This is a genomic window from Burkholderia humptydooensis (genome assembly GCF_001513745.1).
Taxonomy (GTDB): domain Bacteria; phylum Pseudomonadota; class Gammaproteobacteria; order Burkholderiales; family Burkholderiaceae; genus Burkholderia; species Burkholderia humptydooensis.
In genome coordinates this window covers 2,055,095-2,112,765 of sequence record NZ_CP013380.1, presented here as the reverse complement: position 1 = coordinate 2,112,765, position 57,671 = coordinate 2,055,095, and the positions used below count along the sequence as shown (strand labels likewise).

General features: G+C 62.9%; 46 protein-coding genes and 2 pseudogenes (2 of these 48 running past the window's edge). 17 read left to right on the top strand and 31 right to left on the bottom strand.

What is annotated here, in order from left to right:
* Positions 1–728 carry the 3' portion of a type III secretion system gatekeeper subunit SctW gene (sctW, locus tag AQ610_RS09555; RefSeq protein ID WP_006026773.1) on the top strand. It extends 376 nt beyond the left edge of the window, so the window shows 728 of its 1,104 coding nt (coding positions 377–1,104); its start codon lies off the left edge, out of view; it ends in the stop codon at positions 726–728.
* Between the two features lie 137 nt (positions 729–865).
* Here sctW and AQ610_RS09550 read toward each other — a convergent pair whose 3' ends face one another.
* The 6 genes from AQ610_RS09550 to AQ610_RS09525 form a co-directional block, all read right to left on the bottom strand.
* Entirely contained in the window at positions 866–2,074 is a 1,209-nt protein-coding gene (locus AQ610_RS09550; RefSeq protein ID WP_231748903.1) for an anthrax toxin-like adenylyl cyclase domain-containing protein, read from the bottom strand.
* A gap of 120 nt (positions 2,075–2,194) precedes the next feature.
* Positions 2,195–3,925, bottom strand: a complete 1,731-nt coding sequence (locus AQ610_RS09545; protein ID WP_006026775.1) for a hypothetical protein — start codon at positions 3,923–3,925, stop codon at positions 2,195–2,197.
* A 426-nt stretch (positions 3,926–4,351) separates the two neighbouring features.
* Positions 4,352–4,582, bottom strand: coding sequence for a hypothetical protein (locus AQ610_RS09540; protein ID WP_006026776.1), 231 nt, complete (start codon positions 4,580–4,582; stop codon positions 4,352–4,354).
* Complete coding sequence (sctD, locus tag AQ610_RS09535; RefSeq protein ID WP_006026777.1) at positions 4,575–5,783, bottom strand: type III secretion system inner membrane ring subunit SctD; 1,209 nt, start codon at positions 5,781–5,783, stop codon at positions 4,575–4,577. Before sctD ends, AQ610_RS09540 begins: the two co-directional genes overlap by 8 nt.
* Positions 5,780–7,294 (bottom strand): EscC/YscC/HrcC family type III secretion system outer membrane ring protein, encoded by a 1,515-nt coding sequence (locus tag AQ610_RS09530; protein ID WP_045554899.1) that lies wholly within the window; start codon positions 7,292–7,294, stop codon positions 5,780–5,782. The genes sctD and AQ610_RS09530 overlap by 4 nt, the downstream gene beginning before the upstream one ends.
* Positions 7,291–7,689: a hypothetical protein gene (locus AQ610_RS09525; RefSeq protein ID WP_230479218.1), complete on the bottom strand. Its 399-nt coding sequence runs from the start codon at positions 7,687–7,689 to the stop codon at positions 7,291–7,293. Before AQ610_RS09525 ends, AQ610_RS09530 begins: the two co-directional genes overlap by 4 nt.
* A 123-nt stretch (positions 7,690–7,812) precedes the next feature.
* Between AQ610_RS09525 and AQ610_RS09520 the strand changes: the two genes are divergently transcribed.
* On the top strand, positions 7,813–8,466 hold the full coding sequence (locus tag AQ610_RS09520; RefSeq protein WP_006026780.1) for a two component system response regulator: 654 nt from the start codon (positions 7,813–7,815) through the stop codon (positions 8,464–8,466).
* Between the two features lie 16 nt (positions 8,467–8,482).
* Here AQ610_RS09520 and AQ610_RS09515 read toward each other — a convergent pair whose 3' ends face one another.
* Entirely contained in the window at positions 8,483–11,257 is a 2,775-nt protein-coding gene (locus AQ610_RS09515) for a two component system sensor kinase (protein ID WP_231748902.1), read from the bottom strand.
* 152 nt (positions 11,258–11,409) lie between these two features.
* Here AQ610_RS09515 and AQ610_RS09510 point away from each other — a divergent pair, with 152 nt between their 5' ends.
* The 11 genes from AQ610_RS09510 (at position 11,410) to AQ610_RS33120 (ending at position 20,601) form a co-directional block, all read left to right on the top strand.
* Positions 11,410–11,778 (top strand): secretion protein, encoded by a 369-nt coding sequence (locus AQ610_RS09510; protein ID WP_006026782.1) that lies wholly within the window; start codon positions 11,410–11,412, stop codon positions 11,776–11,778.
* Positions 11,775–13,853 carry an EscV/YscV/HrcV family type III secretion system export apparatus protein gene (locus AQ610_RS09505; protein ID WP_006026783.1) on the top strand — a complete coding sequence of 693 codons (2,079 nt, stop codon included), beginning with the start codon at positions 11,775–11,777 and terminating at the stop codon, positions 13,851–13,853. Before AQ610_RS09510 ends, AQ610_RS09505 begins: the two co-directional genes overlap by 4 nt.
* A complete protein-coding gene (locus tag AQ610_RS09500; protein WP_006026784.1) occupies positions 13,840–15,177 on the top strand; it encodes an EscN/YscN/HrcN family type III secretion system ATPase in 1,338 nt (445 codons plus the stop codon). The genes AQ610_RS09505 and AQ610_RS09500 overlap by 14 nt, the downstream gene beginning before the upstream one ends.
* Positions 15,150–15,533: a hypothetical protein gene (locus AQ610_RS09495; RefSeq protein ID WP_015600983.1), complete on the top strand. Its 384-nt coding sequence runs from the start codon at positions 15,150–15,152 to the stop codon at positions 15,531–15,533. Before AQ610_RS09500 ends, AQ610_RS09495 begins: the two co-directional genes overlap by 28 nt.
* A 76-nt stretch (positions 15,534–15,609) precedes the next feature.
* On the top strand, positions 15,610–15,987 hold the full coding sequence (locus AQ610_RS09490; RefSeq protein ID WP_230479214.1) for a hypothetical protein: 378 nt from the start codon (positions 15,610–15,612) through the stop codon (positions 15,985–15,987).
* A complete protein-coding gene (locus tag AQ610_RS09485) occupies positions 15,968–16,951 on the top strand; it encodes a type III secretion system protein SepQ (protein ID WP_006026787.1) in 984 nt (327 codons plus the stop codon). Before AQ610_RS09490 ends, AQ610_RS09485 begins: the two co-directional genes overlap by 20 nt.
* Positions 16,952–17,049: 98 nt before the next feature.
* Positions 17,050–17,700 carry a type III secretion system export apparatus subunit SctR gene (sctR, locus tag AQ610_RS09480; RefSeq protein ID WP_006026788.1) on the top strand — a complete coding sequence of 217 codons (651 nt, stop codon included), beginning with the start codon at positions 17,050–17,052 and terminating at the stop codon, positions 17,698–17,700.
* Positions 17,701–17,722: 22 nt separating this feature from the next.
* Positions 17,723–17,992, top strand: a complete 270-nt coding sequence (locus tag AQ610_RS09475; RefSeq protein WP_009916363.1) for an EscS/YscS/HrcS family type III secretion system export apparatus protein — start codon at positions 17,723–17,725, stop codon at positions 17,990–17,992.
* Positions 17,989–18,774 (top strand): type III secretion system export apparatus subunit SctT, encoded by a 786-nt coding sequence (gene sctT, locus AQ610_RS09470; RefSeq protein ID WP_006026790.1) that lies wholly within the window; start codon positions 17,989–17,991, stop codon positions 18,772–18,774. Before AQ610_RS09475 ends, sctT begins: the two co-directional genes overlap by 4 nt.
* On the top strand, positions 18,771–19,850 hold the full coding sequence (locus AQ610_RS09465; protein WP_006026791.1) for an EscU/YscU/HrcU family type III secretion system export apparatus switch protein: 1,080 nt from the start codon (positions 18,771–18,773) through the stop codon (positions 19,848–19,850). Before sctT ends, AQ610_RS09465 begins: the two co-directional genes overlap by 4 nt.
* A 40-nt stretch (positions 19,851–19,890) precedes the next feature.
* The gene (locus AQ610_RS33120; protein WP_231748901.1) at positions 19,891–20,601 is read left to right on the top strand and encodes a lytic transglycosylase domain-containing protein; all 711 of its coding nucleotides are present in this window, start codon (positions 19,891–19,893) and stop codon (positions 20,599–20,601) included.
* Positions 20,602–20,614: 13 nt separating this feature from the next.
* On the opposite strand, the pseudogene AQ610_RS09460 reads toward AQ610_RS33120, so the two are convergent.
* The 10 genes and pseudogenes from AQ610_RS09460 to AQ610_RS38355 form a co-directional block, all read right to left on the bottom strand.
* A pseudogene (locus AQ610_RS09460) lies at positions 20,615–24,533 on the bottom strand (HAD-IC family P-type ATPase).
* A 20-nt stretch (positions 24,534–24,553) separates the two neighbouring features.
* Positions 24,554–27,667, bottom strand: a complete 3,114-nt coding sequence (locus AQ610_RS09455; RefSeq protein WP_006026793.1) for an efflux RND transporter permease subunit — start codon at positions 27,665–27,667, stop codon at positions 24,554–24,556.
* 46 nt (positions 27,668–27,713) lie between these two features.
* Positions 27,714–28,778, bottom strand: a complete 1,065-nt coding sequence (locus AQ610_RS09450; RefSeq protein ID WP_009916358.1) for an efflux RND transporter periplasmic adaptor subunit — start codon at positions 28,776–28,778, stop codon at positions 27,714–27,716.
* Positions 28,775–30,175: a TolC family protein gene (locus AQ610_RS09445; RefSeq protein ID WP_009916357.1), complete on the bottom strand. Its 1,401-nt coding sequence runs from the start codon at positions 30,173–30,175 to the stop codon at positions 28,775–28,777. Before AQ610_RS09445 ends, AQ610_RS09450 begins: the two co-directional genes overlap by 4 nt.
* 80 nt (positions 30,176–30,255) lie before the next feature.
* Positions 30,256–31,569, bottom strand: a complete 1,314-nt coding sequence (locus tag AQ610_RS09440) for a sensor histidine kinase (protein ID WP_006026796.1) — start codon at positions 31,567–31,569, stop codon at positions 30,256–30,258.
* Complete coding sequence (locus tag AQ610_RS09435; protein WP_006026797.1) at positions 31,559–32,248, bottom strand: response regulator transcription factor; 690 nt, start codon at positions 32,246–32,248, stop codon at positions 31,559–31,561. Before AQ610_RS09435 ends, AQ610_RS09440 begins: the two co-directional genes overlap by 11 nt.
* Before the next feature lie 463 nt (positions 32,249–32,711).
* Positions 32,712–33,701, bottom strand: coding sequence for an NAD-dependent epimerase/dehydratase family protein (locus AQ610_RS09425; protein WP_006026798.1), 990 nt, complete (start codon positions 33,699–33,701; stop codon positions 32,712–32,714).
* Between the two features lie 61 nt (positions 33,702–33,762).
* Positions 33,763–34,707 carry a GDP-L-fucose synthase family protein gene (locus tag AQ610_RS09420; RefSeq protein ID WP_075644996.1) on the bottom strand — a complete coding sequence of 315 codons (945 nt, stop codon included), beginning with the start codon at positions 34,705–34,707 and terminating at the stop codon, positions 33,763–33,765.
* Between the two features lie 27 nt (positions 34,708–34,734).
* The gene (locus AQ610_RS37265) at positions 34,735–34,935 is read right to left on the bottom strand and encodes a GDP-mannose 4,6-dehydratase (RefSeq protein ID WP_309546679.1); all 201 of its coding nucleotides are present in this window, start codon (positions 34,933–34,935) and stop codon (positions 34,735–34,737) included.
* A 72-nt stretch (positions 34,936–35,007) separates the two neighbouring features.
* Positions 35,008–35,232 carry a GDP-mannose 4,6-dehydratase gene (locus AQ610_RS38355; protein WP_332277789.1) on the bottom strand — a complete coding sequence of 75 codons (225 nt, stop codon included), beginning with the start codon at positions 35,230–35,232 and terminating at the stop codon, positions 35,008–35,010.
* Between the two features lie 245 nt (positions 35,233–35,477).
* Between AQ610_RS38355 and AQ610_RS35910 the strand changes: the two are divergent.
* The 4 genes and pseudogenes from AQ610_RS35910 to AQ610_RS09400 form a co-directional block, all read left to right on the top strand.
* Positions 35,478–35,588: pseudogene (locus AQ610_RS35910) on the top strand (IS5/IS1182 family transposase); the annotation flags it as partial.
* A 589-nt stretch (positions 35,589–36,177) separates the two neighbouring features.
* The gene (locus AQ610_RS09410; protein ID WP_043282609.1) at positions 36,178–37,866 is read left to right on the top strand and encodes a hypothetical protein; all 1,689 of its coding nucleotides are present in this window, start codon (positions 36,178–36,180) and stop codon (positions 37,864–37,866) included.
* Positions 37,867–37,996: 130 nt separating this feature from the next.
* Complete coding sequence (locus AQ610_RS09405; protein WP_009916353.1) at positions 37,997–39,118, top strand: hypothetical protein; 1,122 nt, start codon at positions 37,997–37,999, stop codon at positions 39,116–39,118.
* Between the two features lie 218 nt (positions 39,119–39,336).
* A complete protein-coding gene (locus AQ610_RS09400; protein WP_009916352.1) occupies positions 39,337–40,728 on the top strand; it encodes an undecaprenyl-phosphate glucose phosphotransferase in 1,392 nt (463 codons plus the stop codon).
* Between the two features lie 22 nt (positions 40,729–40,750).
* On the opposite strand, the gene AQ610_RS09395 is transcribed toward AQ610_RS09400, so the two are convergent.
* The 14 genes from AQ610_RS09395 to AQ610_RS09345 all read right to left on the bottom strand — a co-directional run.
* A complete protein-coding gene (locus AQ610_RS09395) occupies positions 40,751–42,028 on the bottom strand; it encodes a glycosyltransferase WbuB (RefSeq protein WP_006026803.1) in 1,278 nt (425 codons plus the stop codon).
* 976 nt (positions 42,029–43,004) lie between these two features.
* Positions 43,005–43,979 carry a glycosyltransferase family 2 protein gene (locus AQ610_RS33110; RefSeq protein ID WP_009916348.1) on the bottom strand — a complete coding sequence of 325 codons (975 nt, stop codon included), beginning with the start codon at positions 43,977–43,979 and terminating at the stop codon, positions 43,005–43,007.
* A 75-nt stretch (positions 43,980–44,054) separates the two neighbouring features.
* Positions 44,055–45,197, bottom strand: a complete 1,143-nt coding sequence (locus AQ610_RS09390) for a glycosyltransferase (protein WP_043282682.1) — start codon at positions 45,195–45,197, stop codon at positions 44,055–44,057.
* 11 nt (positions 45,198–45,208) lie between these two features.
* On the bottom strand, positions 45,209–46,369 hold the full coding sequence (locus AQ610_RS33105; RefSeq protein WP_009916345.1) for an acyltransferase family protein: 1,161 nt from the start codon (positions 46,367–46,369) through the stop codon (positions 45,209–45,211).
* On the bottom strand, positions 46,350–47,816 hold the full coding sequence (locus AQ610_RS09385) for a hypothetical protein (RefSeq protein WP_043282610.1): 1,467 nt from the start codon (positions 47,814–47,816) through the stop codon (positions 46,350–46,352). The genes AQ610_RS33105 and AQ610_RS09385 overlap by 20 nt, the downstream gene beginning before the upstream one ends.
* Complete coding sequence (locus AQ610_RS09380) at positions 47,809–49,212, bottom strand: lipopolysaccharide biosynthesis protein (RefSeq protein WP_009916343.1); 1,404 nt, start codon at positions 49,210–49,212, stop codon at positions 47,809–47,811. The genes AQ610_RS09385 and AQ610_RS09380 overlap by 8 nt, the downstream gene beginning before the upstream one ends.
* A gap of 45 nt (positions 49,213–49,257) precedes the next feature.
* Positions 49,258–50,025, bottom strand: a complete 768-nt coding sequence (locus AQ610_RS33100; RefSeq protein WP_157225883.1) for a glycosyltransferase family 4 protein — start codon at positions 50,023–50,025, stop codon at positions 49,258–49,260.
* A 413-nt stretch (positions 50,026–50,438) separates the two neighbouring features.
* Entirely contained in the window at positions 50,439–51,200 is a 762-nt protein-coding gene (locus AQ610_RS33095; RefSeq protein WP_080595055.1) for a class I SAM-dependent methyltransferase, read from the bottom strand.
* Between the two features lie 20 nt (positions 51,201–51,220).
* The gene (locus AQ610_RS38350; RefSeq protein ID WP_157225884.1) at positions 51,221–51,427 is read right to left on the bottom strand and encodes a GDP-mannose 4,6-dehydratase; all 207 of its coding nucleotides are present in this window, start codon (positions 51,425–51,427) and stop codon (positions 51,221–51,223) included.
* Complete coding sequence (locus AQ610_RS09365) at positions 51,424–52,506, bottom strand: glycosyltransferase family 4 protein (protein ID WP_009916339.1); 1,083 nt, start codon at positions 52,504–52,506, stop codon at positions 51,424–51,426. Before AQ610_RS09365 ends, AQ610_RS38350 begins: the two co-directional genes overlap by 4 nt.
* A gap of 57 nt (positions 52,507–52,563) precedes the next feature.
* Entirely contained in the window at positions 52,564–53,751 is a 1,188-nt protein-coding gene (locus tag AQ610_RS09360) for a glycosyltransferase family 4 protein (protein ID WP_009916338.1), read from the bottom strand.
* 3 nt (positions 53,752–53,754) lie between these two features.
* Positions 53,755–54,717 carry a UDP-glucuronic acid decarboxylase family protein gene (locus AQ610_RS09355; RefSeq protein ID WP_043282612.1) on the bottom strand — a complete coding sequence of 321 codons (963 nt, stop codon included), beginning with the start codon at positions 54,715–54,717 and terminating at the stop codon, positions 53,755–53,757.
* Positions 54,718–54,780: 63 nt separating this feature from the next.
* Positions 54,781–56,580 carry an asparagine synthase (glutamine-hydrolyzing) gene (gene asnB / locus AQ610_RS09350; RefSeq protein WP_006026806.1) on the bottom strand — a complete coding sequence of 600 codons (1,800 nt, stop codon included), beginning with the start codon at positions 56,578–56,580 and terminating at the stop codon, positions 54,781–54,783.
* Positions 56,581–56,746: 166 nt separating this feature from the next.
* On the bottom strand, positions 56,747–57,671 hold the final stretch of the coding sequence (locus tag AQ610_RS09345) for a polysaccharide biosynthesis tyrosine autokinase (RefSeq protein WP_009916336.1). The gene runs 1,316 nt beyond the window's last position; only the last 925 of its 2,241 coding nucleotides appear in the window; its start codon lies off the right edge, out of view; it ends in the stop codon at positions 56,747–56,749.

Sequence of the window (57,671 nt, the reverse complement as noted above, 5' to 3'; positions counted from 1 at the left end):
TCGATGAACTCGAGGACGTCGGCGACGCCATGCGCGCGGCCGGCATGAACGACGGTGAAATGGCGCTGCTGCTCGGCGCGATGCTGGAGGAAGGCAAGCTGTCGGGCGCGCGCCGCCGACGCGCCGAGGCGCAGCTTGCCGCCGTGCTGAGCGGCGACGAATGGACGTTGCAGTTGTTTGCGCATCTGGAGTTCGGCCGCGCAGGCCAGGCGGGGCTCGCGCAATTGCGTCAGATCTACCAGCGGGCCACCGCGCGCGAGCGCCGCCTGACGCAATGGTTCGACGAGTTTCGCCGGCTGCCCGACCGGCGCCGCAAGCTCAAGACGCTGATCCGCGCGCTCGCGTTCGAGCTGTCGTCCGAAGGTCCCGCGATGGACGTGCGGCTGGCTGCCGTGATCACCGACCTGAAGCGGATCCTGCAATTCCTCGGCATCGAGGACCATTGCGGGCGCTGCGCGGACAGCCTGCGGGCAGCGGACGTCGACGGCGATGCGCTGATCGCCGCGCTACTCGAGATCGTCGAGCAAAGCTGGCTCAGCGCCGCGTGGCTCGATGCGCAGACACGGCGGATGATGCCCGACGCCACGCTGCGGTATCGCCACGCGAAAGGCATGATGGAACTGGTGAAGCTGCTGCCGGACGACTGCTTCGACGACGCCGATCAGCGCACAACGATCCTCGATGCGTTCGGTGAACATCTGGAGGCGTTGAGCGATGCGCAGGGGTGAGATGGACACGGCGGGGCTCACGCAGGACTGACCGAACTTCGAATACCTGTTGCGCGATGGGGCCCCGCGTGGGTTTGGCCTGCAAGGCGCCCGGCGCCCCATGCACGCAGATGCCGGGCGCCCCGCTCGACAATGGCTCAGTTGCCGAGGAGGTTCGACATCACCCTCTCGCGCGCCTGGGTAAAGGCTTCTCTGCGCACGCTGGTCACTTCCGGTTCCCACAGCGGATTGAGGGGAACGTGGAAGCCCTGCGTCTTGGCGGCGGCAATCAGTTCCGCCAGTTCGGCCGCATCGTGCACGATGCAGATTTCATCGAAGCGGCCGATCGGCTCCGGCAGTGCGAACGTCGCGGGATAGTTGGCCGTCGGGTCCGCCGCGGGGCTGGCCGCGTCGGCATTGTGATGGATCACCGGCTCGCCGTCGCCGACCAGCGCCTGATTGAGGATCGGAATCATCGCGCGAATTCTCGGTGACGCATTGCCGATCTCCTTGTCCTCCTTTGCGTAGAAAGCCGCCGGATCATCATAGGCGGCTCGAAGCGGTTCAGGAACCGGGTTGGCGTATCGATCCACGCGCGCCTTGAAAACCGCATGCGCGACATCCGGCACGGGAACGTTGTCCTGCGGCCCGAGATCCTCCACCCGCGGCGCGATCACGAGCAAGTCGTAGTCGGCCGTCAGCGGCTTGGCGTCGGGCTTCGGCGGCGCCAGCACCTCGATCGGTCGTCCCTCATGCGTGATTGCGTAGCGCATCCCATCGCCGGTGGCGTGCGGCTTCGCCTCGAACGCATAGATCTTCCCGCTCGGCGCCCGGGCTTCGAACGCGATCGGATTGCGCTGCGCGTCGTACTTGATCCGGTCGATCATCCCCATGCCTAGCAGTTCATCGAGGCGCGCGCCCGATACGGCGAGCGGAACCTTCTTCGCATATTGGTCGCGCAGGCAGCTTTCGACTTGCCCGTTGAATTTCTTGACCCGCTCGGCGTTGTTTTCGAGTTTGCTCCACCGCTGGTCGACACAAATGAACGCGGCCTGCGGCCCCCAGTTCGCGCTCTTGCCCTTGATGTGAAAACCCTTGGTCGGATGACCGCTTTCAATGAGGCTCGTTGCGATCGGTTCGACGGGACGGATGCCGATCAGGCATCGGTGTTCCTGGGCGGATTGCTGCAGTTTGATCAGATGCGACGGAACGATACCCGTCTCGCTCTTCACCCGCTCGACCATGGCTTGCAGCCGCGACGCCTGATCAACCTGCACACCCTGCGGCGCGGTACGCGCGTCGACAGTCGGGGTTCCGTCCACGGCGGGGCGATGCAACCCGCCGACCTGCATGGACACTTCTCTCATGTGTGCGCTCCTTCCGATGCGTGATGGGGATGAAACTCGTGTGTCGAGGCCGGACGGCGCAACGTGAACGGCAAGCCGATTCGAACGCGGCGCCGCCCGGCGCGCCGGCAAACGCGCACGTCACGCCAGACGATTGGGATCGACCCGCGACGTCTGGATGCCGACCGTGCCGATCTGCCGCAGCTCCGGATGCGCATTGCACAGCGCGCCGTGATTCTGCTCGTACGCATCGTGGATCGCCAGGACGTCCCCGGTCGCGTTTGTATAGTTCGCCGCCATGCCGGCGACGCGCTGATACAGGTTCTCGTGCTGGAGATCGGTGCCGACCGGGCCGAAGAAATCGGCGCGCAGCGTGTCCAGCGTCAGTGGATTGCCGGGCGTCTCGATCGCCTGCTGCAACGCGGGCTGCCGGGCCACGTTTTCCACGAGCCGTTCGGTCGACCGGAAAGCGGTGCCGGACGAGGGATTGAATTCGTCGGCGCCGTTCGCCATCGCCATGCCGACCGGAACTGTTTCCGCGAACGTGTGATAGCCGCCGAAGTTCATGAACGCAGCGATGCCGAGCGTCGCGGGCTCGACGATGTCGAAGCGGTCATAGAGCGGCCCGTCGCTCAGCGTATTGAGCGCCAGTAGCGCGTCGCAGGTGCCGCCCGACTGCGCGCCGGCGGACGGCAAGCCGCGCAAGTTGGATTCGACCGCGAAGGTGCCGGTGGGCTGCCAGCGGTTGACGCCGGTGCCGTGGGGGAACGCATGGCTGCCCAACGCTTCGTGGAAGGTCTGGTCGGCGCCGCCCTGGGTGCTGAACAGCAGGTTCTGGTACGAATTCATCAGCGGGCTGTCGAGCGCAAGCTGAAGCTCGTCGGACGCCATCATGAAAGGCCGCTCCGGCAAGCCGCTCGCACCGGGTTCGATCGGCGCGCCGTCACGGGCCGCACCATTGATGTTGGCGTAGACCTTGGTACCCGCCGCGTTGGGCTTCGCGCCCAGCAGTTGATCCAGCTCCTTCTGCCGATCGCCGTCCGCGGCGGTGACCGCCACATTGCCGAAACCTAGCCCGTGCAGATGCGCGGATTCATATCCGACGGGAATCGGCTTGCCCTGCGCATCCAGCGGCTGGCGTTCGCTGCGCATCCGGCTGATCGGGTCATCGAACAGCGGCGTGCGCATCACCTCCTTGAACTCGTCGAAGCGCGCGCCGAACTGGCTCGCGACGCCCTCGCCCAGCGGCTTCATCACGTCGCGCAGCACGGCCTCGTTCTGCGCGCGTTTCGTCGCGTCCTGCTGGTTCATCAGTTGCCATACGGTCGTGCCGAAACCGCACACCGCCTTGACCTTGGTCAACAGGTTCTTGAAATCCTGTCCGGCTGCGTACTCGCCCGAAGGCGACATCAGCGGCGTCCCCAACTGCGCGACGATCCACGCTGCCCCGTCGCCACCCTCGGTCGTCTTGCGGCCGATCTGGTCGGACTTCGGATCCGTCATCGGCGTGAGCATCGTGTCCTTGAACACGTCGACGAGCGGCTTCTCGCTGCCGTTGAAATGGACCGTGCTTGCGGCTGCGCCGCCGCCTGTCAGCACGGGCGTCAGCACGTCGGCCAGGCGCGCCGCATAGGTGTCGAACACCTTGCCGACCGTGCCGGGACGATCGAGCACCGCCATGCTGACGCCCGCCTCGAACAGCCGGCCGTTGGTCAGCGCGAGCTGCTGCGCCGCATTCAACGTAATGCCCTTGGCCGTCGAAACCGCAGTGGTTTCACCCGTCTGGTTCGTCTGGGTGATCTCCTTCAACCCACCGCTCTCGATCTGCGCCTGCAATTGAATCGGCGGCTGGTTGGACTGGATCGTACGCATCGTTCACCTCGCAATCGTAATAAGCCATGAAGTACCGGCTCGATTGTCGCTGCGTCAAATCAACTCCGCTTCTGTATCTTTTCAGTCTCTATCAGTTACGTGAGCGCGTACCGCTTCCGACAGAAACGACGGTTTTTCCGAAGCCGCCGCGCATCGATTCGCCAGAATGCGTCGCATCGACATGAACCGGACCGGAAACGCACGATGCAACCCATCGCCTTGAGATTCGTCAGCCTGCCGATACGCGATGGGCGTTGCAGCGGCCCGCGCCGCCCTTCGCGCACGACCTCACGTGGGCGCGTCCCGACCGGCAGCCTCCGTGCCGCCAGCGGTCGGGCGATCGACGCGGAGGAGCTTTGTCTCGCCGGATGCGCGGCGCATGCGCGCCGTCGCATCGCGGGGCCGACCGTCACGTCGCGCGCACTATCACGGCCGATTGTGATAGCGCGCCCACAGTCGCTCGATCACCTCGATCGCCGCGCGGCGCGCCTCGTCCAGTTCCGGCGTCGCCGCCCGGTCGTGCGCTCCGGCCACGGGCTCGCGCAGGGATGCAAGGCACGCATCTCGCCGTTCGCCGCACGTGTCGGCCGCCAGTTCGTCTTCCAGACGCGTCAATCGCACCATCGCCTTGTCCTCAAAGTTCGTCGTCTCACACATCGAACGGGATCGACACCAGATGTTCTCCGTTGCGCAGGCTGATCGCGCGCCGGCTCAGGCGGACGATCGCATAGCCGTTCGGCAGCACGCCGCCCACCTGCAGGCGCATGCCGTTCGCGAGCACGACATAGATCGAATGCGCCTGGCCGCCGACCGTCACCACCGGCGCGGGCAACAGCGACTGCGCGGCGTCGACGGCGGGAATCGCGTCGTAGATCGCCGTGAAGCCATCCGCGCCGCCCTGATTGAACGCCTCGACGGCCGCATTCAGCGCGGCCGTCTTGCCCGCGTCAAGCTTACCGCTCACCATCAGCGTCCGACCGGCCAGCGAGACGCCGATGCCGTCGAGCACATCAGCCTCCGACAGTGCGTCCAGCAGGCGCTCGAACTGTTGCGCGCGATCGTTGATCACGTGCCAGCTCCGCAGCCCGGGCACCGCCTGCAGCTGTGCGACGGTGCGCCGCCAGTGGCCGTCGGCCGCGATCGCGCCATGAATCTCGACCGCCCCCGGTGCATCCGTGCTGCGCACGTCGATGTCGCGGTAGCCGTTCAACATCAGCACGTCCTTGACGCTGCCGCGCAGCGTATCCGCGCACTGGCTGGTATCGCGCACATGTACGCCGCGTGCGCGCAGCTCGCCGCGCAGTTGCCCGACTGCCTCGCTGCGCGCGCACGATCCGCTCAATCCCACCGTACCGTCCGGCTCCCGCTTCGCCTGCAGGCCGTGCAGCGCAGGCTCACGCAGTCGCGCGGCGAGCCAGGCGTCGAGATCGGGCGCACGCACCGGGGCCGGCTGCCACAGCGCCAACGCGAGCGCGCCCAGCAGGCCGGCGCACGCGAGCGCGCCGGCCGCATGCACGCCATTCGGTCCCCGCGCGCGTGATGCTTGGCGCGGCGGGACCTGCACCGCCGGCAGCGGATCGTCGGCGCCGCCCACGATGAATGCCAGCCCCGCGAGATCCACGACCACGTGCTCCGGCAACGGCATCGCGACATCCCAGCGCGCCCCGGCGACCCACACCGGTACGCCCGGCGACACCGTCACGCCGTCCGCGCCCACGTTCAGCACGGCGCTCGCCTCGTCGTCGAGCACCATCGCGAGATCCGCGTCGGCGCCGCCGATTCGCAGCGGCCCGTCGGGCAGCACGAACGGGTGCCCGGCGAGCGGGCCGTTCAGCCATCTGAGCTTGCGTGTCGTCATGCCTGCAGCCAGGGTTCAGCCTTGATCAGGAACAGCCGCACCGTGTGGCGCTGGTTCTTGTGGCGCATCTTGAACAGATTTCCGAGCAACGGAATGTCGCCCAGGAGCGGGATCTTCCGTTCACCCTCGCTCAGCTCGTCCTGCACGAAGCCGCCGAGCAACAACGCCTGCCCTTCCTTGAGCAGCGCATGCGTGGCGATTTCCGAGTTCAGCGTCTGCGGCAGCGGCTCCTGCTTGCTGAGCGCACCGGTCTGTCGGCCGTCCTGAACCATCAGCGTCAACATGATTTCCTGCTTGCCGGGATCGCCGATCACGCGCGGCGTGACCCGCAGCAGCGAACCGGTCGAGATCGATTCGAGCTTCGCGACACGCTCGGCGCTGACCTTCGTATAGAACGTGATGTTGCGATCCAGCACCGCCTGCATGTTGTCGAGCGTGACGACGGAAGGTCGCGACAGGATCTGCGCCTTCGCGTTCTGCTCCAGCGCGCTCAGCCGGACCATGAACTGCCCGGTGTTCGACACCACAGTCGAGAAGCTGCCGGAATCCGGTTCGCCGCCGCTATTGAAGCTCACCGAGCCGCCGCCGATGCGCGCCGACGCCGACCAGTCGACCCCGAGCATGCTCAGATCCTGCGCGTTGACGTCGATGATCGCGACCGAGATCTCGACGAGCTTCGGCTTGCGATCGAGTTGCGCGATCAGGTCGCCGTAGAGCTTCATGTTCGTCTCTTTGTCGCGCACGATCACGGCATTTTGGCGCGCATCGGCAGCGAACATCGGCAGCAGGCGGTCGCTCGCCGGCTGCTGCCCCTGGTTGTCCTTCAAGGGCAGCGCACGCCCCTGCGCCATGTCCTTCAGGACCGACACCACGCCCGGCACGACCACCTGCTGCGACCGATAGGCGTAGCGGGAATCGGTGGCGGTCGCGTACTGCAGCGGAAACAGCTTCACCGACTCCTGATTCTGCGCGTGGTGGATGGTCTGCTCGTCGAGCCGCTTCGCGAACTGGGTGACGCGCTCGATGCAGATTGGCACGCCCCGCGCCTCGATGGCGTTCGATGCGGGAATCGCCTGCAAGAAGCATTGCCTGCTATCGAGCAGCCCCGCCGCGCGCAGTTGCTCGATCAGGGTCGACGGCGCCAGATAGTCCGGCGTGATCAGCGCGCTCGACACCTCCTGCGCGCGATACACGTACAGGGTGAGACCGTCGTAGTACCAGGCGAGCTGATAGAGGCGCGCAAGTCGGTCAAGCGCCGCTTCCGGCGTGCGGGCGTCCACGGATCCGATGAACGATCCGTCTATCTTCGGGCTGACGACCACCGGCGTGCGATAGTTCGCGCCGAGGTCGCGCAGCACGTCGGACAACTTCATGCCGCGCGTGCTCAGGAAAAACGGGGCGATTCCCGCAGTCGGAATCGCTTTCGCCGGCGCCGGCGCGGCGTGCGCGAGCAGGCAGCCGACGAGAAGCGCGCGCGACGCGGCGCGAAAACGGCTGGCGCGCCGCTTCATGCCGGTCTCCATGCCGCACGCGGCGCTTCCTTGAGCGCCGCATGATGCGCGCCCAGCCAGCGCGCGATCGCGATCTGCTGTTCGAGGCTTGCGCGCAGCGCGGCGGAGCCCGCCGCGATATCGTGGCGGCGCACGAACACCAGCGCGTTCGCGGCGTCGAGCCACAGCGCATCGTCTGTCTCGCCGCGCAGCGACATCAGCCAGAGACACGCCTGCTCGAGCCAGCGGCCGTCGATGGGCGCGACGTCGACCTGGCAGCCGACGCATACGCCAGGCGGCACCGCCGTGGCCACACACCAGCCGGCGATGCCGTCGATCGTCATCGACCAGCGACCCTGCCGCCAGACCCCGGCTGAAACCGTTTCCAGACGCAACAATGCAGGCGGAAATTCCATCAAAATCGTTTCATTCATGCATCAAGATTTTTACGATAAATCTTGATAAGATCGATCCGGTGATCACCTGAATTCCAAAATAAGTCGAGGCGGGCCGCCCCTCGATCCCATGCTGACTCCACCATGCCCGTCGTCACTCATACCGCTATTCCCGCCGAAGTCCGCATCCTGATCGTCGAAGATCATCCGGTCGTGCGGTTGGGGCTGAAGAACCTGCTCGACGCCGCGCCGCCGCTGAAGGTCGTCGCGGAAGTCGAGGACGGCCTCGAGGTCTATGCGGCGTGCCAGCGCCATGCGCCGCATATCGTGCTGCTCGATCTCGGCCTGCCCGGGATGAGCGGCATCGACGTGATTCATCAGTTGCGCCGCCGCTGGTCGGACCTCGGTATCGTCGTGATGACGGCCGACACCGCCGAGCATCGCGCGAGCGCCGCGCTGCTCGCGGGCGCGAACGGCTACGTGCTGAAGAACAGTTCGCAGCAGGTGTTGCTGGAAACGCTGTGGAAGGTCTGGCGCGGCCATACCGCGCTCGATCCGGCGCTGAACGCCGCGCAGCTCGGCACGCCGTCCGCCGCCCCCGCGGAGGTCGCGCTCACGCCGCGCGAGCGTCAGGTGCTCAAGCTGATCGCCGAGGGATGCCGCAATCGCGACGTGGCCGAGCGCCTGACCATCACGATCAAGACGGTCGAGACGCATCGCCTGAACCTGATGCGCAAGCTCGACGCGCACAACGCGGCGGACCTCACGAACTGGGCGCACCGTCTCGGCTTGAATTGAGACGGGGCGCGCCGCTTCAGGTGAACTGAAGCGCGATCAGCTCGGCCAGGTCGCTCAGGTCGCGGCGGCTGACCCAGCGGCCCGAGCGGATCTGCCGCTCCTGCTGCTCGATGCCCTCGCGCACGAGATCGAGCCCGCCTTGCCCCGCGCAGCCCTTGAGCGAATGCAGAATGTTCAGGATGCCTTCGGTATCCTTCGCGTGCCACGCCACTTCCGCCTGCTGGTGCAGCTCCTTGAGCGTCTTGTGCAGTTGATCGCGCATCATCTGGTCGTTCCAGTCCAGGAGCGGCATGTTCGCTATCGCATTGGGCGCGAGCTCCATGCCGCGCGCGAGCTGCGTGGCGGCCACCTGGTTCAGCGTGGCCGCCATCTGTTCGAGCGACACGGGCTTGGTCAGATAGGCGTTCATTCCCGCCTGCCGCGCTCGCTCGTGTTCCGTGGGCATCGCATTGGCCGTCAGCGCCACGATCGGCGTGTCGGGATCGAGGACCCGCTCGTCCGCATGACGCCAGCGGCGCGTGGTCGCCATCCCGTCCAGGTCCGGCATCCGCACGTCCATCAGCACGAGATCGAACACCTGGGTGCGGCCCAGCGCGAGCGCCCGCTCGCCCGAGGCCGCCGCCTGGCACTGGTGGCCGAGTTCGCGCAGCATCTTGCCGACGATGTCGCGATTGACGGCGACGTCGTCGACGACGAGCACCTTGAGCGTCCACGGGCACATCGCCGTCGGCCGCGCATCGTCCTGCACCGCCTCGCCGCGCAGCACCTGCGCGATGCTGCGGTAGAGCTTGCCGGGCAGGTAGCACAGCTCCGGCATCGCCAGGAGCGGATTGTCGCCGTCGACGGGCTCCAGCCCCCAACTGCGCAATTGCGCGTGCAGCGTCGCGGGCGCCGTCACACTGCCCGCGAGCGGCGTCGGCGCAACCTCGCCGCGCTGCAGGGGCAGCAGCACGGTGAACTGGGTGCCGCGCCCGAGCTGGCTGCTCATCAGGATCTCGCCGTTCATCAGGTTCGCGAGCCGCGATGCGATCGGCAGGCCGAGCCCGTTGCCGCTGTCGTGCGCGCGCACCTGCACGAACGGCTTGAAGATGTCGAGCTGGTACGACGGCGGGATGCCTTTGCCCGTATCCTCCACGATCATCGCGAGCCGATTGCCGCGCCGCTCGACGACGAGGCGGATGCTGCCGAAATCGGTGAACTTGACCGCATTGCCGAGCAGGTTGATGAGGATCTGCCGCACCCGCAGCGCATCGAGCCAGATCTGCTGCGGCACGTCGGGCGCGACGAAGGTCGATAGCGTGAGATGCTTCTCGTTCGCGCGCAGGTGGATCGTCAGCATTGCCTGGTCGAGCAGCGGCAGCAGTTGCGTCTGTTCGTAGGCCAGCTCCAGGTGGCCAGCCTCGATGCGCGAATAGTCGAGCACGTTGTTGACGATCCCGAGCAGGTAGCCGGATGACTGCTGCGCGACGCCGACCAGCTCCTGCTGGCGCGGCTGCAACTGGCTGCGCGCGAGCAGCGCAAGCGCGCCCATGATGCCGTTCAGCGGCGTGCGGATCTCATGGCTGATGCTCGCGATGTGCTCGCTCTTGCTGTGATTCGCCGACTCCGCCATGCGCTTCGCCTCGTTCAGCTCGCGGGTGCGCTCGTCGACCTTGTTCTCCAAGGTCTTGTGGTACGCGTTCAGCGTGCTGAGCAAGGTGTTGTACGCGCGCGCGATCCGCCCGAGCTCGTCGTCGTGGCGCGCGGGCAGCCGGCGGCCCCAGTCGCCGTCGCGCTGCGCGTCGATGGTCTCGACGATCAGCCTGAGCGGCCGTCCCAGTTGCCACTGCAGGATCTGGAACACCACGACGATGAGCCATAGCTGCATCACGAGCGTCCACGGCACGGTCTGGCGCAGCAAGATCATCACCTTGTCGGTGACGGCCGCCGCCGGGAAAATCACCGCGAGCTGCCAGTGCGGACCATCGAGCGGCATGCACACTACGTATTGGTTGTTGACGCGCCGCGAATAGCTCTGCGCGCACATCGGCAGTTGGTCCAGCGCCCGGTTCAGGTCGGTGGGCACCTCGCCGTCGGACCACAGCAGTTCGCCCTGCGCGGAGCGCAGCACGAAACGCGGCTCGCGATCGAGATGCAGTTCCTTGCTGAACTGCGACAGATCGCCGATGCGCACATTCTGGCCGGCCATCACGCCCGATTCGCGATCGATCGCAGTTGCGGCAACCTGCACGAAGCCGTGCGAATCCCGGTGCGCGTCGCTCCAGCGCATGTCGCCGCCCGCCTGAGCGGCGCCGCGCAGCGACATCAGCATGGTGAGCTTGCGCTGCATGTCGGCGGCGCTGGCTTCCGCCGCGCGATACAGCACGATGCCTTCCGTCGGCAGCAGCAGGAACGCGTCGCGACGGCTCTCCGGATCCGCGTCGCCGAAGATCCCGAGGATCTCCCGCGCACGACGGACCAGCGCCGCGTCGCCGCGCGCGTCGGGAAACGAGACGAACATCGTGTGCGGCGACGGTTCGGCCGCCGGATCGAGCGTGGTCAGGCGCTGGTTCAGGGTCTTCCAGACCCACAGCAGCGCACGCGTATGGTGCTGCGCATCGTCGAAGCGACGATTCTCGCGACCGACGACCTCCTTGAGCTCCCAGCTCAGCACATCGCGCAGTTCGCTTTGCGTCCCCTGGTAGCGGTAGTAAAAGCTGATTGCTTCGGACAACATCCAGAACAAAACCATCGCGCAGCAAAGGATCGCGACGATGCGTGCCGTCAGCGATTTTTCCCAGAATGGGCGCATGTTTTTTTCCATCAAGAGTCCAGCGCGTGCAGTCCTTAAGTCATGGCTGCACAGGCCCTTTTCAGGTCTTCGCCGGATGGTTCGTGCGACCGCAATTATAGAAGATGCGTCGTGCCTTTCCGCCGCGGAAGGGCTTTTCCTTCAGGAGTCGAATGGATTTGCAAACGGAGCGCAAGCTGGAACAGTTCCTGCGACTGCTCGAATTGCCCTGCTCGCGCATCGCGCCGCGCCTCGAATTCGCCCAACCGCCGCTGCGCGTCTTCATCGAGGCCGTCGGCGCGCGACTGGTGCTGTCCGTCGCGCGGCCGGTCGAGGCTGCGCGACGCGACGACGCCCTGCGACGACTCGTCGGACGCTGCGATCCGGCCCGCCACGGCGGCCTGGTCCTGCGGGCCTGCGTGCTGCGCCGCGACCTGATGCTCAGTTGCACGCTCGACGCCGCGCACGACGTCGGCGCGTGGCTCGACGCGCATCGCACGCTGCGCCGCCTGCTCGACACGCACGCGGGGGACGCACGGTGAACCGGATCAGCCGCTGGCTGGCGCTCGTCGCGTCGCGCCAGGACATCGCGCTCGCGGTGCTGCTGCTCGTCGCGGTGTTCATGATGATCGTGCCGCTGCCGACGGGGCTCGTCGATCTGATGATCGCGTTCAACCTGATGATCGCGATCATCCTGCTGATGATGTCGCTCTACATCCGCGACCCGCTCGAATTCGCTGCGTTCCCGTCGGTCCTGCTGATCACAACGCTGTACCGGCTCGCGCTGACGATCAGCACCACCCGCCTGATCCTGCTGCAGGCCGACGCGGGCGAGATCGTCTACACCTTCGGCAGCTTCGCCGTGGGCGGCAATCTCGGCGTCGGGCTGATCGTGTTCGTGATCATCACGATCGTCCAGTTCATCGTCATCACGAAGGGCTCGGAGCGCGTCGCGGAGGTCGGCGCGCGCTTCTCGCTCGACGGTATGCCCGGCAAGCAGATGAGCATCGACGGCGACATGCGCGCCGGCATCATCGACGCCAACGAGGCGCGCCGCCAGCGCGGCCTCGTCCAGAAGGAAAGCCAACTGTACGGCGCGATGGACGGCGCAATGAAGTTCGTCAAGGGCGATGCCATCGCGGGCATCATCATCATCCTCGTCAACATCCTGGGTGGCACGGCCGTCGGCGTGTTCATGCACGGCATGAGCGCGAGCGAGGCGATGTCGACCTACGCGATCCTGTCGATCGGCGACGGCCTGATCGGCCAGATTCCCGCGCTGCTGATTTCGATCACGGCCGGCATCATCGTCACGCGCGTGCCCGGCGAGGTCCGCCAGTCACTCGCGGCGGACCTCACCGAGCAGATCGGCCGGCAACCCCAGGCCCTGTGGCTCGCAGGCGCCGTGCTGCTGGTGTTCGCGGTGCTGCCGGGCTTTCCGGTGGCGTACTTCCTCGCGCTGGCCGCACTGATGCTCGGCGGGGCCTGGCTGCTCAAGCGGCGCGGCCGCCGCGCGGGCACGGCTGGCGCGGCGCATGCCGCGAACGGCGCGGCGCCGGGCGCGGCGAACGGCGCCGGCCCGGCCGACACCGCGATGACGCCGGGAGCCGTGCCGCTGATGATCCGCTTCGCGGAATCCGCCGCGCGCGCCGACAAGCTGGCCGACGCGCTCGAAGCGCTGCGCTGGCGCACCTTTGAGCAGTTGGGCCTGCCCTTGCCCGACATCCACCTGCAGGCCGCCGCCGATCTCGACGCCGACACGGTCGAGGTGCTGCTGTACCAGGAACCCGTGCTGGCGCTCAGTGTGCCGCGCGATCTGCTGCTCGCCGACGCGCGCGGTGCGGGCGTCGCGCACAGCGAGCGCGTCGACACGCTGCCGTTCGGCAAGCTACGTCTGCACTGGATCGCGCCGGGGCAAGCCGATACGCTCGCTGCGCTCGGCATCGTGCTGCACCGGGACGAGGCGCGCATCGCCCACTGTCTGTCGCTCGTCGTCGAGCGCTTCGCGAACCAGTTCGTCGGCGTGCAGGAGACCCGCTTTCTGATGGACGCGATGGAAGCGCGCTACGCGGAACTCGTGAAGGAGGTGCAGCGCCAGATGCCGATCGGGCGAATCGCGGACGTGTTGCAGCGGCTCGTCGAGGAAGGCATTTCGGTGCGCGACCTGCGCAGCATCTTCGAGGCGCTGATCGAATGGGCGCCGCGCGAGAAGGATCCGGTGATGCTCGTCGAGTATGTGCGCATCGCGCTGCGCCGCCACATCGGCGCGCGCTATCGCGCGGGCCAGGCATGGATCAGCGGCTGGATGATCGGCGACCGTATCGAGGCGATGGTGCGCGAGTCGATCCGCCAGACCGCCGCCGGCTCGTATTCGTCGCTGAGCGCCGAATCCAGCCGCGCCATCCTCGGCCAGATCCGCGCCGCGCTCGCCGATGCCGACCTGCGCCGCGTCGTGCTGCTGACGGCGGTCGACGTGCGCCGTTTCATCCGCAAGATGGTCGAGCGGGAATTCGGCGGCCTTGCCGTGCTGTCGTTCCAGGAGATCGGCGACGAAGCCGAGCTCCGCGTGATCGGCACCATCGACCTGATCGGGGAGCCTGCCGATGCGCTTGCCTGACCCCGACCAGTTGCGCGCGCGCGTCGCCGCACGCCTCGTGCCGCGCGGCGACGCGCCCGTTGCGCACACCCGCTTCGGCCGCGTGACCGAGGTCGGCCCGACGCTCTTGCGCGCGACGCTGCCGCACGTGGGGCTCGCGGAGCTCTGCCGCCTCGAACCCGCTGGCATCGACGCCGAAGTCGTGTCGATCGAAGGCGACACCGCGCTGCTGTCGCCGTTTGCGGAACCGCGCGGCATCGCCGCCGGCTGCGCGGTGCGGCCGCTCGGCCGTGCGCACCGGATCCCGGTTGGCACGTTCCTGCTCGGCCGCGTGGTCGATGGCCTCGGTCGTCTGTTCGACCACGGCCCGGACGTGCCGGACAGCGCCACCTGGGTCGATCTGGCGCGCTCCGCGCCCGATCCGCTGCGCCGCGCGATCATCGATACGCCCTTGCCGCTCGGCGTGCGGGCGATCGACGGCCTCCTGACCTGCGGGCGCGGCCAGCGCGTCGGCATCTTCGCGGCCGCCGGCGGCGGCAAGAGCACGCTACTCGGCATGATCTGCGACGGCAGCCTCGCCGACGTGACCGTGCTCGCACTAATCGGCGAGCGCGGTCGCGAGGTGCGTGAGTTTCTCGAACACACGCTCACGCCCGAGGCGCGCGCACGTGCGATCGTCGTGGTGGCCACCTCCGACCGCCCCGCGCTCGAGCGGCTGAAGGCGGCCTATACCGCCACCGCGATCGCCGAGCACTTCCGCGACCAGGGCCGCGACGTGCTGCTGATGATGGATTCGCTGACCCGCTTCGCGCGCGCGGCGCGCGAAATCGGCCTCGCCGCCGGCGAAAAGCCCGCGGCCGGCAGCTATCCGCCCAGCTTCTTCGCGCGCCTGCCGGGCCTGCTCGAACGCGCAGGCCCGGCCGCCACGGGCAGCATCACCGGCCTCTACACAGTGCTCGTCGAGGGCGACAACCTGAACGAGCCCGTCGCGGACGAGGTGCGCTCGATCCTCGACGGCCACATCGTGCTGTCGCGCAAGCTCGCCGAGGCGAATCACTATCCGGCGATCGACGTCGGCGCGAGCGTGAGCCGCGTGATGAGCCAGATCGTCGCCACGCGCCATCGCGACGGCGCGGCGCGGCTGCGTCGGCTAGACGCCGTGTATCGCGACATCGAGCTGCTGGTGCGGGTCGGCGAATACCGGCACGGCGCCGATCCCGAAGCCGACGACGCCCTCGCCCGCCGCGAGGCGATCCGGCAATTCCTCTGTCAGTCCGTCACGGATAAAACCTCCTTCGATCAAACGCTAGAACAGTTATGGACCACAGTGGACGCTCGACCCTGACCACGCTCATGGAGCTCAAAGTGCGGCGCGAACGCAACATCCGCGCCGCGCTCGCGCTGCTCGACCAGCGCGAAACCGCCCTGCTCGCCGACAAGGCCGCCTTGCTCGACGAACGGCGCGCACTATGGAATGCCTGGCGTACCTGCAGCGCCGTCGACAGGGTGCACGACCACGCCTCGCTGCAATTGCTCAAGCACGAGCTGGCCGGCTATCACCATCGCGACCAGACGCTCGTCGATCGCGTCGAGCTGGTCGATGCGCAATGCACGGAGCTGCGGCTCGAGCGCGATCAGCAGCGTGCGCTGCTGCGCCGCGCGCAGATCGATCACGAAAAACTCAAGACCTTGCTGGAGTGACACGATGTCCGTTCAGTTCAAGCCCGGCCCGTCGGCCGGTTCGCGCGTGGCAGACGCGGCCAGAGCGCCGCGTGTCGTGCAGGTCGCCGACGTGCGGCGCTTCGCCAATTGCCTGACGAGACCCCACGACGAGCGCGATGCGCATGACGGCGACGACGCGGCCCGCCGTCGCCTGTCCGTCGCGCCTGCGGCAGCGGCCCGCTTCGAACGGCTCCACGGCCGCCCCGGCGTGGCCGCGGATGCGCTGAGCTGGCGCCTGACCCGCGGCCGCTTCGCTGGGCTCGTCGTGCAGGCGCGCCTGCAACAGGGCACGCTGACCATCACGCTCGTCCCGGCCAACGCCGGCCAGCGCGCGCTCGTCGCGCGTCATCGCGCGCGAATCGAGGCGGCCTGCGCCGCCCGCTTCGCGGGCCCCACCGTCGTGACCTGGCGCGATGCGAACGATCCCGCTTGACGCCGGCACGGCCCCCGTCCTGCGCACGCTCGGGCACGGCCGCGCGTATCGGCGCGACACGGACGCCTTGACCCTGCTATTTCGCCGCGGCGGCGGCACGGGCCTCATCCTGACCAGCCGCGCCGGCGACGCCGTGGTACGCGTCTGGTGCGACAGCGCGCAATGGTGCCGCTGGATTGCTCCCGTGCTGCCTGTCGCCGACTGGCACGCCGTTCCCGATGAACTGCGCTCGGCGCTGGCCGCCTGGACCTTCGCCTGCGTCGCGCCGTGCGCCGCGGCGGCCGGCCTCGCGTGGCCGCAAGCCGAAGCCGTCGAGCCCGAGGCCTGCTCGATCACGAACCGCTGGCTGCTGCGCCTCGAACGCGAGGGCGCGACGCTCGACCTGCAGATCCTCGATGCGCCGAGCACCTGGATTGCGCAACTGGCCGCCGGCCTCGATCCGCTCGACGCCCCGCCCGGCGATGCGCCCGACCGCCCCGCGCCCGCGCCCGCGTTGCGCGTCGCGTTGATCGCGGGCTGGAGCTGCATCGACACCACGCAGCTTGCGCGCCTGCACCGCGGCGACGCACTGCTGCTACACCACGCCTACGCCGTCGCCGACGGCGAACTGGGCCTTTTTACCGACCGGCCGCTCGCCAGCGTCATCCGCCGCGACGCGCTCGGCTACACGATAGGAGTCACGATGGAAACCTTTGACGACTGGCTGGACGTCGAGCCCGCGGACCCCGCGGCGACGCTGCCCCTCGTGTTGCCGCTGGACGCCAGCGTGCGGATCGTCGCGCAGGCCGCGGCGATCGACGTGCCGCTCGACCGGCTCGCCGCGCTCAGGTCCGGCGACATCCTGGAAGGCCCCGCGATCGGCGACGGCCTGTGCACGCTGAAGATCGGCGGCAGGCCGTTCGCGCGCGGGATGCTGCTCGACATCGACGGACGCCTCGCGATCCGCATCGAGCACTTCGTGTAGTCGCGCGGGCGCGCCGCCGGTTCAGGTCTACGCCGGATGGGCGTCGCGGTGCGTGCGCCCCACAATGGCCCCGATGAAGATTTCCTGCGGAGTGATGCATGAGCGTGCTCGACCAGCCCGTTCAATTGATCGTGGTGTTGTTCGCGTTGTCGATCCTGCCGCTGCTGATGGTGCTCGGATCCTCGTTCCTCAAGCTCGCAGTCGTGTTCGCGCTGCTACGCAACGCGCTCGGCACGCAGCAGATCCCGCCGAACATCGCGCTGTACGGGCTCGCGCTCGTGCTGACGCTGTTCATCATGGCGCCCGTCGGGCTCGCGATCCAGGACAACCTCGCCGAGCATCCCGTACAGCTCGACGACAAGCAGTTCACGCAGCAGGTCGAGACAACGATCCTCGCGCCGTACCGCGACTTTCTGGCGCGCAACACCGCCCGAGCCCAGGTGCGCTTCTTTGCAGACATCGGCCATCGCACCTGGCCCGAGCCGTACCGCAACCGCATTCCGGACGATTCGCTGATCGTGCTGATACCGGCGTTCGCGATCAGCCAACTGATCGAGGCGTTCAAGATCGGCCTGCTCCTGTTCCTGCCGTTCGTCGCGATCGACCTGATCGTGTCCAACGTGCTGCTTGCGATGGGCATGATGATGGTCTCGCCAATGACGATCGCGCTGCCGCTCAAGCTGCTCGTGTTCGTGCTGATCAACGGCTGGGAAAAGCTGCTCGGCCAGCTCGTCCTGTCGTTCCACTGAGCGCGTCGCGCCCGCCTGCCCCATGAGCGAAGCCGTCATTACCCAGTTGGCCGCGCAGATGATGTGGCTCGTGCTGCTGCTGTCGCTGCCGGTAGTGGTGGTCGCGTCGGTGGTAGGCATCCTCGTGAGCCTCGTGCAAGCGCTGACCCAGGTACAGGATCAGACGATCCAGTTCCTGATCAAGCTGCTGGCCGTCGCAGTCACGCTCGCCGCCACCTATCACTGGATGGGCGACGTGCTGATCAACTACGCGACCCAGAGCTTCAACCAGATCGGCGGGATGAGGCCATGACGGCCGCGATGGCCGGCGAATGGCTGCCGATGGTCGCGCTGTCGATGCTGCGCCCGCTCGGCGCGATGCTGCTGGTGCCGGTGTTCAGTACCGGCACGCTCGGCGGCACGCTCGCGCGCAACGCGCTGGTGTTGGCGATCTCGCTGCCGGTGCTCGCCCTGCACGATCTGTGGCCCGCCGTCGACGGCGCGCGGTCGTGGGCCGCCTATCTGTGGCTTGCGTGCGGCGAACTGAGCATCGGCCTCGTGATCGGCTTCTGCGCGGCGGTGCCGTTCTGGGCGCTCGACATGGCGGGATTCCTGATCGACACGATGCGCGGCGCCTCGATGGCGAGCGTGCTGAATCCCTTGCTCGGCCAGCAATCGTCGATGATGGGCATCGTATTCTCGCAGGTGTTCTCGCTGCTGTTCATGATGTTCGGCGGCTTTCATGCGCTGCTCGAAGCCCTCTACGCGTCCTACCTGACGCTGCCGCCCGGCGCGGCGTTCCGCTTTCGACCGGCCGCGCTCGACTTTCTCGGCCAGCAATGGCAATTGATGTACACGCTGTGCCTGCGCTTCGCGATGCCCGCGATCGTCGCGATCCTGCTGGTCGACATGGCGCTCGGGCTCGTCAATCGCTCGGCGCAGCAGCTCAATGTGTTCTTCGTCGCGATGCCGATCAAGAGCGCATTTGCGCTGCTGATGATGATCATCTGCGCGAACTTCGCGTTCCAACTGCCGCTCTCTGAAAGCCTTCGGCTCGTCGAGCACGCTGCCGCGCTGACGAACCGACTGCGATGAGCGAGAAGACCGAGCAGCCCACCGCCAAGAAGCGCGCCGATGCGCGCCGCAAGGGCCAGGTCGCGAAGAGCGTCGAGATCACGAGCGGCGCGCAGTTGGCGGTCCTGCTCGGCTACTTCCTGTTCGAAGGCCCGCATCTGATGCAAGCGTTCGAGACGCTTACCCGCGCGTCCATCGACGTCATCAACGACGATCTCGTCACCGCGCTCGGCCATTGGCTCGGCGTTCTCGGCGCGGTGGTCACGCGCTTCGTGATCGGCCTCGCGCTCGTCGTGATCGGCGTGACCGTGATCGCGGTCGTCGCGCAGATCGGCCCCTTGCTCGCGTCCGAGGCGCTGAAGCCGTCCGTCGACAAGATCAACCCAATCAATAATGCGAAACAGATGTTCTCGATGAAGAGCCTGTTCGAGTTCGCGAAGTCGCTGTTCAAAGTCGGCGTGCTGTCGCTCATCTTCTATTACCTGATCCGCGAATACGCGCCGTCGCTGCAATTCCTGCCGCTATGCAGCGTCGAGTGCGGCTTCGCGGTCAGCGTGCGGCTCCTCTACTGGATGTGGGCCGCGCTGATCGGCTTCTATGTGCTGTTCGGTCTCGCCGACTTCGCGTTCCAGCGCTACAACACGACCAAGCAACTGATGATGTCGATCGAGGATATCAAGCAGGAATTCAAGAATTCGGAAGGCAATCCCGAGATGAAGCACAAGCGCAAGGAAATCCACCGCGAGGTGCAAAGCGGCAGTCTCGCCTCGAACGTGGCGAAGTCGACCGTGGTCGTTCGCAATCCGACCCACGTCGCCGTCTGCCTCTACTACGACCCCATCGCGGCCCCGCTGCCGGAAGTCGTCGAGACAGGGCACGGCAAGCGCGCGCTGCATATCGTCGCGCTCGCCGAGCGCGCTGGCGTGCCGGTCGTCGAGAACGTGCCGGTCGCGCGCGCGCTCGCCGCACGCCTCGCGGTCGGCCAGGTCATTCCGCCCGACCTGTTCGAGCCCGTCGCGCATATCCTGCGGCTCGTCATGCATCTCGACTACGATCCCGATCACTATGACGACGACGTGTCCCGTCCGTCCGCCTGATCCGCCGCGACTGGACCGCCAGCGCCGCGTGGGGCGGCTCGTGCTCGCCGCGCTCATGCTCACGCGCGCGCTGTCGGCCACCGCGCAGGATGCGCCCGCGCCGCTCGTCTGGACCCGCGTCGAACCGGTTCAGGCCGACGGCGACCCGGCGCACGCGCAAGCCGCGCCTGCGCCACCCGTTGCGCCTCCCGGCCCGGCCGGGCCCCAACCCGCCGCGCACGGCGCGCGCTACGATGCGTTGATCGACGCGGTCGCGCGGCAGTTCGAGCTCGACGCCCGACTGCTGCACGCGATGATCGAAACCGAATCGCGCTACGACGCCGACGCGCGCTCCCCCAAGGGCGCCGTGGGCCTGATGCAGGTGATGCCCGAGACCGGCCGCCGCTTCGGCTTTACCGATCTCGCCGATCCCGACACCAACCTGCGGGCGGGCGCGACTTACCTGAAATGGCTGCTGAAGACCTTCGACGACAATCTCGAACTCGCCGTCGCCGGCTACAACGCAGGCGAAGGCGCGGTGATGAAGGCCGGCCGGAAAATCCCGCCGTATCGGGAGACGCAGCTTTATGTGCGCGCGGTACTCAAGCGCTATCGCTCGCCCGACGAGGCCGCCGCGCCCATCGCGGCCGCGGCGACGCGCGCCGCCATCAGCCGCGCGGATCGACATCGGCCTACGCCGGTCACGATGCTGGGCAAGCTCACCAGCCTGCTGCTGTCCTCACCCCGCGCGTCGACTTCGGCGAGCCCTTGAGTCCGGGCGCCGTTCAGCATGCGCTGCAACGCCGCGGGGCTTTCGTGGACTGCTCGCGCCCGCTGTCGGAGCCGACGAACAGATAGTTTTTCCGACCGAGCGCGACACAGCGCCGGGCGTTTTCGGCAAGCACGTTGCTGATCTCGGCCCGACCGACGTGAACATCGTAGATATACCGCCTCGCATGATCCCATGCATGCTGCTTCGTGGATCTCGCCGCTTTCGATGAGCCACACGCGGCGGTCCCAGCGCCGGAAGCGCGCGCTTGCCGCATCATCGCGCGTCACGCTGCGCGCGCCAGGGAACTGCTGGGCGAACGCGCGTGCCGGTGACGTGAAATCCTCGTCGACCGACGGGGCGGAAAACGTCCATGAGCCGGCAGCCGAAGCGCGCTCGCGCGTGACGGTGCCGACCCAGACTGGAACGTCGCGATCGGCTGACGACCCGCTCGGCCGTTCAATGACGTGGTCGCCTCGCCACAGCCGCAGCACGGCCTGCATGTCCGGCGAAGCCGCGTCGCCTTGCACGAATGTCATGGCTGGCGGGGCGCCGTCATGGAACTTGAGGACCACCGCGCGACGCCCCGTCCACGGCGCCCAGGCCGGGCCGCCGGGAGCCGTTCGCCAGCCCGCGGCCTGCAGGGCGCGCCCGATCGCGGTGGCGGCCCCGGCCCACTGAATGGTGAACGGCTCGTCGATCCGGCCCACCACCGCGACCCGCCCCACGGGCAGCGCACGCCATCCATGCGAGCGCCATTGCGCAGCCGTCATTCGCTCGATATGGCGGGTCGGCGCGTAGAGCGCCACGTCGGCGTCGTGATGCCGAACAATGTGCAGCGCGGCGGCCGCCAGCATCGTGATCACGACGATCCCCGTGAGCTTCCTCGACCCGATGGACGGGTTTTCCCGGAGCGAGTATGCGATGGCGAGACCCGCGACCCATGCGAGACCCAGGCTCGCGCCGGCGACGACGTCGGATACCCAGTGCACGCCCAGATAAAGGCGTGACGTGGCGATTAACGTCACCGCGATCGTTGTTGCGACGAGAATCGCGACGCGTGTTCGATGTCGCTGGCCCGCGCCCGCACTTAGCAGAAACGCAAGGAACCCGTACGCGACCAGGGCAAGCGTCGCGTGACTGCTTGGAAAGGAGAAGCTCTCGATGCCCGCGGCGAACGGATTCGGCCGGGCACGATGCAGCAGGAGCTTGAACAGTTTGACGATGACTTCGGCGCCGCCCACCGCGGCGAGCCAGTACAGCGCCGCACGCCAGAGCCGATGCCAGATCAGCCACGAGAGCACGACCAGCACGACGGGAACGACCACTGCCGCGTCGCCCAGCTCGGACAGCCCGGTCATCATGCTGTCGAGCCACGACGGCCGGATGTCTTGCAAGACGCGCCAGACAATGAGGTCCGCCTGCAGGAGCGGGTCCCGCGAAATCACGTCCTCCAGCACGCCGAGGAACAGCCAGACACTGCCGACGATCAGCATCAGCGTCGCCGTGACGAATACGATGTGCGCCCGCCACAGGGACAGCAGTGCGTGCAGGACCGGTTTTGTTGCCGCGGCGTCGCCGTCTGTCGATGGCGCTTCACCGGCGCGGGATCGGATCGTGAGCGCGTGCATGCCTGAACATGCCAGCATTGAAATGCTGGTCGCGCCGAGCCAAATCCGCACAGGCAGCACTTCGATCGCAAAGAAGGTCCGCAATCGCCCAACGACGACAATGGCGGTGAACGCGGCGGCCATCCCCGCGACGATGCCCAGCCGCGAGGCGTTGAACGGCCGCGCAAGCTGCGCAAGAATCCAGAGCGCGATGGCGCACAGCGTCACGGTCGCGGCAGTCCGCGCCTGATCGAGCGTGCCGTGGAGATAGCTGAGCGTGATCGCGTAGGCCGCGAACGTCGCGATGGCCGCCAGCACGCCGGAAGGCACCGTGAAGTGCAGCACGCGTTCGACGAAGCCGCTCTTCGCGCGCTCGGCGCTCGGTTCGAGCGACAGAAAGAACGCCGGGATGCCGATGGTCAGCGAGCCGACCAGCGTCAGATGCCGCGGGAGAAACGGAAAGGCGAGATCGGCGATGCCCACTGCGAAAGCGAGCAGCATCGCATACACCGTTTTCGTCACGAACAGATTGGCGACCCGCTCGATGTTGCCGATGACCCTCCTGCCTTCGTTCACGATCGCGGGCAGGCTCGCGAAGCGGTTGTCGGTCAGCACCGCCTGGGCGACGGCCGCCGCCGCGCTGCTGCCCCCGCCCATTGCGATGCCGATGTCGGCTTCCTTGAGCGCAAGGAGATCGTTCACGCCGTCGCCGACCATCGCGACCACATGGCCGCGGGCCCGCAACGCCGCAACCATCGCCGCCTTCTGCCGCGGCGAGACGCGGCCGAATACGGACTCACGCTCCATCAGTTCGCCGAGCAGCGCCCCGTCGTCGGATAACGCGCGGGCATCGACGCCCGTCCATGCAGACGCGATGCCCACGCGCCGGGCGACTTCGGCCGCCGTATCCGGGTGATCGCCGGAGATCACCTTCAGCGAGACGCCCTCTGCGGCAAACCACGCCACGGTGCCGGGCGCATCGTCCCGGATGCGCTCCGCGAGCAGCACCAGCGCGACGGGCGTCAACGGCCGCGGTAGCCCATCATCGGCAAGCGGCAGGTCCGAACGCGCAAGCAGCAGCACTCTGCGCCCGTCGTGCGCATGGCGGGACACGGCCGCGCGCACGTCGTCGGCCATCGCGGCGCCGGCGAGCATGACATCCGGCGCACCGAGCACCCAGGTGCCGCGTTCGCCGAACGATGCGCCGGCCCACTTTCTCGCGGAGGAGAACGGCACGGTGCGGTTGGCTTGCCAGCCCGGCGAGACCGCATAGCGGGAGGCGATGGCGCGCAATGTGGCATTCGGCGCGGGTTCGCCGAGGACGAGCGCGGCAAGCGCATCGTGCGCCGCGCCGTCGCCGGCGAGCATCTCGACCTGCTCGAGGACGGGCTCGCCTTGCGTGAGCGTACCGGTCTTGTCGATGCACACCACGTCGACACGCGCCAGCGTCTCGATGGCCGGCAACGCCTGCATCAGCGTGCCGCGTCGCGCGAGCCGCATCGTACCGACCGCGAGGGCGACGCTCGTGAGCAGCACCAGCCCCTCCGGCACCATGCCGACGACGCCGCCCGCGGAAAACAGCACCGCTTGGGCAAAGGGCATCTGACGCAACAGTTGGGTCGCGACCAGCAATACCGACAGCGGCGCGATCGCCCACCCGGCGTAGCGCAGGATACGGTTGATGCCGGCCGCGAGCTCCGAACGCGCGGGCGCGAAGCGCCGCGCCTGCGCCGCGAGCCGGTGCGCCCACGCCTGCTGTCCGACGGCCGTTGCGCGATACCAGCCCTGCCCCGCGACGACGAAGCTGCCGGACAGCAGCCGCGCCCCACACGCCTTGTCCTGCGGCTCGGATTCTCCGGTCAGCAGCGACTCGTCGACTTGCAGCCCGGCAGAAGCCGCGACGACACCGTCGACCACGATCTGCGCGCCGCGCCCGATCCCGATCAGGTCGTCCTTCACGATGTCGGCAACGTCGATTTCGATCGTCCGCCCGTCGCGGCGCACGTGCGTGCGCGGCTGGTGAAGCAGCGCGAGACGATCGAGCGTGCGCTTCGCCCGCCATTCCTGAAAGATGCCGATGAGCGAGTTCGCCACAAGCACGCCGCCGAACAGCGCGTCCTGCCACGGGCCCGCAATGAGCACCGCGGCGCACAGCGAGCCGAGGAGCGCGTTGAAGCGCGTGAACACGTTGGCGCGCACGATGTCGGCGAGGCTGCGGCTGGTCCGGCGCTCGATCCGGTTGACGTCGCCGCGCTGCCTGCGCTCGGTCACTTCAGACGAACCGAGGCCGTCGGGGAGCGCCGCCATCGGTTGCAGTTCGTCCATGCGGTGCCTCCTCTGCCGGGCTACGCAATCGCCGGCCCCGGTTCGTCCGGCGCGTCGCGCTCGAAGCGCCCGTAGCGCTGCGCGAGCGTGGGCAGCACGATCAAGTTCAGCATCGTGGACGTGATCAGGCCGCCCAGGATCACGATCGCCATCGGCCCTTCGATCTCGTTGCCGGCTGCGCCGCTCGTCGCCGCGAGCGGCAGCAACGCGAGCGCGGTCACGAGCGCGGTCATCAGGATCGGCACCAGCCGCTCCGCGGCGCCGCGCACGGCCGTGTCGGGATTCCACGCCAGGCCGTCCACGTGCACGAGATGCTCGTAGTGGCTGATCAGCATGATCGAGTTGCGCAGCGAGATGCCGAAGAGCGTGACAAAGCCCACCATGCCGCCGAGCGACAGATTACCACCGGCGAGCGCCACGCCGAGTACGCCGCCCACCAGCGCGAACGGCAGGTTGACCATCACGAGGAGCACGCCACGGCGGCTTTTCATCGCGAGAAACAGCAGCATGGCGATGCCGACGATCGACATCGCGCCGTACACGAGCAGATCCCGCTGCGACTGCGCGCGCGCTTCGCTTTCGCCGGCGAATACGGCATACGTGCCCTGGGGCATCGTTATTTCGCGATTCACGCGCGACTGAGCTTCGTTGACGAAATCGCTGACCGCGCGGCGGCCGAGGTTGACGGACACCGTCTGCATGCGCCGGCCGCCGTCGTGCGTGATCTGATAACGGCCGGAAACCTGACTGATCGTCGCGAGTTCGCGTAGCGGGACGGCCAGGCCATCCGGGTTGCGCAGCATCAGCGCGCCGATCTCGCCGAGGGTCCTGCGTGCGGCAGGCGCGAGTGCCACCGTGACGTCATACGTGCGGCCGCCCCGATAGATCTGCGAGACCGTGGCGCCCTGATACGCGGCCTGAATCGCATCGAGCACCTCGACCGGCCTGAAGCCCCGGCGGCTCAGTCGGCCGGGATCGAGCCTGACGTCCAGCTCGGGAATGCCGGGAGGCGATTCCACCTGCACGCTGGCCGCCCCGCGGATTGTTCCGAGAACGCGCGCGATCTCCTGCGCCTTGCGATCGATCACGTCCAGGTTGTCGCCGAACACGTTGACGACCACCGGCGCCGTCGTCCCCGAGATCGTCTCGTCGATGCGCTCGACGAGGAAGGTGTTCACCGCCGTGGTCAGCCCGGGAAAGCGCGCGAGCGCCTGCTGGATGTGATGCAGCGCCCGGTTTTGGCCGGACGCGCCCATCGGCTCCAGATCGACCTCGAACTCGGAAAGCTGGACGCCCGCGGGATCGACGACCTCGTTCGCGCGGCCCGCACGCTGTGCGACGAGACGCACGCCCGGCACGTGCATCAATGCCCGCGACACCCGTGCGCCGATTCGCATCGATTCCGCGAGCGACGTGCCGGGCGTGAGGCCCATGTGCACGATGTAGTGCCCTTCCCGCAGTTCGGGGATGAAGTTGCCGTTCATGAACGGCAGCGCGCCCAGCGCCGCGACGCACATCAGCGCCACCCCGGCCATGACCGTCTTCACGCGCGGCTCGACCTTCATCAGCAATGCGACATAGCGGGCCTTCAGGCGTGCGACCAGACGCGGTTCGTCGGCCGGCAGCGGGCCGCGCGCGAGCAGCGCGAGCGCCATTGCGGGGGTGAGCGTGAGGGCCACGCCGAGCGAGGCCAGCACGGCGAGGATGTATGCCATGCCGAGGGGCGCGAACAGCTTGCCCGCCACGCCGGAAAGCGTGAGCACCGGCAGGAAGATCAGCATCACGATGAAGGTGGCGAACACCACCGCGCTGCGCACCTCGAGCGATGCGCGCAGCACGACGCGCAACGCGGGCAGCGGCGTCGGCAGGCTCCGGTTCTGCCGCAGCCGGCGGTAGATGTTCTCGACGTCGATGATTGCGTCATCGACCACTTCGCCGAGCGCAATCGCGAGGCCACCGAGCGTCATCGTGTTCAGGCTCACGCCGAGCGACGTCAGCACGATGATGGCGACGAGCAGCGACAGCGGAATCGCCACGGCCGAAATGACGGCCGTGCGCACGTTCAACAGGAAGAGAAACAGCACGGCGACCACCAGCATGGCGCCGACGAGCAACGCCGTGCGCAGATGGCCGACCGACGCGTCGATGAAATTGGCCGGCCGGAACACATTCGCATTGACGTCGACGCCCTGCTTCGCGAGGACGGGCGCGAGCCCGGCAAGAGTCTTCTCGATGTCTTTCGTGACCGCCAGCGTGTTCGTGCCGTACTGGCTTTCGAGCACCAGCATCACGCCGGGCTGGCCCATGATCGAGGCCGCGCCCATTGCCGGCGCGCTGCCCCATGCGACGGTTGCAACGTCCCCGAGACGGACTGCCGCGCCGTTGCTCCAGCGCAGCACGACATCGGCGAGCTTCTCCGGCGCCGTGATCTGGCCATCGGCGTTGATCGCGATGCGCTGGTTGTCGTTCTCGACGAAGCCGGCGCCACGTACGCCCGTGGATGCGCGCGCCGCGGCGATCACGTCCTGTATCGACAGACCGTATCGCATCAGCTTCGCGGGATCGATCCGGACCTGCATCTGGCGCGCGTCGCCGCCGAACACGATCACGTCCGCCACGCCCGGCACGCTCAGCAACTGCGGCCGGATGGTCCACTGCGCGATGTCGTAGAGGTCCGTCAGGGCGCGCGTCTTCGACGTGAGGCCAACGGTGCGCACGACGCTCGTCGTGGTCGTCAGCGGCAGGAGCCGCGGCGGCATGACGCCGGCGGGCAGCGTCGCCGCGAGCGCATTCACCCGTTCGGAAACCAACTGCCGGATCTGCATCACGTTCGCATGGGCGTCGAATACCAGTGTGATGGCCGACAGCCCCTGCATCGATTTCGAGCGCATCGACTGCAGTCCGACCATCCCGCCGAGGCCATTCTCCAACGGCTGGGTGACGAGCGTCTCGACCTGCTCGCTGCTCAGGCCCGGCGCTTCGGTCTGGACGAGGCTCATCGGCGGCGCGAACTCGGGAAACACATCGAGCTTCGCCCGTGTCAGCGTATAGAGACCGTAGCCGGCCGCGATCACGGCCAGCGCATAGATCACGCCGCGAAAACGCAGCGAAAACCGGATGATTGCGTTCAGCATGGGCGATAGGTGGGTTCGTATCGTGCCCGGCGGTGTCGGGCGTCCGTCAGTCGTCGCACTCGGGCGGGTCCTTGCAGGCGGTTGCGATGCCCTGGGGCTTCAGTTCCTCGGAGAGCAGCAACTGGGCGCCCTGCGTGACGACGCGGTCTCCGGCGTGAAAGCCCGAAGTCACGACGAAGCCCTGATCGCTCTCGTTGCCTGCCGCCACGTAGCGCCGCGTGAAGCGATCGGGCGCGGTTTGCACGTAGGCCCACGTTTGTCCGCCGTACCAGATGACGGCCTTGCCCGGAATGACGAGCGAGCGCGCGGCGGAACCCGGCGACGGCACGTTCACGCTGGTCCGGGTGCCCACGGGCAGCGCGCGGTCCGCTGCGTAGAACCAGGGCGTTCCCTGCACGGATGGATCGGCGAGCGGGGAAGCCGAGAGCCTCCTTGCCGATATCGGCTGGCCGTTCGCGGCGTCGACAAGGATGCGCGCGGGCGCAGTGTCCCCGAACTCCGCGGGCAGCGTGACACGCAGCACGACCATGCGGCCCGCCAGCAGGCGCGGGAACAGGTCGGACGCGCCCGCCATCGACGCGTTGGCGAGCGCCTCGCCAAACTGCTGGCGCAGCGTCGCCTCCAGCCCGCCGACCGCGGCCGCCGCCGACTTCAGTTTCGCCTGGTCGGCCTGCATGACGGCTCGCGCATCCTGCAGACTCTTTTGCGAAACGTTGCGGTCGTCCTCGAACAGGACGCGGCTGCGCTCGTACTGCGCATGTGAATTGCCTGCCTGCGCCGTGAGGGTATCGAGGTCCGCCCGCGCGGCGGACAGGCGGTTGCGCAAGTCGAAGAGCGGCTGCAGGTCGACGACCGTTGCCCACGCGGTGCTGGCCGACGGCCCGGTCGCGAAGGCGAGCGGCGCGGCCTCGATGTGGCTCGCGCGCTGCGCGTCGGCGCCGAGCACGACCACGGTTTCGCCATTGACGGTCTGTACCGCCGGTTGAGACGCCGTCGGTGCAATCGCTGGCGATGCCGAGGGGGTCGGGTAAAGCGTCTGGTAGATGTACCAGACCGCGCCCGCCGTGAGCGCGATCGTGACGGCGGAAAAGAGGAGCAACCGGTATTTCATCGCCGTGGTTCCTGTTCGGTCAGAGATGCATTCCCCGCTGCCTCGGGGTCGGGGGCCAGGGGCCGTTGCATCGCATCCTCGAGCGCGCCGGCCGCCTGCCGGGCAGCGACGACGGCGTCCAGATGCGCGATTTCGTTCGCCTGGTAGTCGGCGTTCGCCTGCGTGAAGGTCAACCGGTCCGCGTTGCCCTCGGCAAACCCGGCGGCCTGACTGTCGAGCTGCCGGCGCGCGGCGGCGAGGCTGCGCGCCGAAAGCCGCACGGCATCGAGACTGGCCCGGTAACGCGTGAGCGCGCGATCCAGATCGCCGAGGATCGAGTCCTGCAAGGCCGCCGCGCGCGCGGCGGCCTCCTTGCGCTTCGCCTCGGCCTGCGCGATGCCGCCCTGGTTCTGATCGAAAATCGGCAGCGTGATGCCGGCGAGCCCGAACGCGATCTTGTGTGTGCCCGTGTCGTACGTGTAGCCGGGGCCGAGGTGAAGGTCGGGATACTGCTTCGCCACTTCGAGCTGAAGCGCCGACTCCGCCGCGGCGTACTCGGCCAGCGACGCAAGCAGGTCGGCGCGGTGGAAGATGGCGTCGCGTCGCGCGTCGGCGGCCGGAGGCGCAGGTGGCGCGGCGGCAAAGCCGTCGAGATCGAGCTGGATGCCGTCGAGCGCGGCCACCGGTACGCCGATCGCCGCCGCCAGTTGCGCCCGTGCGTCCTGCCGGGCGCTCTCGGCTGCGGCCAGAGCGGCCTGCGCCTGCGTCGCCGCGAGTACCGCCGCATCGACATCCGGCCCCGAGTTTTCCCCGACTGCGCGGCGCTTCTTGACCATCCGCGCGATCTGCTGCGCGGCGTCGGCCTTGCGGGACAGGAACACGCCGCGCTCGCGCGCCGCATACAGCGCAAGCAGGGCGTCGCGAACCTGCGCGCGTACCTTCCATGCTTCATTGCCGATCGCAAGGCGCGCCGCTTCCGACAGGTGGGAAGCCTGGTCGACACGGTAGCCGCGCTTGCCCGCGGTCTCGATCGGAATGTCGAGGGCCGGGCCCCATACGAAGGGAGCGCCCGGTCCGGGGTTGGGCGTCGCATACTGGAACGGCAGTTGCAGAACCGGGTTCGGCATCGCGCCGGCGACCTGGATGCCGGCGCGGGCCGTTCCCCACTGGGCTCGCGCGATATCCAGCGCCGGACTGTAATACCAGGCCGCGAGCGTGAGCCTCTCGCGATTCCAGCGCACCGGCGGCCACGGATGCACGTCATGTCCGAGTTCGCGAACGAGGTACGTGCGCAGCCCGTCGCTCACGAGCGACCGCTCCTCGAACTGCCGCGTCATCCGGACCGGCGCGATCGGCTGTGCGTGGTACGTCGCGCAGCCCGCCAGCAGGGCAAACGCAATCAGTATCGCTCGGCGCATGGCGGCATCCTTGGGTCTCGCTGCTGCCCGCTCGGGCGGCTCCAGCCCCGGATGCTACGCAACCGGTTGTGAAATTTTCGTCAAGAAGGTGCCGGATGGGCGTCGCGCCCCGCTTCGCCAGGAATGTCGGCAGGCAGATATAGCGAGACGCGCGTGCCGCGCCCCGGTTCGCTCTCGAGTTCGATCTGCCAGCCGTAACGGTCGCAGATCTTCTTCACGATCGCGAGACCGATACCGAAGCCGCGTCCGCCTGCGTCGTGGCGCTCCGCCCGGTAGAAACGCTCGAACAGATGGGGCAGCGCCGACGCTTCAATACCGGAGCCGGTGTCTTCGATGCGCAACCACCCTCCCGCGTAGGAGAAGCGTACGTGCCCTCGATCGGTGTGGCGCGCGGCGTTGTCGACCAGGTTCGAGAGCACGATTGCGAGAGCCGAGCGATTGGCCTTGACATGGATGCCGCGTGGCACGTCGACCCGTGTTTCGACACCTTTGTCGGCCAGCCGCTCCGCAAACGGCGTGAGCGCCGTTTCGATCATGCGCGCGAGTCCGAGCTGTTCGATGTCTCGCACCGAATCTTCACGCGCGAGCATCAGGAGCGCATCGACCCGTTCGCGCATGCCGTCCGCCGCGCGATCGATCTGAAGCAGCCGCGCGCGCGACTTGCCCGTGATCGCGGAATCCTGCTCGAGCAGCTCGCAACTGGTCTTGATCGTGGTAAGCGGCGTGCGCAATTCATGGCTGACGTTGCCGGTGAACGCCTTCTCCCGCTCGATCATGTCCGCCATGCGCCGGTGGTAGTCATTGAACGCGTCGACCAACCCGACGAGCTCGGCTTCGTCATACCGGCCGGGGTCGATCGACGCCGCACGCTCGTGTTCGAGCGCCTTGACCTGCCTCGCAAGGCCGGCCACCTGACGCACCAGCAGGCCCGACACCCCGAACGAGAGCCAGACTGTCAGCAGCGCGAACACCCCCGTGCCGGCCATCAGCGCGTTGATCACCTGCTTGAAATGCTTTTCGTAGCCGCTGAAATTGTAGACGCGGTAGAGGCGTGCCGCGCCGAACGGGGCGATCGCGACATGGATCTCCCGTTCGCCGACGACGATTTCATGGGTTCCGGCAGGCAGGCCGCCAACCGCGGCGGGCAATGCGATCGGCGGCGTGTCCGGGGTTGAAACATAGCCGCGCAGGCGCTCGTCGAACGGCGGCAGCAGGGACGGGTTCGCTTCGTAGCCGCGCAACACGTTGGCCATGTCGTCCTGGATCAGGGCGGCGATCAGCTTTTCTTCCTGAGCTTCGGCGAGCACCCTGACGCCGAGCGCCTGGGCAAGCAGCAGAACGATCGCGAGCGCCGAGAAAACGAGCGCAACCTTGACGCGCAGGCTACGCCGCATCGGTGTCGCCCGCCATGAGCCGGTAGCCGAGTCCGTGGACCGTCTCGATGAGTTCCGCTTCGCCCGGTCGGGTCAATGCCTTGCGCAACATGTAGATATGCGCGCGCAGCGTATCGCTGCCCGGCAGTTCGTCGCCCCAGACTTCGGTTTCCAGTTCCGCGCGAGTGAATACGCGCGCCGGAGACAGCATCAGGATGCGCAACAGATGCAGGCATTTGGGCTGGAGCTTGATTGGACGCCCCGCGCGCTCGACGGCGAGCGTGCCCAGATCGAGCCGCACGTCGGCGAAGCGCAGCTCCGGTACGGCGACGCGGCCGCGATACCGCTTGATCAGCGCATCGAGACGCGCGGCGACCTCCTTGAGCGAGAACGGCTTGACCAGATAGTCGTCCGCGCCGTGCTCGAATCCGCTCAGCTTGTCATCGAGCGCATCCCGGGCGGTCAACATCAGGACCGGCGTGTCGCGATGCGCTTCCTCGCGGAGTTTTCGGCACAACGTCAGGCCGTCCATGCCGGGCAGCGAAATATCCAGCAGGATCGCATCCCAGGCGTCGGCGAGCGCGAACTGAAGGCCCGCGGGGCCGCTTCTCGCAACGTCCACGTGAAAGCCGCGGCTTTCCAGATAGTCATAGACGTTCGCCGCGATGGCCGCGTCGTCTTCGATAACGAGCACTTTCATGAATGAATGATCCGCGGCAAGTTTCCGCGCACGCCAGATGCCGGCTGCGCACTTGACCCCTTGCCCCTTTTGCGCAGGGATTACATTTTCGTCAGCCAGCACGGCTGTCCGTTCAACCCGGACATTATCCGAATTCGGGCGGTTCGGGCGGCCTGCGCCGGCCGCGTGCCCCCCGACTCGGCCATTCGCCCGTGCCGCATGCCGCCCGATGACCCGCTGCAACAGGCAGAATACGCCGGCAATGCGCCGATTGGCGACTACGTATGGAAGCACATTGGAGTCTTCGGGCAGGAAAGTTCCGCTATTGCGGCCGCTGCCCTGTGTCTGTTCCGATCCCGCAGCGCGCGCGGCCTCGGTTCACGGAGGCCGTCCGACGAATTGGGAAAGCAACTGCCGATCAGTTCGGAGCCGATGGTGCCGCACGCGCCCGTCACCAGGATCGAATGGCCATGAAACAGCGGATTCATGGCGAAGCCCTCACGTTATCGAGAAAGTACAGGACCGTCTCTTGCAGACCTTCCTCGAGCGTCACTTTCGGCTGCCATCCAAGAAGCACGCGCGCCTTCGTGGTGTCGGAGAAACGTCGTCTCACACCCTGCGCATACGCGTCGGTGCGTGTCACCCTGAGATTGCGGATACCCGCGCGTTCCAGCGCCCTCGCGAGACGGACGGCCAGCTCGTCGATCGTGGTTTCGGCGCCGCTCGCGATCTGGAATACCTCCCCGCCTATGTCCGGTACGATCGACGCCAGCATCACGGCATCGACGAGATCGTCGATATAGATGAAGTCACGCGTCTGCGAGCCGTCACCATGTATCTCAAGGGGCATCTGCACAAGCGCTGCGCGAATGAACTTCGCGATGACGCTGGACTTGCGCGCAGATCCCGGTCCATAGACGTTGCCGAAACGGAGCATGACAGTGTCGATCCCGAACGCGTGCTTGTAGGCCGACGCATACGCCTCTCCCGCGAGCTTGCTCGCACCATAGGGTGACGCCGGACGTGGCGCGATTTCCTCGTGGATCGGCGGTTCGACCTCGCCTGTCGAAGCGCCGCTCGATGCGAACACGAACCGCCTGATGCCGTGGCGGCGAGCGGCCTCCAGATAGTTGAACGTGCCGATCACGTTGGCACCAAGGTCCGCGCGCGGATTCTGCAGTGACGGCACAACGCCTGTATTGGCGGCCAGATGGACAATGATGTCGCAGCCTGTGGCGACATCGACCGCCAGTTGCGCGTCGACGATATCGCCCACGATAAGCTCGACGCCGCGCGGTGCCGAACGGACCTCGTAGTGCACGAGCTCTTCATACGCGGCGACGCGGGCAAGATCGGCGCGCGTGCCCGTGCTGAGGTTGTCCAGCACACGCACGGCGTGGCCCCCCTCGTCCAGCAGCCTTCGGATCAGCGCGGTGCCGATGAATCCGCACCCGCCGGTGATGAGCCAGTTCATTTGCGAATGTCGCCATCTTCCATTGGGTTGCGGACGGGCATCGACCGCGATTGCGCGGCTCTCATCGACCGCTCTCGGCCAGAAAACTCGCATAGGTTTTTCGGATGCCCTCCGCCAGCGGTGTCTTCGGCAGCCACCCGAGCGCGCGCAGGCGTTCGACCGACAACAGCTTGCGCGGCGTGCCGTCAGGCTGGGTCGGATCGCAGACGATCTCGCCTCGAAACCCAACCGCGTCCATGACCTCTTCGGCAAGCTCACGAATCGTCACGTCCTCCCCCATGCCGATGTTGAAAAGACCTTCTTCGATGCCGTTTTCCATCAGAAACACACAGGCGTCCGCCATATCGTCCACATAGAGAAACTCGCGCCTGGCCTTGCCGGTGCCCCACACCACCAGATGCGAATCGCCACGCAGCTTTGCCTCATGCGTTTTGCGCAGCAACCCCGGCAGGACATGGCTCGTCTGCAGGTCGTAGTTGTCGTTGGGACCGTACAGATTGGTCGGCATGACGCACAGATAATGCGTGCCGTACTGACGATTGAACGCTTCGCAAAGTTTGACCCCCGCAATCTTCGCGACGGCATAGGGCTCGTTCGTTTTCTCGAGCGTGCCGGTGAGCAGGTACTCCTCGCGGATAGGCTGCGGGCAATCGCGCGGATAAATGCAAGACGAGCCGAGGAACAGCAGTCTGTCGACCGAGGCCGCCATCGCGGCGTCGATTACATTGCACTGGATCACCAGATTCTCGCGAATGAAGTCGCCGGGATACGTGTTGTTTGCATAGATGCCGCCGACCTTCGCCGCCGCCAGAAAGACATAGGCAGGTCGTTGTTCACGGAAGAATTTCCGAACCGCCTGCTGATCCGTGAGATCGAGCGATTTCCGATCGCGCGTGACGATATTGTCGTAGCCGCCCGCATCAAGACGCCGCACGATCGCCGAGCCGACCATGCCCCGATGGCCCGCGACATAGATAGGGGCATGTTTATCCACTGTTCCAGACATTGGCACCCTCCTCTTTCAGTCAGTCACTCATGGCATTCGAACACGCGATAGATAGCCGTGTTCTCGGACGAGCGCGTCGCGCTCGGCACAGCGCAGATCCTCTCGAGCCATCTCCGTGACGAGATCGATAAAACTTGTGCGCGGCGTCCAGCCCAGCCTTTCGCGAACCTTTCCTGCATCGCCCAGCAGCGAAGGCACTTCAGTCGGTCGGAAATAGCGTGAGCCCACCGCCGCGACAACCTTTCCGCGCTCGTCATGGCCGCGCGCCTCGCCCCCTTTCCCCGCCAACTGATCGGCATGTCAAGTTCTCTCGCTGCGGCGTCGACGAAGTCGCGCGCCTGTCCCCGGTTGCCGAGACAGAGAAAGTCCTGCAGACCGAGCTTGATTCGCGCCAGTGCACGCGTGAGCGTGGTTTCCTTTTGCGGCACGGCCCGAACGAGTCACGAAGTACCCTTTCTTCAACAGGAACTCCGTGAGATAAGCACCATCCTGTCCTGTTATCCCGGTAATCAGCGCGGTCTTCATATCGACTCCCGTTCCCTCTCCTTCGTATCGTATCCGGTTAGTACTCTGAATCTTTCATCTGTCTGGCTGGTATGGAGTTTTGTCATCTCCGGCAGAGCATTCAACCTTCACTCCTGCGCCTGATTCTCGATACGGGCATCGCCATTCCGATGCGGAACTTAGAAACTCTAACAAAATGAACTGCGGGGCTGTTAATCCGCCACATGCGCTGTTAACTTCTTCATTGTTTCGCTGACGAAGAGGTCATGGCAAAAGCGATACTCGATGACGAATTGTGGTCGCTTATCCAACCGTTGTTGCCGCCACCCAAGCCGCGCCGGACGCGATACCCGGGACGCAAGCCGCTCGACGATCGCGGCTACGACCACGACAAATATCGCAGGCCGCTGCATGCCGCCGGCATTGCCACGCAGATCGCCCGTCGGGGAGCACCTGCAACAGGGGCCATGATGCCGGCGCCCGACACTGGCGGCACCGGAGCGGCATCGATAAGGACGATGTCGTATCGGGCCGATACCGCATTCACGAGCTCAATTCATCGGCCGCTGAACAGAAGGTCGGCCGGGTTGGGGTTCCAAGCCGCAATCCCGGCGACAAACCGAACAGCATCATCGAGCGCCGCCTGCCAATCCGATCCGACAATGCGCCGAACGCGGGCTGCATGAGCATGTAGACTGACAAGCGCAGCCGTCATGATTCTGCATTTTCTTATGGCGCTTATCACATTTTCCAACGATATTCATCATCGAAACTAATGATAGTGACGAAATCCAGATGGGTACTTTTCGTTATCGCCTTGGAAGGGGTTGCCTAATTCACGACAATGCCCTTTAATTTTTTTTTGAACTTATCCCACCAGCGCCTGCTGATTGGCGCCTTGCCTCCAGCGAGGAAGCGGCCTTGCCGTAAGCAAGCAAGTCATCAAACCGTTTTCAGGAGCGCGTAATGCACACGAGCTTTCCCAAACTGCTATCGTTTGCAGTCATGGCCTCGGCAGCAATCCTGCTTGCCGCCTGCGGCGGTGGTGGATCCTCCCCCTCGGCCACCATCCAGGGCAAGGTGGTTGACTTTTATCTCTCAGGTGCCACGGTTACCTTCCTTGATTGTGGCAACCAAACGACCACCACCAGCACAACCGGCGACTTCACCTTCCCTGCAAATTGCGCCAGGAGCGCGTTGTCGGCCACGGGGGGTACCGATATCGGCACCAACCTGCCGTTTACCGGCGTGCTACAAGCACCTGCGCAGGACAACATCGCCGGCGTCACGCCTATGGTCACACCGCTGAGCACGCTCGTGGCACAAGTGGGCGCCGCCCAGGCCACCTCGCTCGCTTTCAAGCTGGGACTGCCCGGCAAGGATCTGCTCAACACGGACCCAATGAAGGACGGCGCAGTGCTCAAGGCAGCATTGGTGGTTCAACAAGTGGTCGATCAGATCAGCAAGACCCTGATCGGCGTGGCCAATAGTGCCGGTGGTACGCTGAGCACAGATGTCGCCACCGCCGCGGCCGCCAACGCCGTGGCCAACGTGATCAACAATGGCAGCGGTGTAGTGAGCCTGAACACCGGGACCGTGTCGAGCGCTATCCAGGCCGCGGTGATCAATGTGCAGTCCAGCCTGCCGACCAGCCTGCAGAGCAATATCGGCAATGTGGCCATCAATGCGGCAGCGCTTGGCGCTCCCACGGTGACCAAACTGGCATCCAATGTCAGTACCGGACTCGGCACCATCAACCTTGGCACTGATCCAGCGTCGACCGTGGCGGCGCTGCAAAAATCCGGTGCGCTCAACGGCATCTTCGACAGCAGCGAATCGACCCTGACCACGACGCTGGTCTCGGCGATCACGCCGGTTGCGCTGGGCAACGCCAGTCTGACAGCCAATTTGACCACGTTGGGCAACGCGGTGGCGACCGGCACCGCGCAGACTATCACGAACGCGGCGAACGCCCTGGGCAGCGCCGTCAACAGCACCACGCTCAACCAAGTCGTGAACCTGGTTACGCTGACCAACTATATCCAACTGGGCAACGTGACGCTCAACAACGGCGTGCCGGTACCGCTCTCCCCCAGCCTGTCCGTCAGCGGCGGCAGCTTGACGGACGTCCAGGTCGCGCTGACCAAGCAAGGCTCGCCGTTTGGCACGGGTGCGTCGGAGGTGCGTGCAGGCATGAGCTACACGTTCAACGGCAATACCGTCAACGTGATCATCGAGAGGGTTGTGCTGACATTCAACGGCAGTTCGCTGATCGCTGCCATAGTGCCGGTCGGCACCAGGTACGCGTTCAGCATCAACGGCGCCGTCAACGCATCCGCTTCGCTGTCGACCTCCATCGCTGACAACCTGTTCTCCACCGCAGGCGGCGGCTCACTCGATCTGCCGATCGTGATATTCCTCAACAAGCTGCAGGGCGCGGGCGGCCTGACGGCCGGCCAGATCGACGCACTCACGCCGAAAGCGACCAGCACCGTGAACACCACCCTCTCGGTCAGCGGCACCAGCGGCACGGCGGTCAAGGTCGGCACCGGCTCAGGCAGCAACGCTGCGGAAACAGCGACGACTTCGGTGTCGACAGGCACCGACCAGGTGAGCGGCGACGGTGTAACAGTGGCCATCACGGTCAATCCCTAAGCGATCTTGTCGTTTCAGTCGCGCCCCGCCTCGCGCGGCGGCGCCGCCGGGCGCCTGCACGCTACGGTTGGTCCGACAGCGTGTTACGGGCGCCCGTTTCTCTGTACCACACTCTGCCCCGGAGTCCACGATGTCGAAGTTTCGTCCGCGCCAGCGCGTTGCCACGGTATTGGCGATCCTCGGCATGGTTGCGGCCGGCGGCGCCGAGGCTGCGCCCGAGGATGAATTTCTGCGCGCCGAGCCCACCACAGGCGAGTTCACCCGTTTGCGTGCCGAGGTCAGCTACGACGCGGTCAACAGCACGCTCGACATTTTCAAACTGCGCACGCGCCAGGGACCGGCACCCGAGAATGCCGGCGACTACAAGGGCGCGCGCATCATGATCGCCTACAAGTTCTCGCCGTATTGGTCTGGTGCCGTTACCTACTGGCGCCGCAATATCGATTACGGCCAGGACACCAATAGCATCAATAGCTGGCAGTTGGCGCTGAATTACGACCCGCTCGCGGAGCCCGGCGCACGCGACCGCGCGATCTTCCGCTTCTCGCTGTGGGGCGACTACGCCGGCACGCTCAGCAAAACTTCGCCGACGCAGGTACAGCGCACCACCTTCAACCAAATCCGGGTCAGCGGCCCAATGGATGTACAAGCGCAGGCCGACGCGATCTTTTCTGGCCAATTGGACGACAACAACACGCTGACCGTATTTGCCGGCGTAGGCCTGAGCCGGGTCTCGGTTGGGGACTTGAACGCCCAGTTGCGCCGAGGCAACTGCAACTTCAACGTCCATATCGGTTCGGACAATATCGCCAATGGCACCCTGAGCGCACCGTGCCAGGCGGGCAATACGACCCTGCAGGACGCAACCTTCTCAGTCGATGCGGCGCAGTTCGGCCTCAATGTCAACCAGGACCTCAACTACACGGCCGGCTTCCTCAACCTGGGCGGTTCATGGCGCTGGCGGTACAAGCACTTTGGCGCTCAGGTGGGCTATCAGTTCCAGTACCTGATCCGCAGCCATGTCGACAACGGTCTGTCGAACTATGGCGTGTCACCGATCAAGTCCAACCATACATTGGGCCTGGAGCTCACGTACGAGGTGGTGAAGAACGTCGAGCTGTTCGTGCGCGGGCAAGCCTTTATGCACAATTTTGTCGGCACCATCCCCTTCCTCTACAACGGTGCTACGGCTGGACGGCTCAATCGATACTACGGCTACGCGTCCTTTGGCGTGCGTTTTTCGGGCTTTTGAGTTTGATACGCCCACTGTTCATCATTAAATTAATTCTGATGAAAATGATATTTACCCATTTCATTCAGGCAGCACCGATATGCAGATTTCGCCAATTTTGAGGATGTCGGTCAATCGCGGCCGTGATAAGTTGCATACAGCAAAAAAACAGCTTAAGACAATCTCGCCCGACATGGAGTTCTTCGCAGGGGGAGCGTCAAGTGGGATTATATCGAGAGATGTTGATCCGCCACGCTGATGGAACGGCGCTTGCAACGCGATTGCTGGATATTGCTACGATCTGGCTGACGGGGCAGCTTGCAATCGCGCTGCGCTTCGTTGATGACGCGGCCTCCATCCCCCCCATCTACTACTTCGTTCTCTATTTCAGCTGTGCCGTGGCACTTGTGGTACTGCCGAACTTCCACCTTTACTCATCGTGGCGCGGACGCAACTATTTTTCGCTCCTGCTGCGCCTGGCCGGCGCATGGAGCCTGATCTGGCTTATCGGCATCTCTTTGTGTTTTCTGATACACAAGGCTGGATTCGTGTCTCGGCTGTGGGCAATGTATTGGCATGTAAGCGCATTGCTAGGGTTGATCCTGTTGCGCGTTCTGGTTCACGGTGCACTCAGCATTGTCCGGCACAGCGGCCGAAATGCCAAGGATGTGCTCATCGCCGGTTTCGGCGATACAGGCCAGGAAATGTATCGCCGTGCCACCGCAAACCGGTGGCTTGGCTTCACCGTCAAGGCCATTTATACCGAAGGCGATGAGCCCATCCCGGAGGGCATTAGCCGCATCACCAGCCTGGCAGACATCGCAACGTTTGCCCACAGCCGTCAGGTGGATGAAGTATGGCTTGCGATGCCCTCGATGACAAAAAAACAAATGCAAGCCATCGCTCACGCGTTGCGCAACGACTTCATCGACATCAAGTGGGTGCCACCGGCGCTTGACTTCCAACTGTTCAACAACAGGCTGGGCGAGTTCATGGGAATGGCGGCAATCGATCTGAATCGCCCTCCGCCACTGGGGATGCGCTGCATCGTAAAGGAAATCTTCGACCGCCTGTTTGCCGCGCTCGTGCTGCTTATGCTGTCCCCGCTGTTCGCTACCATTGCGATTCTGATCAAGCGCAGCTCTCCAGGGCCGGTCTTCTTCAAGCAGGAGCGGCTTGGGCTCGACGGCAGGGTCATCCATGTCTACAAATTCCGCAGCATGAAAATGCATCACGAAGACGGCGGCACGGTCACACAAGCATGCCGAGGCGACAGCCGCGTCACGCCTGTCGGCGCCTTCCTGCGCCGGACCAGCCTGGATGAGCTGCCGCAGTTCATCAACGTTCTCCGGGGTGACATGAGCGTGGTCGGCCCGCGCCCCCACGCCATCGCACATAACGACATCTATAAGGAGCAGCTCGAGTTCTACATGCTGCGCCACCGCGTCAAGCCCGGCATCACCGGCTGGGCGCAGATCAACGGATGTCGAGGCGAAACCGACACGCTGGAAAAAATGGCCAAGCGTGTCGAGCATGATCTCTTCTACATCCGGAACTGGTCGTTCCTGTTGGACTTGCGAATTATTCTGTGGACAGCATTTAAGGGCTGGAGCGGAAAGAATGCATATTGATGGCGTCGAAAGCTCATGAAAGCTATCCTGGGGAACTGGCCAGCTTACCCTCTACCAAGGAAAGCAGTGCTTGCTCGAACTTGCCGAGCACGGCTTCCCGCCCCAAATGCGCCACGGCATACGCTCGGGCTGCGGCACCAAGCTCAGAACGCAGTTGAGGGTTCGTTGCAAGCTGCTCAATGGCAGCCGAGAGCGCCTGCGCATCACCGGGCTCGACGGCCACCCCGCGTCCCGCTACAACGGAAGCGACCTGGGTGCCATGCGCAGCGGTTGCCAGCACGGGCCTTCCGCTTGCCAGCATGCCAGTCAGCTTGGAAGGCATGACCAAGTCGGCAGCATCCGCCCGTTGGGGCAGCAAATGAATATCCGCGAGGTTCAACAACGCATTCAGTTTGTCGACGGGTTGCAGCGGCAGAAACGTGATGTTGCTCAGACCGGACGCCAATTCCTGCAGCCGTGATTTGGCGGGTCCGTCACCACACAAGACAAAGCGGACGTCCGTGCGTGCAATGAGCGACCGCGCCGCATCAATCAATATCTCCAGCCCCTGCTTGCTCGCCATGTTGCCGGAATACAAGGCAACGATCGCGTGCCGCGGAATCGCTAGCTCGTGCCGCATTGAACTCGGTCCGGTCAGCGGATAAATTGCTTCGGTATCCACCCAGTTGGGGAACAATGTCCCGTGCATGACGCCCTTCTCAGCGAGGCGCGCCGACATATTCTCGGAAATCGTGGAAACCCGATCGAAAGCTTTGATGATCACCCGTTCCGCCCAATAAGCGAGGCGGCTCAATATGCCGCGCGGCAACAAGCCGAACTCGAAAGCGGCATCCACCTCGAAGTCCTGAACGTGGAGCCACGCTTGGGCGCCCGACAAACGGGCGAGCAACCACGCTTGAGGCGCGCATACAAACGGGGGCTCCACAACCCACACGATATCGGGCCGCCAAAAAACCTGCCCCAGCATCACCGGCAGGCTGCTCGCGGCGAAACTTGCCAGATGCACCAGCCGTTTCAGGCCGCTGGGATGGCGCGGAACCCACACCGGGCAGCGGTAGACCCAAAGACGCCCTTCCCCGTTGAGGGCGTTGCTTTGGGTAGGTGAAAGGTCCTTGACCTCCCGGCTATATGAACGTCCCGAATATCCCTGCCCGATCTGCCATGCCGGATAATAGGGCGGCGCAGTTACAACGCGCACCTCGTGTCCTCGCCTGGCGAGCCATTCGGCCATTTCGCAGGTATATTTTCCGATTCCGGAGAGTTCGGGAGAAAAATTGATGCCATGAAGCGCGATTTTCATTTCCCGATCTCCGTTTATTCGAATTCAAGATGACGAAATTTAAATCCTTAATGCCATCAATGTGCCTAGAGTCTATGGATAGATGCCCCAGGACTTGCGACAAGAGAGCCACATCATATCTTTCATTATTAATATCAGCATAGCCCAATTTTAAATCCGCGCCCTTCGACTCAAAGCCATTCATCACGCAGAATATTCTCCTTGACGAGAAATCTAACTCGATAGCTTCAGCATAAAATCCAAATTTGATTAATAAATTTGGAAAAACCGCATCCAGCACCAACATCCAGCGCCATTTTCCCATTCGAAAACTTTCTAGCCGAGCGTTGGGTGTTGAAGATTTTATTCATTGCGGTTGAGTTATCCTGGTCCTCTTACCAACTCTTTTACATGGAGTTCCAGCATAGACAGACCAGGGCTCGTCAATCGTTTTTGTCACAACAGCACGGGCTCCTACGACAACTCCCTCGGATATTCGCACTCCCAGATGCACAAAAGCTTCCGCACAGATCCAGACGTTATCCTCCAACGTAATGGGCTCGGCGCAGAGTTGAAAATTTGCCATGTTGTATTGATGCGAACCGCCACACAAGTACGCCCCATCAGAGATTACGCAGTGATTTCCGATGCGAATTTTATCCATGTTGTATATGTTAACTCGATCCGCAACACCCACCTTATCCCCAATTTCCAGATTCCAAGGCGCCCAGATTCTCGCACCTGGATAGATGTGGACATGTGCCCCAAGCTTCGCGCCAAACATGCGCAACAGTAACGCACGCCAAGCATGAAATGGGCGGGGGCTTGGTCGAAATAACGTCACGTATACGATACTCCATGCCTGGCGGAGAACACGATGGCGATATGAAAACGATGGTCCGGTAAAGGGGTCATTATCTTGCAAAATCATAGCACCCACCTTAATAATTGCCTCCAATTGCGCCACAATCCATTTGATCCCTGCGTCGCACACCAATCAAGCCGATTTGCAGTTGTTTTCAGTTGCGCAAATCGGATCAATTCCCAACTCCCGTTTGATTGCTTCAACGCAGTCTACGTTATCCGAATGCATGCGACGTTCCACTTCCCTTACTTTCACATCCGCAAGAAATCGGTACCAGAATCCTTGCAGGAAATGGAACGCAAAACCGCCCCCCATTCCATCGAGAAAACCAAGGCGCAAGCTCATACGATAAAAGAATAGCAGGAACGCGCGCAGGCCAAGAGGCAGATGTAGATAAAAATGGTCCTTCAGCCATCTTTTTAATCGGGCCTGAGATGTAAGCTTTCCGGCATCGGCCAGTTTAGGCAGGAACTCATATTTTCGATTGAGCAGATCAATCGCTTCCCGAGTCGCGTACCCGTTGTGCTTGTTGGTCCACCATGTGATGTTATTCAAGTTGTCATCAATATATTCACCTTGCAGGCGCTCGGATTCTCCCGTCGTGAGCACCATGTGTTCATCCATCCAGCGCCGCTCAATCTCCGCAGTGCCTTTCCTCCAAAGCCTCAGACTCCATTGCGGAAATCCACCGTGGCGAATGATGGTACCCATAAATGTGGGATATCGACAAACGAGAAAACCATTGACGTTCTTGGCGGCCAGCGGAAGTTTGGCCCGTATCTGTTCCGCAAGAGTAGGGGTGATCACTTCGTCTGCATCAACCCTCATCACCCATTCAGTGTTTAAAGGCAGGTTGTCCAATGCCCAGTCGAGCTGAGCAGCATGGTTGACGAATTCGTGCTGCCTCACCCGCGCCCCAAATGATTCTGCAATGGCCACGGTCCTGTCATCAGAAAATGAATCGATGACAAAGATGCATCGTGCGACTTCGCTGGCGCTCCGTATGCAGCGCTCGATGTGTTTCTCCTCATTGAAGGTCAGAATAATGGCCGTCAAGTCGGCAAGCCTGTTGCTTCGAGGTGGCGCAGTAAAAAGAGAATGTGACATTCTTGGCCTTATATCGACGCTGGCGCCACCGATACCCACATTAATGCTCGGAGGTGAAATACCCTCGCGTGCTAACTATTGGATGGCTTGATAGACGGCCATCATTCGCGTGGCGGCCGCCTGCCATGAGAACGCCTCTTTCATCCATGTACGCCCTTGCCAGCCCATTCTCTCCAATTTCATGGTCCGTATCCGATCTATCGCTTGCGCCAACGATTCCGGACTGTTTTCCACCCAAAGCCCGCAATTGTGCCTTTCGATTTGGCTCCATGGAGTACCGCGGCTGGCAATGACCGGCAATCCGTGAGCCAACGCTTCCGCCACAACCATGCAAAAGTTTTCGCTATGGGATGGCACCACACAGACATCCGCGGAGAGAAACGCACGCTGCTTTCCGATGCCGTCCACGTGGCCGGCAAAAAAAACATTGTCGCCGGCCAGGCCCTTATCCGATGCGCACGCCTTCAAGCTTGATACAAAGTCTGCATCACCGGCTCCGTAGATGGTTAGAACGATATCCTGCTCCTTTAAATGGCTCATGGCCTCAAGCAGATTTTCAATACCCTTTTTCGGTGCGATGCGACCGAGGTACATGATGCGCAGTTTACTGTCCGGCATCCAATCTCTTTCGGGTAGGCCATCGGGAACCTCGACGGCATTGGGAACCAGCACCGGTGCTGCGTTTGGAATCCTGACCCGCGCTGCGTTTTCCTCCTCGTCCGATGTGACATGGGCTACTACGCGCCCCTGCCGGATCAAGACGTTGCAGAGCAACTCCCAAAGTCGTTTCAGCCGCTTACGCGGCACGTCTGGCCATTGATACGCATCAAGAATCGCTCCGCGATGTGACCAAACGACCGGCTTATTCATGAGTCGGCAGAACATAAGCGTAGGAATGGTTGGAAAAGAGTACGTCGCCGTCAAATGCACGACGTCCGCCCAGCGCACAAGCGATGGGAGTTTGCGCAGCAATTCGAACGATACGCTTCCTGCTGCGAACCGCCGAGCCATCATCACTTCTTGGTTCGGGAATAGGCCAGTGAGCTTTGCGCCGTCCAATCGGCTGGACACACTCGGCCCCGCGGCATCAGTGGTCAATACCCTGAGTCTCACGCCGGGCAACTGCGCCAAAGCGTTATTCAAGGCATAGACAGAAAAGATTGGCCCACCCCAGTAGGTGGCGGGGTAGTAGGTTGGGCTGATGTGAAGGATTTTCATATCTATCCTTTTCATGCCGCTCCGCGATTTCTCGCCATAACCATTGAAAACAACACTTCAAAGCGACGCCGAACTGCCGCCGTGTGCCTTTCAAAAATCCACCAGATTATCCAACCAAATATTAAAAGAAATGCCAACCACCCAAAATAAATGGCGATGCTGATTGTGCTCAGCCTCATCCGCCCCTCGGTATAGAACAGCGCTCCAATCAAAATGACCAAAGGAAAGTGAGAAAGATAAAGCGAAAATGAGAAATCCGCCAGCGTATTTGAGAGATTATCAAACCAGGCTCGCTTCCTCTTTGCGTCAGCACGCGACACCAAAACCGCGCACAACGATGCAAATGCTAACCCAATCAAGAGATCATCCACGCCAGAATTAGCGTGTTGATTGTGGCCCGTTTTTGACAAGATCAATGCAATCAAGAGAAACGCCGTTGCAATAGGCCATAGAGCATTGAAATATCGATCAATCCTGCGCCCTCCCGTCCATTCAACGACGAGGACTGCCAACCCGAGAAGCCAGACCACATATCCCTGCAACATGGCTATAGGAATGAACAGGATCACCAGCGATGCTGAAAAGGCACATATAATGCGCTGCGACATTGATGGTGATTTACCGATTCCACCGAAAGCAATTGTCATGAATGGAAATAGTATGTAATACCAGAACTCGTTTGAAAGACTCCATAGCGGGCCATTGCTTCCAAATGTCGGCACCATGATCGTTTGCACAAAGAACACGTTGCCAATAGCGGTGGTCAAGCTGGAATCATAATTGCCGGCATGCGGCGCAGAGTGCCACTGTTCGGCAAACGCACCGGAGAGCACCTCCGGCGCGACGACCATGATCACTCTGTCAATGCCATAAGTAAGAAGCAGGCATGGCAAGAGGACAACCCAAAGGCGCGCAAAACGCGCAGCCAGATAATTTGCCCAAGAAAAATCGCGCCCCGCCCTGAGCACTGCGCCGCCGACGAAAAATCCGCTCAGGACAAAAAAGACCATCACTGCCTGATGACCCAGGCCAGTTACAAAATAAAAGACCTTTGCCAATATCGATCCGGCAACACCCGAATCATAGTCAATAACAGTTGCCGCCCGTAAGTGCGATGCCGCGACCAATATCGCGCTTATGCCACGCACCAAATTAAGTTTTACGTATTTCATGAGTGTAGGCTGACGTAATGACGGGCGATCGTAGCGGTGTTTTCTCATTCATGAAATTGTCGTTTCGGCTCGCTGCCATGCTGAAACCAACAAAAATCCACGCATAACCCACAAGGGTCCCCTGCCCGGTGATTTGCATGAAAATAAGCAATGGCAACATGAAGCCGACGAGCGCGAGTGGCAAGACCTGGCCGGATTTTCTCGTGAATCGGACGGCCTGACGCATCAACCAAAAGGCCAAGGCAAACCGATACATGATGAACAACGGACCGAAGAACCAGCCGAGCTCCACAATATGGCGAGCCAGTCCGTCTTCCGCCCAGCCTGTCGGCCCGGACCACTGGTTGGCCACGTCAGGCAATTGAACCCACGTAAGAGATCCGGTGGCATTCCCACCGATTCCAAGCAGATAGCCTTGCGGCGGTGCTTTGTCAAACATGCTCAAGAAATGAACGAGCTGGTAAACCATTCGGCCCAGGATGCCTCCGCCACCATAACTTATGTTTTCCACCCACGCAGCGTCTATCCATCGCTCTGAAAACTCGAAATAGACGTCCGGGAAAAGTATTGGATAAAGAAAGGAAAATATTAGCGCTGCGGCTGCGATGAACAGCCCAGAGCCCGCGTGACGGCGCCTTAGTGCCGTGCCGCCCACCACGGAAAACAGGAAAACAATAGCTGCGTGAATAACAAGCCCTCGCTGCCCGCTAAATCCGATCATAATCAGAATTGCGAAGCCGGCTGCAACTAGAGTAGCGGCTGCAACGCGGCGCTGGGATTTCCTCATAAACCAAGCGCCTGTTACAAAAGCGAGGCCACTTGCCACAAAAGCTTGCTGTCCGAGCGAGGATGTAAAAAGACCCATAGGACGAATTCTGTCTCCGGAAAATCCCAAACCTATGTATTGCTGGGTTTCCAGCTCACCACTACCTCTGACAACAATCGATTCCGCTGGCGAATAATATTGCAATATAACCAGCGGCATAACGGCTATCGATAACCATATGGTTATGCGGGCGATTTTTGCAAGATCCGTTCCTCTGACCTGTTCCCCTATGATGAATGCGAACGGGATGAAGAAAAAATAGTTGATCCAGCCGTACGCCGCGATGATCAAATGACGCTCGCTATAGCCGCCGAGTACCATTTGCAGCACGACCAGGCAGGCAGTCAACCCACCGAACCACAGTCCAAAAGCCAAGTACTTGTTGGAGCGCGGCCACATTCCAGAACCCAACGCAACCGCGTAAATCAGAAAAACCAACGGGACACGGGCGAAATAGAGCAAATCCCCCATCGTAGGCAAGAGCCATTTTCTGATCGCCCCCTCAAAGATCAGTAGTAAATAAACCGCGATGATCATTCGAACAATCAAGCGGTTCGCGTGCGAGCGCCTTGGTACAACAAAGATCCGCTGAGCGATGCGGGGCGCATGCATATCAGACATCCTGCTCCCCTCCCTTTTTTGCAAACCGCAAGGTGCTCCGGCGCACGAGATCAAGGGCTTGGTGTATAGGTGGTTTGCCCACCGCTCCTATACAAGTCATTAAACCGATCTCCGCCATTCGAAGGGCAATTGGCACAACGCACAGAGCGATGCCGACCTCCGCAATAAGAAGTGCCAGCGCAGCGCCGACAGGTCCGGCCGCAGTTGTCAGTGGCAGAGCAACAATACATGCTGCCGAATATCCCAGGAAAAATATCACGGCAATTTTCGTGTGCCGATTTGCTGCGTACGCGATTTTCATTACGTTGGACCAGACCGCATTGACGATCGTGGACGCCGCCAGCACCAGGACCAGTATCCTGTTGAAAGCCACTTGCCCCCCTGTCCAATGCGGGAAAAGGCGTTCACCACAAACCAGCATAGCGCCAAGTGTGACGACGCTTAACCAGGTGGTGGCCTGCATTCCATGAAGTAGCAGTTGCTGAACAGTTGCACGGTCGCTTTTACCGTGCGCTCGCGCATATTCGGGTTCAAGTGCTTGACCCACCGCGTCTTGCAACTTCACCGCGATGGCGGTAAGCATTCTGCTCGCCACAAATAATGTGACGGCACCTGGTCCGGCGACAAAGCCGACAACCAATCGCATCCCCTGATGATTCATGGCTTGACCGACAGGGAACATCAATGCCGCGACGGCCGGCCGGCCCAGCCGCACGACGGTGCGCCATCGAAATCCGGAAAAACCGTACCTAAGCCAAGGCAGGTAATGCGCCGTGATACCCCAATATGCCAGATAACCTAGACATGCCGCGCCGGCATAGACTTGGCTGACCTGCAACAAACCACCTCCAAGCGCCACTGTGACCGCGGCGAACAGAAACTCCACGAACTGTAGAGTCGAGAACAACAAAATGCCGCGACCGTACATCCCTTGACTATAGAACCCCGTTTGAAGGGTGCCGATCTGTATATGGGCGATAACGTAAAGCGCGAGATAGAAAACGACATCACTTTGTGCGATGCCAACCACGGCTTCATCGGCCCTCGGCATCCACGATAAGAGCGTGTGCGATAACAAGGTGATGGAAAGCAGCAATATTGCAGAAAGCCCGAAGACAATCAAAGAAACCGACTGAAAAATGGTTAAAGCTTCCTCCCGCTTTCCTTGTGCTGTCTTCATGGTCATTTCATGGGCTGCAACACTATTGAAACCCAGATCGGCTATCGAAAAATAGGCCGGTATCGCGAACAACACCAGCCATTCCCCGTACCGTGCCGCTCCCCAATAGTGCAGAAACAACGGAACCTCGACGAAACGCATCGCCATCTGCGCCACATGGGCGAAGCCCTGCGCCTGCATGGTTTGCCAAATCCTGTGGATGGCGGTGCTGTCCATGACTTTCCCGATCGCTTGCTATTACCGTGTTAAAGAGTGCATCTTTCAAATTGCCGAGTGGGTAACGATGTCGGAACCGAGGCCATCGGCTTGCCCTACGGCATGGCCGTAAATCTGGGCCAGTCTTGCAGCGTATGTTTGCCAGTCAAGAACCTGATCGGGCGCAACGAAACCGGGATCAGGTGTCACATCAACAGCAGCCGCGATAGCGTTGGCGAGAGCGAGATGGTCTTGGGCTGGCACAACATAACCGTTTTCCCCCTCCACAATCGCATCCGCCGCGCCGTTGTTTTGCGTGGTCACGGCCGGAATCCCCGCCTGAAGGGCCTCACTGACGGCTACCGCAAACCCATCCGCCAGGCTTGGCAGGGCGAACACATCAAAGCCGCTCATGAAGTCGATCATGTTCGCATTTGGGATGTGTTCAATGTGCTCAAACGGCACACCGATCCTCGACAATCGAACAAGATAATCCTTGCCGGAAGCGCCGACCAAGGTGACTTCAAATTTGACTCTCGCATTTCGCCTATTAAGATGCGCAACGGCTTCCAATAGGTAGTGCTGGCCTTTTATAACACTAAGACCAGCAACGCAAAGCACCCGAATAGTGCGACCTTTTCCTTTCGCGGCCCTATTCCCTTTTTGTTTTTTGTCCGTACCTGACGGATAAGGTAGCTTGATCAGTTTTTCCGGATGAATGCCGAACTCGACAAGGGACTTGGCGACCCAATTCGAGGGAACCAGAATGTGGGTACAAAGAGTGTATTCCTGCCTCATGTATTCCCAGATCTTGTCGAAGCGTCGATATTGCATGTTCAATCGCTCGTACTCCGGAGCAAGAATGCGATTAACGACATCCGGGTGCCCACATACAGCCTCACCAACCACGCACGTACCCTCCGCTTGGCAGCGCTTGATCAGCCTGGGCGCGGCGCCATGTAGCAACACGTGACTAAGGTCCGCTCTCGTCCAATCTCTCAGAACCGCTGACTCCCATATCTTGTGATACACGGGCAACGACAAGTCAAGCAAATGCCCACCGAGCACTTTCGAGTGCGCAGCAAGCAAATATTCCTTTAGCCACATATTCCTTCCATAATACCTATCGATATCATGGTTTGCGCCGAATCTATGCGAGTAATAAAATCTTTGAGGCAGCCCAAATTCGCCGAGATATTTCACGTACTTGTGGTAGTGAAAGCGGCCACATACGGCAAAATTTACCTTCACTTGCTCGCCCTCTTCGCCGAAATCAAAAAGACACGCGTGAATACACCACTACCCGCGTCACCCGTTTCCGCCAAGTTCCAGAGTATCAGAGCAGCACGTATTGCCTGCCAAATGAAATACCGCACCGAAGATAGGACGCCGTGGCCGATCAGAATGGGGCCGGTTTCCCTGACCTCAATGTTGCAAAAACCAGAAAGGGCAAGCAATCTGGAAAGTGAATTCGGATTAAAGCCCAACTCATGGGTAAAGTCGCCATAACGAGAGCTCGCCCCCCAGGGACTATCGGCATTGGGTGTCTGAAGCACAAGCCGGCCACCGGGCTTCAAGGCCGCATGACAGGTATCGAGCAAGCGCAACACCTCGGGCTTATGCAGGTGCTCGACGATGTCGAGGCCAGTGACAAGATCGTAGCTTTGCGGACGATCTTCCAGGAAATCCAGCACGTCTTCTTGCATCACATCGGCGGTCACCTGTCGGGAAAGTCGGACCTGCTCCGGACTGGTATCCACGCCGCAGACTTTGCGATAACCCATCCGTTTGAAGAAATACAGCAATTTGCCGCCGCCGCAGGCCATATCAAGAACGCGGGCTTCCTGGCTATCCGGCAACCAGCCGCGCAAGTAGTGGCGGTAGCCGCGCCCCCATCGCCATGCTGCATCAGCATCGAAAGTTGCGTTGGCGTCCTGAAAGACGGATGCGTAATGCGCATAGATGCGGGTGCGATAGCTTGATTGAGAAACGAGAGAATCATCATTCATGGATACGATCCTTCCGAAAATCACTCGTGCTCAAGACTTGCTTGTGCCGTCAACACGCGTCGACATGATGGAGACTCGGTCGCTGCTGCCAAGCTTTTCAAGTTTCCGTCATGACTCGTGGATGCTTCGCGCGAGGTACCGAACACCTCATATCCACGATCCAGCAGGAAGCGCGCAAGATTGGCGTCGTGTTGCCCAAAGACACCGCAAATCAGAGCGCGTTTCATGAACCCGATACCTCACGGACGGCAGCGGCAAGGCGCCGCTGAAATTCGGGGAACGCGAAATAGCCGAGGCCCGGCGGGATGCTGCGAGGGTCATTGATGCCAGAGAGAATCGCCGTTTCGAGTTCGACGCGATTGCGCGGGTCCACCAGCCTGCCCAGTTCCCCGTTGCGGACAGCTTCTCGGCTGCCATCGAGACGGCTGGCCACGACAGGCACGCCGCAAGCAAGCGCCTCCAGGAAAACAAAGCCGAATCCTTCGCCATAACCAGGCATGACAAAGAGATCTGCCAATCCGAAAAGGTCGCGCTTCTCGGATTCCGGCACAAAGCCGGTGAAAGTCACATGGCCATTGAGGCCAAGTGATTCAGCCTTCTGTTGCAGGCGAGTCCGATCATCGCCATCGCCAGCCACGAGAAATAAAAGACTGGGCAGTTTCTTTAACAGGTTCGGCATGACTTCAAGGACCTCGTCCACCCCTTTGTAGCGCTCGGACGACACCAGACGCGCGAGAAAGAGAATCACTTTTCTTCCCTCAACCTCGTACCGTCTGGCCAGAGCGGGATTTTTGGGGACCATCCCATAGCGGGAAAGGTCAATGGCATTAGGCAGAATCGTGAACCTCGATACGGCCATGGCCGTCCATTGCCGCATGGCGTCACGCGTGAACTCACTGATCGACCACACCTTGGCAAGCCGATTGACCAACTGACGAGCCCACCGGGAGCGGTGAGGCCGCCAGACGTCGATGCCGTACACCATCAATACAAGTGGGGCACGTATCTTGAAGTTGAGCACGGCAGTCAGGGGCAGCAGGTTGATGTGCCCACAGATGACAAGGTCAAAGCCTCCTCTCGCCGCAAGGAACGCTTCCTTGGCGTACTTGAATTTCCCCGCCACAGCGGCGGATCGATACGTAATCTTGACGGGAACGGATTCAACCGGAAAAGGCGTGCCGCGTGGCACCACGACGATTTCCTCAACATCGGGCATGGCGGCTAGCGCGTGCAGCAAATCGCTGTTGTATCGGGCGATACCGCCATGCCCGCCAAATGCCTCGGGAACGACTGCGAATATTCTCATAGCCCGGATCCATGCGCGGAATACACAAGATCAGCATCCATTTCAACCGAATCTCCTCTATCCGGCAGCAGATATGAATTCGCCGGCTGTGGGACCTTCCATGCAATCGAATTGATTCAAATAAGCGCGCGCCACGGCTGCATGGGTATAGCGCTGTAACGCGAACGCCTGGGCACTCTCTCCCAACGATCTCCTCGCGTCTTCGTCAGTGAGAAGGTGTTTGAGCGCAGTCGTGAGATCGTCAACGTTGTTTTCCTGGAACACCAATCCGCCGGGTCCAATGACGTCCGGAATGGCGCCGGATGTCGAACCCACGCAAGGCACCCCTGCCAGCATGGCTTGCGCCAGGACGAGACCAAACTGCTCCTTCCACCTCCGGGTCGCATACGAAGGCAGAACAAGGATGTCCAAGGCCCGCATATAGGCCGGCATTTCTGCGTGCGGGACAGCGTTGTGCATCACCAGACGCTCCCCGAAGACGGGCTTCCACCTGTCGACGATGTCCGTCTCCAACGCGCCCGCGCCCACGATTAGAATGCGCCAGGGAATTTCCAGAAGGCGATGGAGTGCCTCGAGCAATTGCATGATCCCTTTTTCAGGAATCAGGCGGCCCACATAGCCGATCAGCGGCACGTTCTCTGGGATATTCAACGCACGCCTCATATGGCGGTCGCTTTTCCCCGTATAGCCAGCGGGATCGAGCCCCACCTGAGGCAACACCGCGGCTCGCCCGGCGTATCCCTTCTTCTCGCGCAATAGCCGTTCACCGTCCCGGTTTCCACAGATCACCAATTCGGTGCTGCGCAGCGCATATCGGTTGAGTGTCCATTTAATGACGTTGAGTGGGAAGCGAGGCTCTCTGGCCAGGTTGTCCCAGAGAAAGAAGCTGATTTTGGCCGACGGACAAATGCATCGCGTCAGAAGCACAGTCTCGAACCCTGAGGCAGAGTGGGGGTCCTCCTCGATGTGGACGCGATCGGGCTGGAATTCCCGCAACACCCTGGCGAAGTGCAGTGGATCGAGCATGTAGGACATATGCGAGCGACAGAAGTAGTCGCGAATGTCGACCACATCGTCTTTGGAGAGACCTGATGCAAGTTCGCGCGTATAGCGCTTGAAGACGTGCGGAAGCGATCGGGGAGTGAGTATCTTCAGCTCCAGCCCCGGGTCATGACGCTTCATCGCCACGAACTTTTCTTGCGAAACCGCAGTAATGTAAGTGGAACCCACAACGAGCAATCTCATATTTCATCCTCGCCCGTGACCAAGCAACCGATCGAAATAGTCAATCGTCAGTTTGAGGCCATGCTCCAGTGGCGTTGTCGGCGTCCAGTGCAGAAACTCTCGCGCCAATGTGATATCCGGCCTGCGTTGTTTCGGATCGTCAGGGGGCAGCGGGAGGAAGGTCATTCTTGAGCGGGAACCCGTCAGCTCGATCACCGTCTCCGCCAGTGTGCGGATGGTGAACTCCTCCGGGTTCCCCATGTTCATGGGACCTGTGACCTGATCCGGGCATTGCATGAAACGCGTAAAGGCTTCAATCAAATCGCTCACGTAGCAGAACGATCGTGTCTGAGTACCATCGCCGTATAGGGTGATGGGCTCGTTCTTCAACGCCTGGACGATGAAATTGGACACCACGCGGCCATCCGACGGGTGCATGCGCGGACCATAGGTATTGAAAATGCGCGCGACCTTGATACGCAGATTATGCTGCCGGTGGTAATCGAAGAAGAGGGTTTCTGCACAACGCTTGCCTTCGTCGTAACAGGATCGGAAGCCGATCGCATTGACGTTTCCCCAATACTCCTCGCGCTGAGGATGAACCTCGGGGTCTCCATAGACTTCACTGGTGGACGCCTGAAATATCTTGGCTTTGACCCGCTTGGCGAGTCCAAGCATGTTGATGGCCCCGTGCACGCTCGTCTTGGTGGTCTGCACGGGATCGAATTGATAGTGGATAGGCGACGCAGGGCACGCCAGGTTGTAGATTTCGTCTACTTCGACGTAGAGCGAGAATGTGACATCGTGGCGCATGATCTCGAAATAAGGATTGGCCAGGAGATGGGCAACGTTGTCCTTGGTGCCGGTATAAAAGTTGTCGACGCAAAGTACCTCATGGCCATCCGACAACAGCCGTTCACAGAGGTGCGATCCAAGAAAGCCCGCTCCGCCGGTGACCAGGATCCGTTTTCTACGCCCGTTATCCACTTCTTTCTCCTGCTTCGATTGATGCCGTACAGAGAGTGACGCCGAACACCCCCGACCGCGCCTTCACGCGCTGCCATGCAACGTGAAGTCGTCCATCACGCGAGTCGCCCACCCTCGCAAGCCACGTTGTTGTTTCGATGTCCCCTGAGTGTTCAGCCATTGCGCCACCGGGATGCAAAAACCTGTCTTGGGACGATTGAGCACCGCGTCCGGCAGCGCGATTCGCGCGCACTGCGCAAGTTGCCGCTTTGAAGGAGGCGCACCAGTGCCGCACAAGTAAGGCGCCATCGTGCGAAACAGGGCGATGTCCACCAGGGGAGTCCGAATCTCCAGGGAATGGGCCATACCTGCCCAATCAGAATCCCGCAGCAGCATGTTGCGCATATAAAAGGCCGTTTCCAGCGCTGTCACCTTGGCATGAGGGACTTTGACACTTGACACCCACTCGTCCATACGCGCGATTGGCCTCAGCTTTGCCCAACCCTCGCGGACAAGCTTGCTGCCGAGAAATTGCGGCAATTCCCAGGGCATAAATAGACCCCGGCGCAGCAGATAGGCGCCGCCATAGCTGCCGCCATATTCGAAGAGGCTGGCAAATTTTGGCGAAGTCGTGTGCTTGAGAATGGGCGCGGACACCCAGCGGAAGACTTTGCCTATGCCGGGTGGGCGGGCAATGGGCCGGACGCGGCGAACCAGTTGAGGCACATGGCGGAAACTCGGGTAGCCGCCGAGCAATTCGTCTCCGCCTACGCCCGAGAGTGCCACCTTGAGTCCGGCGCGCGCCGCGGCTCGAGCGACGAAGTATGTGTTGATCCCGTCGATGCTCGGCTGGTCCATGGCCTGAAGGATGGCCGGAAGATCTTCGGCAAAATCCCGCTGATCGATATGCGCGATTTGATGCCGGCAAGCGTAATGTGCTGCAATTTTCCCCGCCAAGGGTGTTTCGTCATCCAGAGTATTTTTGTACTCGGTGAACCCCAGCGTGATGGCCTGGATATGCGTCACTTCTTCGGCGCTCAAAGCAGTCAAGGTGGCAGAATCCAGACCAGCAGAAAGAAATACGCCCACGGGCACATCGGCAATCAAATGATGTTTGACGCTATCCTTCACGGCGTTTCGCAGGGCCTCCTCCACGGGGGCGCGGGCTTGCTGTGAGGCGGCTGTTCCCAACGTCTCGGCGAGGTCGAAGTACCGCTTCGGAGCGCGCGGCCCGTCCTGGTCCACCCATAGCGTGTGACCGGCAGGCAGAGCGAAGAGCTTGTGATAAAGGGTGTAAGGCTCGGGCACGCAGCCCCACAAATAGAAGCCGACCAGCCCGGCCGGTTCCGGATCGGGTTGAATGGCTCCCCCCGCCAGTAGCGCCTTGACCTGCGACGCGACGCGGATCGATTTACCGTCGTCGTGGTAATAAAGGGGTTTGATACCGAAATGGTCTCGGCCGAGAAAAAGGCCGCGTATTTCTTGATCCCAAATGGCAAAGGCGAACATGCCCCGCAAATGATCGACCATATCCTGGCCGTATTCGCGGTATGCGTGAAGCAGCACCTCCGTGTCCGAGTCGGAGAAAAATGCGTGCCCTTTTTCCGTCAGGCGAGCCCGTAGCTCGCGATAATTGTATATTTCACCATTAAAAGTGACGCTCAGCCTGCCATCCTTGGTGGTCATGGGTTGCGCGCCATTTTCGGTGAGATCGACGATAGCCAGCCGCCGATGGGCGAGCCCGATGTTCCGCTCTTCCGATACCCACAGCCCTGCGCCATCCGGGCCACGCAGGGTCATGGCTTGCCGAATCTTGACCAGCTCGTCAGCCGATACCAGGGGGCCTTCGCTACGATAACTGTAAATTGCCGCTATGCCGCACATGTCGTCAGACCTCCCCTCTCATCCTCTTTCCGGTCTCAGCAGAAACTCGATGCGGCCATTTTCCGTGCAGGCTTCTCAATGAAATTGCACTCCTCACTCTGCTCAACACCTGTAAGCGGGCTGCATCCGGCGCTTCTTCTCGTCCCGCGGCCCGGAGCGCGCCGGGCTAGCCCTTGTCCCCGACCTGCGCTGCATATCCGTAGGATGCGTAGCGATAGCGGCCGTACTTGTACCCGTAGCCATAACGGAAGCCGTTCGGATCCAGCGCGTTGAAGATCACGCCGTTCACATTCACATTGGCATGCCGGAGCTGCCTGGCGGATTCCGCGACTTCCCCGATGGTGGTCTCTCCAAACCGGGTCACGAGGAACACCACGCCGCAGCGCGCTGCGATGATGGCCGTATCCGATACGGCCAGCACCGGCGGGGTATCGATCAGCATCAGGTCGTAACGTTCGCTGAGCGAATCCAGCAATTGCCCCGCGCGTTCGCTGAGCAGGAGTTCGGCCGGATTGGGCGGCAGCGTCCCCGCGGCGATCAGGTCGAGGCCCGGAAACACTTCCCGCTGGATCACCTTGTCCAGCGCGATAGAGCCCGTCAGCGCGTCGGCAAGACCTGGTTCCCGCCCCTTGCCCAAGTACCCGTTCAGATGACCCTTGCGCATGTCTGCATCCACCAGCAGCACGCGCTTGTCGGCAGAGGCAACCAGCGCAGCAAGGTTGGCCGAAATAAACGACTTGCCAACGCCTGGCGTCGGGCCGGTCAACAGGACACGGTTGTTGCCGGCGTCCACCATCGCAAATTGCAACGCGGTACGCAGGCTGCGCAGACTCTCGATTGAGCGTTCGTTGGGATAGCGACTGGCAAGAAGGTGAGTTCCCGGCTTGCGCGCCCTGATGTTCTCGGCCAAGGTTGCCTGGGCCCGCGAAAGCGGTACCGTGGCATACACGCTAAGACCGGTGTGCTGCTCGATGTCTTGTGGATCGGTAATGCCGCCAAAGAGGGCGCTGCGCACAAATGCAGCCACCACACCCAGTACGGCCCCCAGGAAAGCCGCCAAGGCGACAACCATCGCCCGTTTTGGCTTGACG

Coding starts and splice junctions, on each gene's coding strand:
- AQ610_RS09550 (WP_231748903.1), bottom strand. CDS start 2,074: ATGAGAGAAGTGTCCATGCAGGTCGGCGGGTTGCATCGCCCCGCCGTG.
- AQ610_RS09545 (WP_006026775.1), bottom strand. CDS start 3,925: ATGCGTACGATCCAGTCCAACCAGCCGCCGATTCAATTGCAGGCGCAG.
- AQ610_RS09540 (WP_006026776.1), bottom strand. CDS start 4,582: ATGTGTGAGACGACGAACTTTGAGGACAAGGCGATGGTGCGATTGACG.
- sctD (WP_006026777.1), bottom strand. CDS start 5,783: ATGACGACACGCAAGCTCAGATGGCTGAACGGCCCGCTCGCCGGGCAC.
- AQ610_RS09530 (WP_045554899.1), bottom strand. CDS start 7,294: ATGAAGCGGCGCGCCAGCCGTTTTCGCGCCGCGTCGCGCGCGCTTCTC.
- AQ610_RS09525 (WP_230479218.1), bottom strand. CDS start 7,689: ATGGAATTTCCGCCTGCATTGTTGCGTCTGGAAACGGTTTCAGCCGGG.
- AQ610_RS09520 (WP_006026780.1), top strand. CDS start 7,813: ATGCCCGTCGTCACTCATACCGCTATTCCCGCCGAAGTCCGCATCCTG.
- AQ610_RS09515 (WP_231748902.1), bottom strand. CDS start 11,257: ATGCGCCCATTCTGGGAAAAATCGCTGACGGCACGCATCGTCGCGATC.
- AQ610_RS09510 (WP_006026782.1), top strand. CDS start 11,410: ATGGATTTGCAAACGGAGCGCAAGCTGGAACAGTTCCTGCGACTGCTC.
- AQ610_RS09500 (WP_006026784.1), top strand. CDS start 13,840: ATGCGCTTGCCTGACCCCGACCAGTTGCGCGCGCGCGTCGCCGCACGC.
- AQ610_RS09495 (WP_015600983.1), top strand. CDS start 15,150: ATGGACCACAGTGGACGCTCGACCCTGACCACGCTCATGGAGCTCAAA.
- AQ610_RS09485 (WP_006026787.1), top strand. CDS start 15,968: ATGCGAACGATCCCGCTTGACGCCGGCACGGCCCCCGTCCTGCGCACG.
- sctR (WP_006026788.1), top strand. CDS start 17,050: ATGAGCGTGCTCGACCAGCCCGTTCAATTGATCGTGGTGTTGTTCGCG.
- AQ610_RS09475 (WP_009916363.1), top strand. CDS start 17,723: ATGAGCGAAGCCGTCATTACCCAGTTGGCCGCGCAGATGATGTGGCTC.
- sctT (WP_006026790.1), top strand. CDS start 17,989: ATGACGGCCGCGATGGCCGGCGAATGGCTGCCGATGGTCGCGCTGTCG.
- AQ610_RS09465 (WP_006026791.1), top strand. CDS start 18,771: ATGAGCGAGAAGACCGAGCAGCCCACCGCCAAGAAGCGCGCCGATGCG.
- AQ610_RS09455 (WP_006026793.1), bottom strand. CDS start 27,667: ATGCTGAACGCAATCATCCGGTTTTCGCTGCGTTTTCGCGGCGTGATC.
- AQ610_RS09450 (WP_009916358.1), bottom strand. CDS start 28,778: ATGAAATACCGGTTGCTCCTCTTTTCCGCCGTCACGATCGCGCTCACG.
- AQ610_RS09445 (WP_009916357.1), bottom strand. CDS start 30,175: ATGCGCCGAGCGATACTGATTGCGTTTGCCCTGCTGGCGGGCTGCGCG.
- AQ610_RS09440 (WP_006026796.1), bottom strand. CDS start 31,569: ATGCGGCGTAGCCTGCGCGTCAAGGTTGCGCTCGTTTTCTCGGCGCTC.
- AQ610_RS09435 (WP_006026797.1), bottom strand. CDS start 32,248: ATGAAAGTGCTCGTTATCGAAGACGACGCGGCCATCGCGGCGAACGTC.
- AQ610_RS09425 (WP_006026798.1), bottom strand. CDS start 33,701: ATGAACTGGCTCATCACCGGCGGGTGCGGATTCATCGGCACCGCGCTG.
- AQ610_RS09420 (WP_075644996.1), bottom strand. CDS start 34,707: ATGTCTGGAACAGTGGATAAACATGCCCCTATCTATGTCGCGGGCCAT.
- AQ610_RS38355 (WP_332277789.1), bottom strand. CDS start 35,232: ATGAAGACCGCGCTGATTACCGGGATAACAGGACAGGATGGTGCTTAT.
- AQ610_RS09410 (WP_043282609.1), top strand. CDS start 36,178: ATGCACACGAGCTTTCCCAAACTGCTATCGTTTGCAGTCATGGCCTCG.
- AQ610_RS09405 (WP_009916353.1), top strand. CDS start 37,997: ATGTCGAAGTTTCGTCCGCGCCAGCGCGTTGCCACGGTATTGGCGATC.
- AQ610_RS09400 (WP_009916352.1), top strand. CDS start 39,337: ATGTTGATCCGCCACGCTGATGGAACGGCGCTTGCAACGCGATTGCTG.
- AQ610_RS09395 (WP_006026803.1), bottom strand. CDS start 42,028: ATGAAAATCGCGCTTCATGGCATCAATTTTTCTCCCGAACTCTCCGGA.
- AQ610_RS33110 (WP_009916348.1), bottom strand. CDS start 43,979: ATGTCACATTCTCTTTTTACTGCGCCACCTCGAAGCAACAGGCTTGCC.
- AQ610_RS09390 (WP_043282682.1), bottom strand. CDS start 45,197: ATGAAAATCCTTCACATCAGCCCAACCTACTACCCCGCCACCTACTGG.
- AQ610_RS33105 (WP_009916345.1), bottom strand. CDS start 46,369: ATGAAATACGTAAAACTTAATTTGGTGCGTGGCATAAGCGCGATATTG.
- AQ610_RS09385 (WP_043282610.1), bottom strand. CDS start 47,816: ATGTCTGATATGCATGCGCCCCGCATCGCTCAGCGGATCTTTGTTGTA.
- AQ610_RS09380 (WP_009916343.1), bottom strand. CDS start 49,212: ATGGACAGCACCGCCATCCACAGGATTTGGCAAACCATGCAGGCGCAG.
- AQ610_RS33100 (WP_157225883.1), bottom strand. CDS start 50,025: ATGCAATATCGACGCTTCGACAAGATCTGGGAATACATGAGGCAGGAA.
- AQ610_RS33095 (WP_080595055.1), bottom strand. CDS start 51,200: ATGAATGATGATTCTCTCGTTTCTCAATCAAGCTATCGCACCCGCATC.
- AQ610_RS38350 (WP_157225884.1), bottom strand. CDS start 51,427: ATGAAACGCGCTCTGATTTGCGGTGTCTTTGGGCAACACGACGCCAAT.
- AQ610_RS09365 (WP_009916339.1), bottom strand. CDS start 52,506: ATGAGAATATTCGCAGTCGTTCCCGAGGCATTTGGCGGGCATGGCGGT.
- AQ610_RS09360 (WP_009916338.1), bottom strand. CDS start 53,751: ATGAGATTGCTCGTTGTGGGTTCCACTTACATTACTGCGGTTTCGCAA.
- asnB (WP_006026806.1), bottom strand. CDS start 56,580: ATGTGCGGCATAGCGGCAATTTACAGTTATCGTAGCGAAGGCCCCCTG.